At 50.0% G+C, this 57312-nt stretch carries 55 protein-coding genes and 3 pseudogenes (1 of these 58 only partly in view); 17 read left to right on the plus strand and 41 right to left on the minus strand.

What is annotated here, in order from left to right; all coding sequences use genetic code 11:
* Window positions 1-144 precede the first annotated feature (144 nt).
* The 3 genes from GOM71_RS16665 (at window position 145) to GOM71_RS16675 (ending at window position 2054) form a co-directional block, all read left to right on the plus strand.
* Window positions 145-1314, plus strand: a complete 1170-nt coding sequence (locus GOM71_RS16665) for an MFS transporter (RefSeq protein WP_367649661.1) — start codon at window positions 145-147, stop codon at window positions 1312-1314.
* A gap of 122 nt (window positions 1315-1436) precedes the next feature.
* Entirely contained in the window at window positions 1437-1565 is a 129-nt protein-coding gene (locus GOM71_RS16670; RefSeq protein ID WP_156283077.1) for a YjcZ family sporulation protein, read from the plus strand.
* A 120-nt stretch (window positions 1566-1685) separates the two neighbouring features.
* On the plus strand, window positions 1686-2054 hold the full coding sequence (locus GOM71_RS16675) for a ribonuclease M5 (RefSeq protein WP_156283079.1): 369 nt from the start codon (window positions 1686-1688) through the stop codon (window positions 2052-2054).
* On the opposite strand, the gene GOM71_RS16680 is transcribed toward GOM71_RS16675, so the two are convergent.
* From GOM71_RS16680 to cyoE, 3 genes are read right to left on the minus strand one after another with little or no spacing between them, the layout of a single operon-like run.
* Window positions 2045-2983, minus strand: coding sequence for an AEC family transporter (locus GOM71_RS16680; protein ID WP_156283081.1), 939 nt, complete (start codon window positions 2981-2983; stop codon window positions 2045-2047). The two genes, GOM71_RS16675 and GOM71_RS16680, sit on opposite strands and share 10 nt — an antisense overlap.
* Before the next feature lie 2 nt (window positions 2984-2985).
* Entirely contained in the window at window positions 2986-3606 is a 621-nt protein-coding gene (locus GOM71_RS16685; RefSeq protein WP_156283083.1) for an SCO family protein, read from the minus strand.
* 30 nt (window positions 3607-3636) lie between these two features.
* Window positions 3637-4491, minus strand: a complete 855-nt coding sequence (cyoE, locus tag GOM71_RS16690; RefSeq protein WP_367649662.1) for a heme o synthase — start codon at window positions 4489-4491, stop codon at window positions 3637-3639.
* A 261-nt stretch (window positions 4492-4752) separates the two neighbouring features.
* Between cyoE and GOM71_RS16695 the strand changes: the two genes are divergently transcribed.
* Both GOM71_RS16695 and gerQ read left to right on the plus strand, forming a co-directional pair.
* The gene (locus GOM71_RS16695) at window positions 4753-5175 is read left to right on the plus strand and encodes a cell wall hydrolase (protein ID WP_156283085.1); all 423 of its coding nucleotides are present in this window, start codon (window positions 4753-4755) and stop codon (window positions 5173-5175) included.
* Window positions 5176-5528: 353 nt separating this feature from the next.
* On the plus strand, window positions 5529-6032 hold the full coding sequence (gene gerQ / locus GOM71_RS16700; protein ID WP_483311053.1) for a spore coat protein GerQ: 504 nt from the start codon (window positions 5529-5531) through the stop codon (window positions 6030-6032).
* Here the strand turns inward: gerQ and GOM71_RS16705 are convergent.
* A complete protein-coding gene (locus tag GOM71_RS16705) occupies window positions 6029-6349 on the minus strand; it encodes a hypothetical protein (RefSeq protein WP_156283087.1) in 321 nt (106 codons plus the stop codon). The genes gerQ and GOM71_RS16705 overlap by 4 nt on opposite strands.
* A gap of 189 nt (window positions 6350-6538) precedes the next feature.
* On the opposite strand from GOM71_RS16705, the gene GOM71_RS16710 reads away from it, so the two are divergent.
* Window positions 6539-7525 carry a metal-dependent hydrolase gene (locus tag GOM71_RS16710; protein WP_367649663.1) on the plus strand — a complete coding sequence of 329 codons (987 nt, stop codon included), beginning with the start codon at window positions 6539-6541 and terminating at the stop codon, window positions 7523-7525.
* A 130-nt stretch (window positions 7526-7655) separates the two neighbouring features.
* Here GOM71_RS16710 and GOM71_RS16715 read toward each other — a convergent pair whose 3' ends face one another.
* Window positions 7656-7880 carry an alpha/beta-type small acid-soluble spore protein gene (locus GOM71_RS16715; RefSeq protein ID WP_156283089.1) on the minus strand — a complete coding sequence of 75 codons (225 nt, stop codon included), beginning with the start codon at window positions 7878-7880 and terminating at the stop codon, window positions 7656-7658.
* Window positions 7881-8012: 132 nt separating this feature from the next.
* Between GOM71_RS16715 and GOM71_RS16720 the strand changes: the two genes are divergently transcribed.
* Window positions 8013-8198, plus strand: a complete 186-nt coding sequence (locus GOM71_RS16720; protein ID WP_156283091.1) for a DUF5325 family protein — start codon at window positions 8013-8015, stop codon at window positions 8196-8198.
* Between the two features lie 38 nt (window positions 8199-8236).
* Here GOM71_RS16720 and trpS read toward each other — a convergent pair whose 3' ends face one another.
* Both trpS and GOM71_RS23950 read right to left on the minus strand, forming a co-directional pair.
* Entirely contained in the window at window positions 8237-9223 is a 987-nt protein-coding gene (gene trpS, locus GOM71_RS16725) for a tryptophan--tRNA ligase (protein ID WP_156283093.1), read from the minus strand.
* A gap of 76 nt (window positions 9224-9299) precedes the next feature.
* The gene (locus GOM71_RS23950) at window positions 9300-9479 is read right to left on the minus strand and encodes a hypothetical protein (RefSeq protein ID WP_173275740.1); all 180 of its coding nucleotides are present in this window, start codon (window positions 9477-9479) and stop codon (window positions 9300-9302) included.
* A 173-nt stretch (window positions 9480-9652) separates the two neighbouring features.
* On the opposite strand from GOM71_RS23950, the gene GOM71_RS16730 reads away from it, so the two are divergent.
* Window positions 9653-10573 (plus strand): permease, encoded by a 921-nt coding sequence (locus GOM71_RS16730; protein WP_156283095.1) that lies wholly within the window; start codon window positions 9653-9655, stop codon window positions 10571-10573.
* Complete coding sequence (locus GOM71_RS16735) at window positions 10570-10944, plus strand: DUF1980 domain-containing protein (protein ID WP_156283097.1); 375 nt, start codon at window positions 10570-10572, stop codon at window positions 10942-10944. Before GOM71_RS16730 ends, GOM71_RS16735 begins: the two co-directional genes overlap by 4 nt.
* A 22-nt stretch (window positions 10945-10966) precedes the next feature.
* On the opposite strand, the gene GOM71_RS16740 is transcribed toward GOM71_RS16735, so the two are convergent.
* Entirely contained in the window at window positions 10967-11392 is a 426-nt protein-coding gene (locus tag GOM71_RS16740) for an O-methyltransferase (RefSeq protein WP_156283099.1), read from the minus strand.
* A 247-nt stretch (window positions 11393-11639) separates the two neighbouring features.
* Here GOM71_RS16740 and GOM71_RS16745 point away from each other — a divergent pair, with 247 nt between their 5' ends.
* Window positions 11640-12902 carry a methyl-accepting chemotaxis protein gene (locus GOM71_RS16745; protein WP_156283101.1) on the plus strand — a complete coding sequence of 421 codons (1263 nt, stop codon included), beginning with the start codon at window positions 11640-11642 and terminating at the stop codon, window positions 12900-12902.
* Between the two features lie 255 nt (window positions 12903-13157).
* Window positions 13158-13859, plus strand: coding sequence for a polysaccharide deacetylase family protein (locus tag GOM71_RS16750; RefSeq protein WP_253944890.1), 702 nt, complete (start codon window positions 13158-13160; stop codon window positions 13857-13859).
* 39 nt (window positions 13860-13898) lie between these two features.
* Here GOM71_RS16750 and GOM71_RS16755 read toward each other — a convergent pair whose 3' ends face one another.
* The 5 genes from GOM71_RS16755 to yicI all read right to left on the minus strand — a co-directional run bounded on the left by GOM71_RS16755 (window position 13899) and on the right by yicI (window position 20490).
* Window positions 13899-14534, minus strand: a complete 636-nt coding sequence (locus GOM71_RS16755; protein WP_156283105.1) for a 3D domain-containing protein — start codon at window positions 14532-14534, stop codon at window positions 13899-13901.
* Window positions 14535-14672: 138 nt separating this feature from the next.
* Window positions 14673-15533 carry a CAP domain-containing protein gene (locus tag GOM71_RS16760; RefSeq protein WP_156283107.1) on the minus strand — a complete coding sequence of 287 codons (861 nt, stop codon included), beginning with the start codon at window positions 15531-15533 and terminating at the stop codon, window positions 14673-14675.
* A 461-nt stretch (window positions 15534-15994) separates the two neighbouring features.
* Window positions 15995-17014 carry a Gfo/Idh/MocA family protein gene (locus GOM71_RS16765; RefSeq protein WP_156283109.1) on the minus strand — a complete coding sequence of 340 codons (1020 nt, stop codon included), beginning with the start codon at window positions 17012-17014 and terminating at the stop codon, window positions 15995-15997.
* Between the two features lie 183 nt (window positions 17015-17197).
* Window positions 17198-17962: a sugar phosphate isomerase/epimerase family protein gene (locus GOM71_RS16770; RefSeq protein WP_156283111.1), complete on the minus strand. Its 765-nt coding sequence runs from the start codon at window positions 17960-17962 to the stop codon at window positions 17198-17200.
* A 206-nt stretch (window positions 17963-18168) separates the two neighbouring features.
* The gene (gene yicI / locus GOM71_RS16775; RefSeq protein WP_156283113.1) at window positions 18169-20490 is read right to left on the minus strand and encodes an alpha-xylosidase; all 2322 of its coding nucleotides are present in this window, start codon (window positions 20488-20490) and stop codon (window positions 18169-18171) included.
* Between the two features lie 148 nt (window positions 20491-20638).
* Between yicI and GOM71_RS16780 the strand changes: the two genes are divergently transcribed.
* Entirely contained in the window at window positions 20639-21544 is a 906-nt protein-coding gene (locus GOM71_RS16780) for an AraC family transcriptional regulator (protein ID WP_156283115.1), read from the plus strand.
* 256 nt (window positions 21545-21800) lie between these two features.
* Complete coding sequence (locus GOM71_RS16785) at window positions 21801-22028, plus strand: 3-dehydroquinate dehydratase (protein ID WP_156283117.1); 228 nt, start codon at window positions 21801-21803, stop codon at window positions 22026-22028.
* A 359-nt stretch (window positions 22029-22387) separates the two neighbouring features.
* On the opposite strand, the gene GOM71_RS16790 is transcribed toward GOM71_RS16785, so the two are convergent.
* From GOM71_RS16790 to GOM71_RS16845, 12 genes are all read right to left on the minus strand, one after another.
* Window positions 22388-23062, minus strand: a complete 675-nt coding sequence (locus GOM71_RS16790; protein WP_156283119.1) for a hypothetical protein — start codon at window positions 23060-23062, stop codon at window positions 22388-22390.
* A 149-nt stretch (window positions 23063-23211) separates the two neighbouring features.
* On the minus strand, window positions 23212-24522 hold the full coding sequence (locus tag GOM71_RS16795) for an MFS transporter (RefSeq protein ID WP_253944891.1): 1311 nt from the start codon (window positions 24520-24522) through the stop codon (window positions 23212-23214).
* A gap of 43 nt (window positions 24523-24565) precedes the next feature.
* Window positions 24566-24898 carry a hypothetical protein gene (locus tag GOM71_RS16800; RefSeq protein ID WP_156283121.1) on the minus strand — a complete coding sequence of 111 codons (333 nt, stop codon included), beginning with the start codon at window positions 24896-24898 and terminating at the stop codon, window positions 24566-24568.
* 129 nt (window positions 24899-25027) lie between these two features.
* Window positions 25028-25615, minus strand: a complete 588-nt coding sequence (locus tag GOM71_RS16805) for a TetR/AcrR family transcriptional regulator (RefSeq protein ID WP_156283123.1) — start codon at window positions 25613-25615, stop codon at window positions 25028-25030.
* 1 nt (window position 25616) lies between these two features.
* Window positions 25617-26357, minus strand: a complete 741-nt coding sequence (locus GOM71_RS16810) for an MBL fold metallo-hydrolase (RefSeq protein WP_156283125.1) — start codon at window positions 26355-26357, stop codon at window positions 25617-25619.
* 82 nt (window positions 26358-26439) lie between these two features.
* Entirely contained in the window at window positions 26440-26652 is a 213-nt protein-coding gene (locus GOM71_RS16815) for a helix-turn-helix domain-containing protein (protein ID WP_156283127.1), read from the minus strand.
* Window positions 26642-27304 carry a fumarylacetoacetate hydrolase family protein gene (locus GOM71_RS16820; RefSeq protein ID WP_253944892.1) on the minus strand — a complete coding sequence of 221 codons (663 nt, stop codon included), beginning with the start codon at window positions 27302-27304 and terminating at the stop codon, window positions 26642-26644. The genes GOM71_RS16815 and GOM71_RS16820 overlap by 11 nt, the downstream gene beginning before the upstream one ends.
* Before the next feature lie 26 nt (window positions 27305-27330).
* Window positions 27331-27984, minus strand: a complete 654-nt coding sequence (locus GOM71_RS16825) for an SGNH/GDSL hydrolase family protein (RefSeq protein ID WP_156283129.1) — start codon at window positions 27982-27984, stop codon at window positions 27331-27333.
* Between the two features lie 27 nt (window positions 27985-28011).
* Window positions 28012-28848, minus strand: coding sequence for a helix-turn-helix transcriptional regulator (locus GOM71_RS16830; RefSeq protein WP_367649664.1), 837 nt, complete (start codon window positions 28846-28848; stop codon window positions 28012-28014).
* Window positions 28841-29701: a sugar phosphate isomerase/epimerase family protein gene (locus GOM71_RS16835; protein WP_156283131.1), complete on the minus strand. Its 861-nt coding sequence runs from the start codon at window positions 29699-29701 to the stop codon at window positions 28841-28843. The genes GOM71_RS16830 and GOM71_RS16835 overlap by 8 nt, the downstream gene beginning before the upstream one ends.
* A gap of 48 nt (window positions 29702-29749) precedes the next feature.
* Window positions 29750-30823: a Gfo/Idh/MocA family protein gene (locus GOM71_RS16840; RefSeq protein ID WP_156283246.1), complete on the minus strand. Its 1074-nt coding sequence runs from the start codon at window positions 30821-30823 to the stop codon at window positions 29750-29752.
* A 21-nt stretch (window positions 30824-30844) separates the two neighbouring features.
* Window positions 30845-32008, minus strand: a complete 1164-nt coding sequence (locus GOM71_RS16845) for a Gfo/Idh/MocA family protein (RefSeq protein WP_156283133.1) — start codon at window positions 32006-32008, stop codon at window positions 30845-30847.
* Between the two features lie 469 nt (window positions 32009-32477).
* Here GOM71_RS16845 and GOM71_RS16850 point away from each other — a divergent pair, with 469 nt between their 5' ends.
* Window positions 32478-33806 (plus strand): FAD-dependent oxidoreductase, encoded by a 1329-nt coding sequence (locus GOM71_RS16850; RefSeq protein WP_156283248.1) that lies wholly within the window; start codon window positions 32478-32480, stop codon window positions 33804-33806.
* On the opposite strand, the gene GOM71_RS16855 is transcribed toward GOM71_RS16850, so the two are convergent.
* The 6 genes and pseudogenes from GOM71_RS16855 to GOM71_RS16885 form a co-directional block, all read right to left on the minus strand.
* On the minus strand, window positions 33778-34062 hold the full coding sequence (locus GOM71_RS16855) for a hypothetical protein (protein ID WP_156283135.1): 285 nt from the start codon (window positions 34060-34062) through the stop codon (window positions 33778-33780). The genes GOM71_RS16850 and GOM71_RS16855 overlap by 29 nt on opposite strands.
* Window positions 34047-34787 (minus strand): annotated as a pseudogene (locus GOM71_RS24480) (GerAB/ArcD/ProY family transporter). Before GOM71_RS24480 ends, GOM71_RS16855 begins: the two are co-directional and overlap by 16 nt.
* 1022 nt (window positions 34788-35809) lie before the next feature.
* Window positions 35810-37408, minus strand: a complete 1599-nt coding sequence (locus tag GOM71_RS16870) for an extracellular solute-binding protein (RefSeq protein WP_156283141.1) — start codon at window positions 37406-37408, stop codon at window positions 35810-35812.
* A gap of 139 nt (window positions 37409-37547) precedes the next feature.
* Entirely contained in the window at window positions 37548-38441 is an 894-nt protein-coding gene (locus GOM71_RS16875) for a carbohydrate ABC transporter permease (protein ID WP_156283143.1), read from the minus strand.
* 47 nt (window positions 38442-38488) lie between these two features.
* Window positions 38489-39412 (minus strand): ABC transporter permease, encoded by a 924-nt coding sequence (locus tag GOM71_RS16880; RefSeq protein WP_156283145.1) that lies wholly within the window; start codon window positions 39410-39412, stop codon window positions 38489-38491.
* 284 nt (window positions 39413-39696) lie between these two features.
* Complete coding sequence (locus tag GOM71_RS16885) at window positions 39697-41718, minus strand: beta-galactosidase (RefSeq protein WP_156283147.1); 2022 nt, start codon at window positions 41716-41718, stop codon at window positions 39697-39699.
* Window positions 41719-42000: 282 nt separating this feature from the next.
* Between GOM71_RS16885 and GOM71_RS16890 the strand changes: the two genes are divergently transcribed.
* Both GOM71_RS16890 and GOM71_RS16895 read left to right on the plus strand, forming a co-directional pair.
* Window positions 42001-44244 carry an AraC family transcriptional regulator gene (locus GOM71_RS16890; protein ID WP_156283149.1) on the plus strand — a complete coding sequence of 748 codons (2244 nt, stop codon included), beginning with the start codon at window positions 42001-42003 and terminating at the stop codon, window positions 44242-44244.
* Between the two features lie 331 nt (window positions 44245-44575).
* Entirely contained in the window at window positions 44576-47887 is a 3312-nt protein-coding gene (locus GOM71_RS16895; protein WP_156283151.1) for a family 43 glycosylhydrolase, read from the plus strand.
* 63 nt (window positions 47888-47950) lie between these two features.
* On the opposite strand, the gene hflC is transcribed toward GOM71_RS16895, so the two are convergent.
* From hflC to GOM71_RS16910, 3 genes are all read right to left on the minus strand, one after another.
* Window positions 47951-48817 (minus strand): protease modulator HflC, encoded by an 867-nt coding sequence (gene hflC, locus GOM71_RS16900; protein ID WP_156283153.1) that lies wholly within the window; start codon window positions 48815-48817, stop codon window positions 47951-47953.
* Window positions 48814-49854 (minus strand): FtsH protease activity modulator HflK, encoded by a 1041-nt coding sequence (hflK, locus tag GOM71_RS16905; RefSeq protein WP_253944893.1) that lies wholly within the window; start codon window positions 49852-49854, stop codon window positions 48814-48816. Before hflK ends, hflC begins: the two co-directional genes overlap by 4 nt.
* A 94-nt stretch (window positions 49855-49948) precedes the next feature.
* The gene (locus GOM71_RS16910; RefSeq protein WP_156283155.1) at window positions 49949-50218 is read right to left on the minus strand and encodes a hypothetical protein; all 270 of its coding nucleotides are present in this window, start codon (window positions 50216-50218) and stop codon (window positions 49949-49951) included.
* 873 nt (window positions 50219-51091) lie between these two features.
* Here GOM71_RS16910 and GOM71_RS16915 point away from each other — a divergent pair.
* Entirely contained in the window at window positions 51092-51673 is a 582-nt protein-coding gene (locus GOM71_RS16915; RefSeq protein WP_367649668.1) for a LysR family transcriptional regulator substrate-binding protein, read from the plus strand.
* A 54-nt stretch (window positions 51674-51727) separates the two neighbouring features.
* Here GOM71_RS16915 and GOM71_RS16920 read toward each other — a convergent pair whose 3' ends face one another.
* From GOM71_RS16920 to GOM71_RS16945, 7 genes and pseudogenes are all read right to left on the minus strand, one after another.
* Window positions 51728-52354 (minus strand): FMN-dependent NADH-azoreductase, encoded by a 627-nt coding sequence (locus GOM71_RS16920; protein ID WP_156283159.1) that lies wholly within the window; start codon window positions 52352-52354, stop codon window positions 51728-51730.
* A 188-nt stretch (window positions 52355-52542) separates the two neighbouring features.
* Window positions 52543-52734, minus strand: a pseudogene (locus tag GOM71_RS25155) (response regulator transcription factor); the annotation flags it as partial.
* Window positions 52735-52799: 65 nt separating this feature from the next.
* Window positions 52800-53223: pseudogene (locus GOM71_RS25160) on the minus strand (response regulator); the annotation flags it as partial.
* Window positions 53223-54893: a GAF domain-containing sensor histidine kinase gene (locus GOM71_RS16930; RefSeq protein WP_156283163.1), complete on the minus strand. Its 1671-nt coding sequence runs from the start codon at window positions 54891-54893 to the stop codon at window positions 53223-53225. The pseudogene GOM71_RS25160 and the gene GOM71_RS16930, both read right to left, overlap by 1 nt.
* A 103-nt stretch (window positions 54894-54996) precedes the next feature.
* Window positions 54997-55959, minus strand: coding sequence for an ABC transporter ATP-binding protein (locus GOM71_RS16935; RefSeq protein ID WP_156283165.1), 963 nt, complete (start codon window positions 55957-55959; stop codon window positions 54997-54999).
* The gene (locus GOM71_RS16940; RefSeq protein ID WP_156283167.1) at window positions 55943-56992 is read right to left on the minus strand and encodes an ABC transporter ATP-binding protein; all 1050 of its coding nucleotides are present in this window, start codon (window positions 56990-56992) and stop codon (window positions 55943-55945) included. The genes GOM71_RS16935 and GOM71_RS16940 overlap by 17 nt, the downstream gene beginning before the upstream one ends.
* 31 nt (window positions 56993-57023) lie before the next feature.
* Window positions 57024-57312 carry the 3' portion of an ABC transporter permease gene (locus tag GOM71_RS16945; RefSeq protein WP_156283169.1) on the minus strand. It continues 521 nt past the right edge of the window, so only the last 289 of its 810 coding nucleotides appear in the window; its start codon lies beyond the right edge, outside the window — the gene reads right to left on this strand; the stop codon is at window positions 57024-57026.

Here is a 57312-nt window from a genome sequence, read left to right on the forward strand (position 1 = left end):
CGCAAAACTAAGCGTATGCTTTCGAAGCAAGTTTTGCTTCGCAAAACTAAGCGTATGCTTTCGAAGCAAGTTTTGCTTCGCAAAACTAAGCGTATGCTTTCGAAGCAAGTTTTGCTTCGCAAAACTATTAGGGGGATTCGTTCTGTGAAAACAGCTGTATGGCTTTATTTGTTTCTTTTCGTCGCCTTTTTCGATCTGCACGCCCAATACCCGATCTTAACCCCGTTCGCGATCTCGCTGGGAGCCGCCCCCTCCTTCATCGGCCTGATGATGGGCATGTATTCCATTACGCATCTGCCTGGCAATCTATTGGCCGGCTATAGCGTAGATCGGCTTGGCAGCCGGTTGTTTATCGTCTTCAGCTTGCTCGGAGCCGGTGTTATTCTTCTATTTCAATCACAAGTAACCGATCCGTGGCAATTGCTGCTGCTTCGCTCCATCAGCGGCTTTGTGCTGGCTTTCCTCTCGCCCGCATGCTTGGCGCTGCTTGCAAAGCTGACGAGCAATCGGACGGAGCAAGGCAAGCTGATGGCCGGCAACGGGCTCGTCCATACGCTCGCGACCGTCGTTTCGCCAGCCGCAGGCGCTTATTTGGTAGCGCAAATCGGATTTGCAACCGCATTTAATGTGCTGGGCTGGATATTGATCGCCACTTCGATTTGCGCTCTCATTTTCATCCGCGACAACCGCTTTGCTGATTTGCCAGAAGCAGATCGGCTCCAGAAAGAGAGCCTCCCTCAAATGAAAGTTCGGGACGAAGGCTCCCCGATACCATGGCTTGTCTTCGTCCTGCCGATTGCAACCAGCTGCGCGCAAGGCATCCTTTCCTTCGAGCTGCCGCTAATGTCCAGCACCAAGGAAGGCATCATGACGACAGGACTGTTGTTCTCTGTCGTCAGCATAGGCGCGCTTATAACGCTCAGCATGCTGTTTCTGAACAAAATATCTGCTTTCTACCGGACGCTGTGGGGAGCGCTGGCGCTCGCGCTTATTTATTTTACGATTGCCGCCGGCACTCCGCTTCCTTTCGCAATCATGCTGCTATTCGTCGGAATGGCGAAAGGAATCATTATTCCGGCCATCCCAACGCTCCTTATCGAGCTTAGCGGCGGTTCCCGTTACGGCCGAACTTTCTCTGTGCTTTCGATCGCCTATTCCATCGGCGCCTTTATCGGCCCGATGCTCGCGGGCCAGCTTCGCGGCCAGCTATCCCCTTACTATATTGCTTTTCTAGCTTTAATGATCGCCGTCACCGTCCTGCCGTTTCACAGCAGACGTCCCTATACGACAAACACCCATTTTTCGCGCAACTAGGTATTCGCACAAGGCCGATGTCTCCCCGGCACATACAATGAGGTATGTCAAGCGGCCAGAGCCAATTGACCTGGAAACCGGCAATTGACTTGCCAAGTACATTCATGAGGGGTGACTTTATAATGTCAACATTCGTAGGCGGAACTACCTCCGGCAACCATCACCACCATCACGGCCATCATGGCACGAATGCAGCTGTCATTCTCGTTCTGTTCATTCTGCTCGTAATCGTTGTATGCGCAATTTGCTAGTATTTCTTAATAAAAAAGCAGCCTTTCGCTCCATGCGAAAAGGCTGCTTTTTTTCATGCCGGCAAATTGATAAACTATATCCAAGCCAGCCAAAGATCCTGATGTAAGGAAGTGATTGCCTTGGATTTCGCTATCATCGTAGAGGGTAAAAATGACAAAAGCCGGATACGCCGCGTGCTGCACGAATCGGTACCGATCTATTGCACCTACGGCACGCCGGGCAGCGACCAAATCGAACGGCTGCGCAAGCAGGTAGGCGGGAAGCAAGTATACCTGTTCACCGACAACGATTCTTCCGGCAAGCGAATACGCGGCATTCTGCGCGACATTTTCCCGGACGCCGAGCACATTTACACGCGAAAAGGCTATCCGGGCGTCGAGCATACCCCTGAAGATTACTTAATCGAGCAATTTGAGAAAGCCGGGCTGGAGGAGCATATTTTGTACCCCGATCCCGCCTCCGAATGGACAAAAGAGGATCAAATATGAAGCAAATAGATAACGACAGAAACCGTAATAATGCTCAGCACGGTTGAAATAAATACCGTTTGCGAAGCAAATTCCGCTTCGTTGTCGAATTCGACCGCAAGCAGCACGCTGCTAAGCGAAGTCGGCACAGCGGAAGACACAATTAACGCGGCGGCCAGCATCCGGTCGAACTCGAGGAAAAAACCGAGGCCCCACAGGATCAAGCCTGCAAGCGCCGGCCCGATGGCTAGCCTCAAGAAATTGGACAGCAGCACATTGGACAGCAGCGAACGGTCTAGCTTCCACTTCATGCTGCCTAGCTGCACGCCAAGCGTAAGGAGCGCCGTGCCGATAAAAGCATCGGCCAAATAAACGATCGGCGTCTCCACAGGTTTCGGAAGCACGACGTTAAACCAGTTAAATAAAAATGCAATCGGAATGACATATATGATTGGCTGGGAAATGATCGTTTTCATAACGCCGCGCAAATTCGTTTTATGCGCATTCACGCTATAAATGCCGTATGTATTCGGAATCAGCGATTGCGACACCATAACGATAATCTGAACGCCAAGCGTATAAGGATTGCCGGAAAAAGCGAGCTGATTAAGCGGTATGCCGTAATTCGCGCTGTTATAGAACAGTACGCTGTTCCGCATCGCGCCGCGCATGCCGCCATTCAAGCCGCGGAGCCTGATTACGAGTTCGACTCCCGCTCCTTGCAGCAAGAGGAAGATCGCGATGAACAGAATGACCTTGCCGATTAATGGAGCGGAAATGTCCGTTGTATACAATAAGTTAAAAATGACGGCCGGCGAAAACACATAGAAGTTCAGCTTGGAGAGCGTCTTTATGTCCAAAGAAAAAAGCCGCTGGATTGTGAAGCCTATAGCTATCATCAATGTCAGCGGCAATACGTTAACCCATAAAATATGCAGTAATATGCCCATCGCTATTCCTTCGCAAGCCGCTTCATGTATGCTGCAAGCTGCTCCGCCGTCAATTCCTCGTCGCTGCCGTCAATCCATTTGCGAATCTGGCCCTTCTTGTCAACGAGCGTAATGACGTTCATATGCGTGTAAGCATTGTTGGCTTCATCCTTCAAGACGCCTACCCCAAAGTCTCTGGACAGCTTTAGAGTAGCCTCTTCCTCTTCCCCCCGCAAAAACAGCCAGCCGTTGCCCGGTTCGGCGAAATTCCGCTTCGCAAAGGCGCGGATCGCATCCGGCGTATCCCGTTCCGGATCGAACGTAATGGAGATCAACTCAACCTTATCGCCAAGCAAGCCTTCCTTATCGAGCAAATCCTGCGTCTCCGACAGCAGGAACGTCGTCGGCGGGCATACGTCCGGACAATTCGCAAAGTAGAAGTATACAAGTCTTGCTTTGCCATTCGTCGATTCAAGCGTTACCTCGTTGCCGTCAATATCGGTTAACGCAAAAGCCGGAGCTGCCATCTGAACCGGCAGCGACTCTTCCGGCTTGGATAAGCTAGTTACCAATAAATAAATGCCCATTGCCAAACAAACAGCCAGAACAGCGATTTTAAAGCTATGTTTTTTCAGAAAAGTCATAATTTCCTCTTCCCTTTCGACGCATTGCACTTATTTGATCGTGTTTGCAATCATCACGATAAAGACGACCATCAAATAGTTAACCGAAATTAAAAAATTCGCTTTTGCCCATTTTTCATCGTCCTTCGCTTTCAAGCCCATAACCGTATGAACCGCCCAAATGACGCTGGCTAAAGCGGAGATGATCAAAAATACAACGCCTGTATATCCGTAAGCATAGAGCAGAATGCATGTCGGAATGAGCAGTACAACATAAGGAATCATTTGCAGCTTGGTCCGTTTAATTCCTTTCACTACAGGAAGCAGCGGATAGCCCGCAGCTCGATACTCCTCAACGCGGCGAATCGCAAGCGACCAGAAGTGCGCCGGCTGCCACAGAAACAGAAAAGCGAACAGCAGCCAAGCTCCGGCATCAACCTCGGTTGTTACTGCGCAATAGCCAAGCACCGGAGGCATTGCCCCGGAAATACCGCCGATCGACGTGCTCCACGTCGACGTTCTTTTCAGCCATATCGTGTAAATAAAGATATAGACGAACCAGCCGAGAAAGCCAAGCCAGCCTGTAAGCGGGTTAACGCAAACAAATAATATGGCAAGGCCGATAATGCCAAGCACGATGCCGTATCCAAGAACGAAACCGGGCTTCAATCTGCCTGTTGGAAGAGCGCGATCCTTCGTACGCTCCATCTTCAAATCGAGCTCGCGGTCCCAATAGTTATTAATGACGCAGGCCGATGCAATCGTAATGGTAGAGCCGATAACGACGTAAAGCAGCAGCAGCCAATCGATATCCCACTTAGAAGCGACACAGAAACCGCCGATAGCAGCAAACACATTCAGTCTGAGCAACCGCGGTTTTGTCAATGCGATTAAGTCTTTAAACACGAAGCGAGCCTCCTAAATTATGCCGCAAGACGCTTGTAAAGCGTCCAAACATTTCATTGATGAATCGCTCTTTATCATACCGAAAAAAGCTAGCGATGACAACGTTCGCCCTCATTGTTCATCATTTCGCCATTCAAATTGTGACAATTATTTTGGAACCTTTTGCCGGGCGCTCAATACACTGTCTATGTAGTTAATGGCCTATGCCCACCGGCTGACGGCAGCAGTCGAAAAGTGAAAGGAAGTGAACAGTCTTACATTATGGGAGTAATAAAAACGAACGCCGGACAGACCAAAATACTTGCCAGACTGATGAGGGCTGAAGCAGAGGGCGAAGGCGATCTTGGCATGCTGATGGTCGGCAACGTCGGCGTAAATCGCGTTTTGGCCAACTGCTTGGATTTCAAAAATATACGTTCTATCGAACAAATGGTATATCAGCGTCCAGGAGGCTTTGAGGCGACAATTAAAGGCTACTTTTATCAAGGCGCAAGAGACAGAGAAATCCGGCTGGCGGAGCGAGTCATCAATGGTGAACGCCAGCATCCCGCATCGAATGCGCTTTGGTTTTTCCGTCCGGCCGGAGGCTGTCCGGGTACATGGTGGGATCAACAGAACAGCGGACGATTTAAAGCGCATTGCTTCTTTATTCCTAAGCAAAGCGACTGTCCGAGCGTCTATTAACAGCAGTAATTGCAAGTTAAATATAGAACATTCAAGATCGAAAGCGAGGAAAATTGAGCATGTCTAAAGGTTATAAAGGCGGAGTTGGCCCAGCGAACACTGGTGGTTACGGTTACGGCGGAGTTGGTCCGGCCAATACGGGCGGTTACGGTTATGGCGGTTACGGCGGTTATGGATACGGTTATGGCGGCGGTTATGGATATCCACAAGCTCAAACGCTTCCGGCAGCATTAGGTCCAAATGCGGCTCCAGTATTGCAAGCTGCCGCAGAAGCTAAAAAAGAAAACATAATGCCAATGGCAGCTGCGCCAAATGCTAACATGATGCCGATGGCAACGGCTCCGAACGCAAATATGATGCCTATGCCGATGGCGATGGCACCAAACGCTAATATGATGCCGATGGCGACAGCTCCAAACGCGCACATCATGCCGTTGGGCGCAAATGCTCCTATGGCTCCTATGGCTCCTATGACGCTTGGCATGCAATCCGTAATGCCTCCTGCGGTAAGCAGCGGTTCCTTCGTTACGCCATCGGGCGGCAACATTGTAGCCGTTCCGGTCGCCGAGGAATCGTACGTAGAAAACATTTTACGCCTTAACCGCGGCAAAATGGCAAGCTTCTACATGACATACGAAAACAACCGGGAATGGAACGCTAAAATTTTCCGCGGCATCATTGAAGCTGCAGGACGCGACCACATTATTATTAGCGATCCTTCCACCGGCATGCGCTATTTGTTGCTGACGCTGAATTTAGATTACGTGACATTCGACGGACCTATCAATTACGAATATCCGTTCCAAGGCGGCACTATTACAAGCGCAACACCGATGACAGCGACAAGCCGCGATTAATCGGAACCTTCATCTGCTGCGCTCTTCTGCAGCGCAGCAGGCTTAAAGGTCCACACATGCAACTTATCCGCTCCGCCAACCACCCACTCGGCGACGCGATACCACGGAGAACGCTCGCTGCAGCGTTCTTTTTTTATTTGCTCCGCTTCGTCCTCGCTGTCGGCGTACCATATTTCTACAAACAAATTGGGTTGATCTGTTCCTTCATATAAGTAAATATTCAATTCCCCGTCTCGAATAAGCCGTCCCGTATACGATAAATAAGACGCCCGATTTTCCGCGGCAATGCGATATTCGGCAAAACAAACATTTTTCATTTGCGGATATCCCCTTTCTGAAGCGCGGAACGAAGTTTCGCCGCCAAAAGACGGCAATGCAGTTTCCGCTTGACCCAAATTATACTTCCTTCATATTCAATGATAAAGTTGCAGTTCTCCGTTGATACTATATCCAATCTGCGGCTTTGCCAGCTTTCGCTTCCCAAAAATATCTAGGAGGATACAACAGTGGATACAGGCACGCATCTTGTTATGGGAATTGGCCTCGCGGGTCTTGCGACCGTCGATCCCGTCGTCGCTTCCAATCCCGCTATACACATGGCTGTATTGATCGGTACCGTAGTCGGGTCGCAAGCGCCGGATTTTGATACTTTTCTTCGATTAAAGGGCAATGCCAGCTATATTCGCAATCATCGGGGAATTTCACATTCCTTGCCGGCGATTGCCATTTGGACAGCGCTCATCACGGGCATTTTGCAATTGATTTATCGCGGCAGTCTCCCCTGGCTGCACATCGGAAGCTGGGTGCTGCTTGCCGTTTGCGTACATGTCTTTACCGATTTATTCAATGCATACGGAACGCAAGCGATGCGGCCCTTCACAGATAAATGGATCTCGTGGAACATCATCCATATTTTCGATCCGTTTATTTTTGCGACCCATCTGATCGCAATTGGACTTTGGGCAATCGGAGCGTGGAATCCCGCCGGCATCTTTATCGTGCTGTATGCTTGCACCGCTGTTTATTTCATTTGGCGGACGATCGCTCAGCGAGCTACGCTTCGATCGGTTCAGCGGCTCGATCAGCAGCATCTTCCGAGCGATATCAACATCGTCATCCCAACGATTTCTCTTGACGGATGGAATGTTGTAAAGCGTGCCGCGGACGGCAGTTTTTTTGTCGGCGATTTGCGGAAAGGAAAGCTGCGCTGGCACGATCAAGTCATTTGTTCGGATCATCCGGCCGTTGCCAAGTCTCGAAATGATCCGGCAATCCGTTCCTTTCTGTATTTCACTAAATTTGCTTGCGCAGATGTGAAAGAGCATAATTGGGGATATGAAGTTCGATGGTCCGATGTGCGCTACCGCCATCGCAAGCAGTATCCGTTCGTCGGTGTTCTGTTAATGGACCGTGATTTCAAAACCGTCGGATCCTACGTTGGCTGGTTAAGCGACGACCGGTTGATGAAAAGGCTCCGCATGAATACCTATTAAAAGCGTATTGACTGAAGGAAGCCCCTGACGGACAATAGAGGGGGCTTTCTTTTTTGCTTGCAGCCGGATTGCTGAACAAGCAAAAAGCTCAAGGTTTCCCTTGAGCTTTTGCATTGTGTATAAGAAGCATTTAGCGGAAATTGCTGGAGCCGGACAATTGTTGTTCGGCGATTTGAACGAGCTTTTTCGTAATGTATCCGCCTAAAGAGCCTGCATCGCGCGTCGAAACATTGCCATAGTAACCGTCCGCTGGAATTTGAACGCCCAGCTCTTGAGCTGCTTCCAATTTCATTTGGTTAAGAGCTTGTTGAGCTTGAGGAACCACCAATGTATTGCTGCTTTTGTTGCTAGCCATGCGGAATTTCTCCTTTCGAAATGGGAACTTTGTGTGTTTTGCAAGCTTGCAAGCTTATTATGTGCACCCATTCAGAAACTATGCTCTAGTCTAAAAATAATTTATGAGCCCGCTATGAAGGAGAGTTTACCAATGTCCAAACCTTTATCTTTGGCGTTCGCCGTCCTTTCTGTCCTATTTATGCTTGGCACCGCTGTCGCGATCTCTTATAACGGATGGCTTGCCCTTCTGCTTGGCATATTGACGCTATTCGTTATCGGAAGCGGCTTTATTGTAAAAGCAAGGCTCCGCCGCGCGGAGCAAAACAATAAAGGCTGACGCATCTATCGCGTCAGCCTTTATTGTTTATTTAGCTTTCATTGCGGCGGCAAGAAGCCCATTCGTTCTTTCACTTCCGCCAGCGTACGATCGGCAACAGCAGCGGCACGCTCCGCACCTTGCTTCAAGATCGCATGGATTTCGCCCGATTTGCGAATCTCATTATAGTTGGCTTGCAGCGGCTCGATAACCGAAACGACATGCTCGGCCAAATCTTTTTTGAACGGACCGTAGCCTTGTCCCTCGTAGCGCGCTTCAACCTCTTGCACGGACATATTCGCGCAGTGCGAATAAATGCTGATCAAGTTGCTAATTTCCGGCTTGCTCGCCGGATCGAATTTAACCTCACGGCCGGAATCGGTCGTTGCGCGGCTAATTTTTTTGCGGATGACGTCAGGCGGATCCAGCAAAGCGATATAGCTGCCTGGATTCGGATTGCTTTTGCTCATCTTCTTGCTTGCATCGTCAAGCGACATGATGCGCGCTCCGACTTTCGGTATATAGGGCTCCGGAATTTTGAAATACTCTCCATATCTTGAATTAAACCGTCCCGCCAGATCGCGCGTCAGCTCCAAATGCTGCTTCTGATCGTCGCCCACCGGAACGAGATCGGAATTATATACAAGAATATCTGCTGCCATCAGCGGCGGATAGACGAAAAGTCCTGCGCCTACCGATTCTTTTCCCGCCGATTTCTCTTTAAACTGCGTCATACGTTCCAATTCGCCCATATTGGATAAAGTCGTCATAATCCATCCGAGCTCCGCATGCGCGCGAACATGCGACTGCATATAAACGTTCGCCTTCAATGGATCGATGCCAGCCGCAATAAACAACGCCGCTACCGCTTCCGATTGCTCCCGCAGCTTGGCTGGCTCTTGCGCGACCGAAATAGCATGCAGGTCCACGACCATGAAGTAACATTCTTCCGTATGCTGAAGCTTAACGTAATTTTGCATCGCTCCGATATAGTTGCCGAGCGTAAGCTGGCCGCTAGGCTGAATGCCGGAAAGTACTCTTCCCATAGTGATCTGCTCCTTTGTATGCGCCATAGACGCAGAAAATCCCCCGCCGCAAGGGACGAGGGACCGTGGTGCCACCCTAATTCGCTATTATCGCGCCGCCATCCTTAATCGGTGAACGGCTGGCTGTGATAAAGCCTTCATTGTTTCCGTAACGGGGAAAAGCCGGAGGAGCATTGACGGCACCGATTATGCCGCTTTCCGCACTCTGCTCCGGGATCCATTCAGTCTCAGGCTTGCGCCGGTTCTCACCACCCACCGGCTCTCTGGACGCATAAACGCCTGCGCTTACTTGTTCCCATCATCGCATTTACAACGATTATACCTGCATTGCCAGGAATGTCAAGGCGGCGAGAAAGTTGTCCTATACCTTTGTTTGCTGCATAGACTAATGATAAATGTAAGTGTGCAGTGGAGAGGTTGTCGAAACCGATGGATGATTTAATTTCCCATTTATATACATTTAAAATTTTGTTTTTAAGCCTTATTTTGGAAACTTTTCCTTACATCTTGCTTGGCGTGTTATTCTCCTCGCTGCTGCAAGTTTTCGTCACCGATGAAGCCATTCGGCGAATAACGCCGCGAAATCCCATTGCAGGCGTTATATTCGGCAGTTTGCTGGGCCTGCTGTTTCCGCTTTGCGAATGCGGCATGATTCCCGTAGTTCGCCGGCTGATCCGTAAAGGGATGCCTTCCTATATCGGAATCGTATACTTGATTGCTGGACCGGTCGTCAACCCGATCGTATTTGCATCGACGCTATCCGCCTTCCGCTCCGCTCCAAGCATTGCCTATTCCCGCATTGGACTCGCATTTGTCATTTCCGTCGTTATCGGCCTGCTGTTCTCCCGATTCATGCACGGCAATCCGTTGAATAACGAAAATAAAGCCGTCTTCATTCATGAAAACGGAACGCAAGACCATTTGCTTGCCGCTCGGCCGAGCTGGAGCGCTCGAATCTCTTCCACCCTCGGACATGCCTCGGACGAATTTTTCGATATGGGCAAATATTTTATTTTTGGAGCGCTTGTTACTGCCATTATTCAAACCTTTATTGACCGCAATGCGCTGGCAGGCGTAGCCGATCACCCAACTTTCTCCTATTTCTTCATGATGGGATTCGCTTTTTTGCTGTCGATCTGTTCGACGTCCGACGCTTTTATCGCCGCTTCCTTCAACGGCTTGTTCGGTCCTGGGCCGCTCATGGCTTTCCTTCTGCTCGGTCCGATGATTGATTTGAAAAATACGATTGCGATGCTGTCCGCTTTCCGCATGAAGATCGTGCTTGCGCTTATCGCGGCAACCGTATTGCTTGTCTGGACAGCCGCATCGCTTTGGGAGGCGATCATATGAAGGAGCACTGGATTAGAGCCGCGCTCTTAAACGCATTCGCATTGCTTATCGTCTATTTGCATCATACAAATCAATTGCTTTACTACATCGAGCCGGGAATGTCGCTCTATGTAAAGCTTTCGTCAATCGGTTTGCTCGCGGCCGGCACGCATCAGATTTACGCCGCCTTGCAGCGGCGTTCCGGCAATTCCACCCCATCGTGCGACTGCGGACACGACCACGAGCATCCGAGCCACCGCTCGAAACCATTATCAAGGATCAAGAAATGGCTCGTCTATAGCTTGTTCTTGCTTCCTCTCATTCTTCCTTTCGTCATGCCGGGCAACGCTCCCGACAATGCTTCCGCCCGTCTGCACGCGCATCAGCATTAGTTTCCGTGATGTTCCTCCTGCCTTACGCTTCCGCGTCTTGATTTGGAAACTCGCGCACCATCAGCGTCTTAGGCTGCTGATAACGATAGCTCCAGTTCGCCGTGTTGTAGTTAGATTCGTAACAGATGCTAGCCGACCAAGTCCCCGCACTTGGCCGAACGGCAAAATCATAAACAATTTCCCCGTGCGTCCAATTGCGCCTGAATTGCAAAGCTTCAATCGCCATTTTGCGAAAGGCTTGCACCTGAGTAGGCGTCATTCCCCGCTCCAGTTTCTCCAAGCTACCGTTTCTGCTTTCAATCGGATTTTGCCGCAAGCCAAATTTTCCAATAGCATTGTTACGGATATGAATCATGACTGTTCCTGCAGTTGCATTCGTTAGCTCCTCTTCTAGCTGGCGAAATACGAAATCGACTTGTCTGGCGAGTGGCATAGCATCCAAATTCATACTTATTTTCCTCCTTTCTAAAATAAAAACCTTTTATTTACATCTAGGTCTCAAGTATGATTATAATTTGACTTGAATAAATTTACAATATAGTAAATAAAGATTATTTGCATAATTCGCTATTATTCGAGAATAAAAATTTGACAGACGCCGTCATTTTTTATTGAAAATCGACTTTTCCGTTTATAGACCAATCGACATGAGGGTGCTATAATATGGATATTCTATTAAAAGGAGCGCTTACATAATGATCCAATGGTACTATTCGTTATCTGTACGAAACAAACTATTGATCTCAATTTATTCCATTTTAGCGCTGTTTACTGTGGCCATACTTCTCGTTCTTGCTTTTACCGGCGGTTCTGTAGTCGCAGGTCTTATTGTCTCGCTTGTCCTTGCAGCCGCGGCATATCCGGTAGCAGCGTTTATTGAACGTTCATTAAGCGGTTCATACGATGAAATGGCAGACACGGCATTCCGGATCTCTAAAGGCGACTTTACACAAAAAATCGACACTTCCAACGCAGCGCTTGGCGAACTTGGTCATGCTTTCAACAGCATGATCGATAAACTTCGCGACATTCTGACTGAAACATCGAACATTACGCGCCATGTTTCAGAGACGAGCCGAAGCATATTCGATAAGAACACTCATATTAAAGAAGCAATGGAGCAAGTAGCCGCATCCTCCAACGAACTGGCTACCGGCGCCAACGAAATATCGGAAGATGTGTCCGATATGAGCGATTCCATTGTAGAAATCGAAAAAATGGTTGCCGGCTATGCCAACTCGACGAAACAAATGAATCAACGTTCCGAAATGACTTTGCAATTGGTTGAGAAAGGCCGCGAAGCGCTGGACTCACAAGCGGAAGGCATGCGCCGCAACGTTGAGGCAACGGAGAAAGTGTCTGAAACGATCCAAGAGCTTGCACGCAAGGCGCAAGGCATCTCGGCTATTACAACAACAATCTCCGATATTGCCGAGCAAACCAACCTGCTTTCCCTGAACGCTTCCATTGAGGCGGCGCGCGCAGGCGAGCATGGACGCGGCTTCGCCGTCGTCGCTCAAGAAGTTCGCAAGCTTGCGGAAGAATCCACGTCTTCGACGAAGCAAGTATTCAATCTCGTCAAAAGCATCGATCAAGGCATCAAGCATACGATCGAGAACATGAAAATCAACGAAGAAGTCGTTCAATTGCAAACAACGCGCATTCAAGAATCCGAGCAAGTATTCAATGACATTGTGCAAAGCGTACAATTCATTACGAATCAAATTTCCGCTTTCGCCAGCGAAAGCGATGCAATGCTCGAAAGCGCGCGTAAAATTTCCGACGCGATTCAGAACATTTCTTCGATTACACAACAATCAGCTGCCGGCACCGAACAAGTATCAGCATCGATGAACGAGCAAATCGCCTCCGTGCAAGCGGTTGTTGACGAGACCGAGCGCATGTTGAATATGGCAACCCAGTTGCAGCGCACGATCCAAGTTTTCAAAATGAAATAATTGTTCGAAAGCTCCGAAGGCTCCGTTCCAAATTGGAATGGAGCCTTTCTTTTTTGGGATCGAAATGCATGAACGATAAGGCGCAAAGGGAACAATAGCGGCACGACTGAATTTGCTTATCGAGAAAGGATGGAACTGGGCATGGCAAAGGATCACTTTACAAAACCCTTTTTCTATCGAAAATTAAGCTGGGCAGCCGCATTGTTAACCATCGCCCTTCTCCTTCCTCAGCCCTCAGTCAGTCATGCAGATGAAATGGCATATTCGAAGCTTAAACCGAAAGTTCGTAAAGAGGAAATGTCCTGGGTGAAGATGGAAAAAAAGTTTCCCGGCGCTTTTATATTAAACGGTCCACGCGGCCAGAAAAAAATTGCGCTTACCTTCGATGATGCTCCCGATCCTCGGTTTACGCCTGAAATTTTGGACGTCCTCGCCAAGTACGATGTATGCGCTACGTTTTTTGTCGTTGGCGCGAGAGCGGCCAAACATCCCGAAATGGTTCGCCGTATAAGCAGAGAATGTCATACCGTAGGCAATCATTCGTATAACCATGCGGTCATGTCTAAGCTTTCGGCTGCCGCTTTTCGGTCTCAAATTGAGCGAACAGATACGATTATTTATCGCATAGTCGGTTATCACTCTCGTTTTATCCGTCCGCCATACGGAGAAATGCTTCCTGCTCAAGTCGGATGGACGAAACGCAACGGTTATATCGTCGTTAACTGGGACGTTGATTCCATTGACTGGAGAAACAATCCTTCAAGCGGCGCCATCTTGCAAAATATCCGAAAAACGCTGCAGCCTGGATCCATTGTATTGCAGCACGCTGGAGGCGGAGTCGGTCAAGACCTTAGCGGCACCATTGAGGCGCTTCCTCGACTTATAGCAACGATGCGGCAAAAAGGCTTCGAGTTCGTTACGCTACAAGAATTGCTCGGCCAATCCGCTTATAAATAAAAAACGGCGATGCGATTTTTCGCATCCCGCTTTCTATTTCTATTTCAAAATATACACCTTTACGTTCTGAATGCCGAAATTGCTTGCTTGCGCAGACGTTCCCGGTACGAAAATGTCAATCCGGTTGCCTTTAATTGCGCCGCCGGTATCGGTCGCTTTCGCAACCATGCCTCCAATCGGCAAACCATTATGATCGTAGCCTGTAATATACACTTGCGTGCCAAGCGGTATGACGTTCGGATCGACCGCAATAGTTCCGACTTTCAGCGGATTTCCGAAATAATCGACAGCGCCCCACTTTCCGTTTTCCGATGCTGCGGCGCTATATGCGGTTGCTTTAACCTGCAATTGTTCACTGAATGTATGGATTTTGCCGTTTGCTGCCGTAACCGTTTGCGCTTTAAGCGTGGTGGCGCTGGCGGTGTTTGTTTTTTTGGCTGCGCTCGAGTGCACAGTTGATGGAATCGTAATCTTCATGCCAGCCCAAATATTAAGCGGATTGATTTTTGCGTTTGCTTTCATTAGCTGCGTAAGGTTTACATTGTATTTTTTAGATAGTTTCCAGAACGTATCTCCTTCGACTGCTGTATGCGTCTTGGTCGCTGCGCTTACCGGTCCTGCTGCGAGAAGCAATGTCAGTCCGATTGCCGCTGTTGCTATCGATAATTTTTTCATAGCTGTAACTCCTTCGTAAGCCGTTGGTTTTATTCTAAGTACTCGTTTTTAACGAATAGGGATATGTCTGCCGGATTTGTTTAGAAAAAAAGACGCCATGCTTGTCGCATGACGCCTCGCCCTTCATTAGCGTTGCAATTAGCCCGTAAATTCTTGTACCCATTTGCCGTTAACATAGCCGACACCGATTTTTTTGAAGTTAGCGCTCAAGATGTTCGCGCGGTGACCCGAGCTGTTCATCCATGCATTCATTACTTCTTGCGGCGTTTTTTGGCCGGAAGCAATATTTTCACCTGCATAGGAATAAGTTACGCCGAATTGCTTCATCATATCAAATGGCGAACCGTAAGTTGGCGACGTATGGCTGAAGTAGTTGTTATCGTCCATATCTTTCGCTTTAGCCGTTGCTACTTTCGTCAAAAGCGCGTCAGTTGCCAATGCTGCCAGACCTGCTTTAGCACGTTCTTGGTTAACCAATGTGACAACTTGCTTCTGGAACTCGCTTTGCGATACTGTGCCGCTGTTCGTGTTGGAATTGTTGCCCGTGCCAGTGCTTGGCTTCGTTGTTGTGCCTGTGCCAGTGCTTGGCTTCGTTGTTGTGCCCGTGCCAGTGCTTGGCTTCGTTGTTGTGCCCGTGCCTGTGCTTGGCTTCGTTGTTGTGCCCGTGCCTGTGCTTGGCTTCGTCGTTGTGCCCGTGCCTGTGCTTGGCTTCGTTGTTGTGCCCGTGCCTGTGCTTGGCTTCGTCGTTGTGCCCGTGCCTGTGCTTGGCTTCGTTACAATAACCGGCAATTGAATCGTAATGCCGCCAAACGTAATTTTATCAAGGTCGATGCCGTACTGCTTCGCGATTTGCGCGATTTGATCTTTATTAATGGCAATAACGTTGGAGTTTGTCTTCACAGCTTCTGCTGCACCTGCAGTTGGAGCCGTTACTCCTGCGCTGATCAAAGCTGCTGCTGCCAAGCTAGCGACACCCACTCGTAATGTTTGCATCTTCATGTAAATCATCCTCCTAAAATGTTGTATATTGTGTTGCTGAATCTGCAATATTTGATAATTGCTAATGACTCTGTGTTGTTTGCTGTGCTCCCTGACGCAAGTTATCGTAACATGGCCGCAAAGCTAGATTCACGACTCAAAAACTGGTAAAACCCGCGATTTCATTGTGTTTTCTGCGTTTTCTCCGCTTTATGAGAAAGCGTTCATTTTGCCGAAAAACGTGCATTTCAGTGCCAGGCTTAAAGGATTGGCTCCTATTTTGATAGATCAATCGTATATCATCGCTGCAAGATTAGAATCCGTTAAGAAACCGTTTTCAAATATACGCCGCTATATGGATCAACTGCTTTCCGCATAGCAAAAAGCCGCAAAACAGCTGATAGAGTCAGCGTTTTGCGGCTTTTCTTGCCGAACCGTAATTATGTATTCCTATGTTTTCGTTCGGCTGTATGGACCGATAATTATTGCACTTTAACGAATTTACCTGTTGCTTGCGATTCAAACGCGCTCAAAATAACGGCGAGCGACTTGCGTCCTTCTTCGCCTGTTACTTCTGGAGTTGTATTGTTTACAATCGCATCGATAAACGCTTCGACAACGCCGCTTGCAAGCTGCTTCTCATTCGTCGAGATTGCGCCTACTTTATGTCTTTCCACTGTGCCGTTGCGCAGTTCCACGATAACTTGATCGTCCGGATCTGTGCCGATTTTCATTACGCCTTTTTCGCACCAGAGCACTGTACTGTTGTCTTCGCCTTTATAGTAAGTCCAGCTTGCTACCAATGTGCCGATTGCTCCGTTGCTCATGCGAACGAGTACAGAGGAGTTATCGTCCACGTCGCCCGGTTTGTCCAGCGTTGCAATAAATGCAGCGACTTCGGATACTTCGTCGTCAAGCAGCCAGCGGATCAAGTCGGATTTGTGCACGCCGAGATCGCCCATTGCGCCCATAATCGCTTCGTCTTTACGGAAGAACCAGCTGCCGGCACCGTCGATGCTCCAGTTGTCCGGACCTGGATGGCCAAACGATGTTCTGAACGTCAGCACTTTGCCAAGCACGCCAGATTTCAAAATTTGTTTCGCTTTAACATGCGAAGGAACGAAACGTTGGTTGTGTCCAACCATCAGCTTCACGCCGTTTTTAGCAGCTGCTTCAATCATCGCCGCCGCTTCTTCGTCTGTCGAAGCCATTGGCTTCTCAACAAGCACATGCGCGCCAGCGTTAGCCGCAGCGATCGAGATCGAAGCGTGCGTTGCGTTTGGCGTACATACGCTAACTGCGTCTGGTTTAATTTCAGCCAGCATCGTTTCATAATCGGCAAACGCTTTGCCGCCATGCTGCTCCGCATATTGCTGTGCACGTTCAATAACCGGATCAACGAATGCAACCAATTCAACGTTTTTGTTATCTACGTACTCTGGAATGTGACGCCATTTCGAAATCGAACCGCAACCGATTACCGCTACTCTTACTTTACTCATTAGAATCATCCCTTCGAATTCTTAATATGAATCTTAATACGCAACTGCAAGAAAGCTTGGCTTCCGGCTTGACATCAGGAGCTTTGAGTGAAACTCAAAGTCACACCTTATCCAAAGGCAGACGCTTTCGCTCCTCCAGCTCAAACTTTCCTTCCGTCGCTTTTAAGGCTTCAGATATAATAATTACTTGTTCAAATAGTTGTTTTTCAGCCAGTTGAGGCTTTCTTCAACCGCTTCAAGCGGCGGATTCGCGCAGTTGTCTTGCTCGACTATTATCCATTCCACGCCTATTTTCTCCGAGAGCTCGATAAGCTCGACTCGTGGCAGTAAGCCTCTTCCAAGCTCAACTGTGTCCATTCCGTTCTCGCCTTTAAGGAAATCTTTAAGATGAAGGATAGGAAGACGGCCTGCATATTTAGTTACATATTCAAGAGGATCTTGTCCTGCATATTGAACCCAGCCGATATCCATTTCAACCTTTAGCAGATCTGGGCCGATACGATCGAACAGCTCGTCGAAAACAAAGTTGCCGTCAAACGAAACGTGAAATTCAAAATCATGATTATGGTATAAAAGCTGAATGCCCGCATCGCGGAAACGCTTACCATACTGCTCGAATTTATCAAAATGCTGTTGCCATGCTTCTGCGCTGCGTTGATCTTCTTCAAGCCAAGGAATGCTCGCATATTTTGCTCCGATCGTATGCAAATAAGCGATTTCCTCGTCAATTTTTTCTTCGAGCAATTGGAGGCCAATATGGCTGCCGATCACTTTCAGATTAAGTTCTTGAAGCAAGTCACGCATTTTCTCCGCTTCGATTCCGCCGTATCCTGCGAATTCAACGCCCTCGAAGCCAAGCGCTGCTACTTTACGAAGCGTTCCTTCCATGTCTACACTTGTTTCATTCCGCAACGTAAATAGCTGCAGTCCGATTGGCAGTTTGCCCATGCTTTCATGCACTCCCTACTCTGTCATGTGTTAATATTTGTTTTTGCTTTTCGAACTTCATTATAAAACCCAGTACCTACAAAAAACAGCTCATTAATTACTCTTTTTATATGCGATTTTGTTATATCGCTGCATTTCGGCAAAAAGAAAGGCGCAACCCTCCGCGGCTATCTAGCTGCCATGGGCTGCGCCTTTCCTTATTACTATTAGCGAATTGTAAGCGTAATATTCGCTTCTTTTACGCCAGCAGGTACGGATACAACGCCGTCTTGAACCGTTACGGATGCACCGGATGCCGCTTCAATAACAGAACCTTTCAACGCAAGCGTAAACGGCTTGCCGCTGCCTTTCACGCTAACCGCAATAGACTGGCCTTGGCGAGCAGCTGTAACTTCAAGATCCGTTGCGCCTTTCACGTCGCGTACCGTTGCGGAAGCGGAGCGTCCGTCTTCCAGCTCGTATACAGTCAGCTTAGCGCCTTCAGCGAAGTCATAATCCGGCTTCACATCGTTTGCGCCGATTGCAACGATGGAGTTCGGGCGGATGAACAATGGCAGGCTGAAGAAATCATACGTTTCTTTGAACCATTTGCCGCCTTCTATCGAAGCGCCGGTCAACAGATGCGTCCAGCGCCCTTCCGGCAAGTAGTAAGTTACTTGACCGTTCTCGCTAAATACTGGGGCAACGAGAATCGAATCGCCCAGCATATATTGGCGGTCAAGGAATTCCGCAGTCGGATCTTCTGGGAACTCCAGCACCATTGCACGCATGGATGGCAAGCCAAGCTCTGTCGCTTGTACGGCCGTATCGAACAAGTAAGGCATCAGGCTGCATTTAAGCTTCGTGAAGAAACGGGTAACATCAACCGCTTCTTGATCGTATGCCCAAGGCACCCGGTACGATTTGCTTCCGTGCAGACGGCTGTGGCTGGAGAGCAAGCCGAACGCGAGCCAGCGTTTGAAGACGTGATCCGGCGCCGTATTTTCGAAGCCGCCGATGTCATGGCTCCAGAAGCCGAAGCCGGACATGCCGAGCGACAAGCCGCCGCGCAAGCTTTCAGCCATCGATTCATAGTCGGCATAGCAGTCGCCGCCCCAGTGTACAGGGAACTTCTGTCCGCCAACCGTAGCGGAACGCGCGAACAGCGCCGCTTCGTTTTTGCCAAGCTTCTCTTCAAGCAAATCAAATACCACTTTATTGTAGAGATACGTATAGTAGTTATGCATTTTGTGCGGGTCGGATCCGTCATGGTACACAACGTCCGTTGGAATACGTTCGCCGAAGTCCGTTTTGAAGCTGTCGACGCCCATGTCAACCAGCTCGCGAAGATAGCCGGCAAACCATTCGCATGCCGCAGGATTCGTAAAGTCGACGATCGCCATTCCCGGCTGCCACAAATCCCATTGCCATACGTCGCCGTTTGGCTTTTTCACCAGATAGCCGTTTTTCTTGCCTTCTTCGAACAGGCGCGAGCGCTGTGCGATGTATGGGTTGATCCATACGCATATTTTCAGCCCTTTTTCTTTCAGGCGGCTGAGCATGCCCACCGGGTCCGGGAATACCCGCTCATCCCATTTGAAGTCCGTCCAATGGAAATCGCGCATCCAGAAACAGTCGAAGTGGAATACATGCAGCGGCAAGTCGCGCTCTGCCATGCCGTCAACGAACGAATTAACAGTCGCTTCGTCATAGTTTGTTGTAAAGGAAGTTGTCAGCCACAGGCCGAACGTCCATGCTGGAGGAAGCGAAGGCTTGCCAGTCAGCGCTGTATATTTGCCCAGTACGTCCTTAATTGTAGGTCCGTCGATAACGAAGTATTCAAGCGATTCCCCTGTTACGTGGAATTGCACTTTTTTCACTTTTTCCGAAGCGACCTCAAACGATACGAGCTCCGGATGGTTAACGAATACGCCATAGCCTTTGTTCGTTACATAGAAAGGAATATTTTTGTACGATTGCTCGGAGCTTGTGCCGCCGTCTTTGTTCCAAATATCAACGACTTGGCCGTTTTTAACGAAAGGCGTAAAACGCTCGCCAAGGCCGTAAACCCATTCGCCTACGCCAAGATCAAGCTCTTCGCGCACGAAGGATTGCTGTTTGCCTTCTGTAATGTAAGCCATCGAACGCTGCGCGCTGCCTGTAATGCGCTCTTCGCCGCGATAGAAATCGACAGCCCATTCCGGGCCTTTGCGAATGCGAACACTCAAGCTGCCGCTCGTCAAAATCGCTGCTTCTTCAGTTTCTTCAATCGTTACATGATTGCCTGTCTCACGGGTAAGCTCGAATGCCGGACCGTGATCCGCAACGCCCATATGATGAATCAGCTTAACGCCGATAACGCCAGGAATCGGGGAATGGAATTGCACCGTCAGAAGCATCGTATCCAGCATATTGGCGCGCGACAAAATCGGACGCGGCGATGCATATGCCGTCAACGTGCCGTTACGCTCTTCGAAATCATGCGCTTGCACTGCGCTCAACACCTGGTACTGCTCGCGAATCATCCAGTTGCCGTCTGTAAATTTCATTGTTCCAACCAGCCTTTCTCTTCTCACATTGGTTTATCATGGACTAGCTCTATAATTTGCATTATACTGATAAAAACCGTGAATAACTAACATCATCATGCTTGTTTATAACATTATTCTGACCTAGTGTGATTGGAGGCGTTGTAGAATGGACATGACGATGCGGCATTCGCTTCGCGAGGACCGCCTGCATGGCAATGTTCAATTTCCGCTAGCCGCTTATTGGATGGACTACGCTCCCGGCGAAGTTAACGTTGACTGCCACTGGCATGACGAAGCCGAATTTCTATATGTGCTTGAGGGACAGCTGCTTTTTCAGAACGATACGGAATACGTTAAAGTACAAAAAGGCGAAGCTGTCTTTATCGACGGAGGCGACATCCATGCCGCTTATTCGCTTGACGGCGCGCCTTGCAGCTTCTGCGCAGTCGTGTTTGATCCGCGCTGGTTGGACAGCGCCGGCTACGATGCTGTGCAGAATCGTTTCATTCGTCCGTTTCAGGAAAAGAAAAAGACGTTTCCCCGCCATATCCGCCCGGATACGCCGTGGGAGAAGCGTCTTCTTTCCCATCTGTCCAACTTGCTCGGCAGCTTTGATGAGGAATCGAATTCCGCATTAAACAATGAGGCCGCCGTTAAAGGATATTTTTTTCTCATGCTCAATGAAATTGAACCGGAAGGGCGTTCTTGCAATCGCTCCCTGTCCGGCTCCGAGGATCAGCTTCGGGCTGAACGAGTCGAACGGCTGAAAAAAACGATTTTGTACATTCAGCAAAACTACGCCAATCCGATTCGCATTAACGAACTGGCTAATCAAATTCCGATGAGCGAAGGGCAATTTTTCCGTTTTTTCAAAAGGATGACCCGCCAAACGCCTGTGGAATATTTGAACGCTTACCGGGTCAGCCGAGCGACAGAGCTGCTCCAGCATACGGAACGCAAAATATCCGACGTTGCGCTTGAAGTCGGATTTGACCATATCAGTTATTTCATTAAAGTATTTCGCAAAACGATGAATTGTACACCGTCAGAATACCGTAAACAAAAAGCATAAGCTGGGCGAGACATAATATTGTAACCAAAAACTAATTATTTTTTAAGAAACAGTTAACCTTTTTCGTATACAATACAGATAGATAAACTGCAACCGAATTAATTACATTGAGAATCGGCTACCGATTTAAAAGTTTGTCTCGGGCTATGAAACTTTTTTACGAGTCGAATCGTATAGAAATAAAATCACGAAAAAAGCCCATTCACGCCGTTAGGCGAAACATAATCAGTCCAAGAGCAGATTGGAGGATATAGCAATGAAAACGATGATTCTTTTTAATAACAGGACGATACCCGTATACTTAACCGATACGAATAAAAAAGCGATAGACAAACTGTCCGACGTTTTAAACCGCAAGCTTGAAACCGGCAAGAACGCTTTGAAGAACTGCATTAAGTCACTTATTAGCGTTGAAATTGTCGGCAGTGAAGCGACGCTTCACTCCTTGTACGAGAAAGACACGCTGACGATATCGTTGTATTAAGGTAAAAAGGCTTATGCCCGATTGCAGATGCTTCTGCTGATCGGCGCATAAGCCTTTTTTCGTAGGTTGTTATGGTTGTGAATTGTGAACGCACGTGTTTCACTCCTAACGAATCTGGTTCGCGATTTAGCGAAGCTTGATTCGTTAAATCGCTCTATTTTTCGGGTTAGCGCACACTTTGCCTGTATCAGCGAAATAGTTTTCGCTAATTGCGAACTGCGGTTCCCGGCTAACGAGCATCGCTTCGCTAAATACTCGAAACCGCCCTTTAAGCGAGTATTTAACGAAGTTAGTTTCCTTATATAGCGAAGCCGGTTCGTTAAAGGCTCAGTCGTGCTTGAGCTGCAACAGCCAACAGTTTAGTTCGTTTGCGTCGTTGTTGCCGCAGCGCCGCCTTGCTGATCTCCCGGCTGCTGGCGTCCTCCGCCCATTCCGCCGCCGCCAAAACCGCCGAACCCGCCGAGACGAATCGCTTCCGCTTCTTGCGTGCCCTCTTTCAGCGTAATGGTTATAACGTCATCCGCTTTCAAATCAGCGAGCGTTAACGTCGTTTCTTTTCGCTCATTATTCTCGAAAGTAGTCGAGATGATCTGGGTAGCATCTGACACCGTAATTTCGGCAGTCTCTTCCGTGAACATGTTTTCCATGTTCATCATGCCGCCCTCGGGACGCTGCGGCCTCTCGCCTTGTACAGCGCCGTCTCCAGCTGGCTTCTCGCCGTCCTGCGGAGGCTGCGGCATTTCGCCATCGTCCATTGCCGGCGCTTGTCCATCCTGCTGACCACCGCCGCCACCATTAGGACGTTCGCCCGGATTAAACGATGAAGTATAAATCGTTATCGTCTGACCGTCAATGGACTTTATTTTGCCCAGCGTTCCGCCCATCATCATGCCGCCTGCCGGACGCTGCTGGTCCGACAGTTCGCCGACTTCCGCCGTTGAAGGGGTGGTTGTATCGGCATTCGCGCCGCAGCCGGTTAATGCAGCAACAATGACTGCCGCACTGAACATAAGCTTCCACTTATTCATGTTCATTATATTTCCGCCTTTCCATCCATGTTTTCACGATTTCGCACTGATTGTAGCAAAGCAATATGAATACCGTATGAACGACGGCATTCCGGGATCTTCCTGCACACAAAAAAGAGACTGCCTAAGATCCGAAGATCGGCAGTCTCTTTCTTCTATAAAACCTCGCTTTGCTTTGTTCTGGCCCTGCGGAAGTTGCCCGCTGCAAACACCAGCGTTCCGATCCAGCCGCAAGCAGCAGCCGCTCCCAGAAGCAAGGTAAGCCCCATGCTTTCATATAAACTAGCGCCAAGCAGCGGACCGATCGAGCCGCGAATGCCGAAAAGCATCAAATGGATGCCGAATACGACAGCCTCCCTGCCTGGAGCAAGGCGAAAAACGAAAGATAAAATGCCGATATCCCAGATCGCTTCCCCGACGCCCTGAATGCCGTTGCCGACAAGCACCGCCGGGTAGTTCCCGATAAAACCGTAAAGCATAGGCACGATCGCATAGGCGGCAATGCCGCACAGCAGCACATATTTTATTTCAAACCGGTCAATAATCCAACCTGCTGCAAGGTAAGTCAGCAACAGCGCGGCAAAATACGAAACACGGGCATAGCCGATTTGAGCGTTGCTAAGATCCAGCACTTCTACCTGAATGATTTGGTATAACGGGTTTGACAGCATATTGCCAAACCCTGCAAACATCGTTGCGCCGAACATAACGGCAAGCGGCCGGTTGTTTCTGACCAATTCCCATTGCTCGGCGAAGGAGAAACGCTTAACTGGACCGGCAGGCTTTGCCATCGCTTTCTTTGGCATCCGCACGGTATTAAAAAGAAATATTGACGCAACTCCGGCGGCCGAAGCGGATATTAACGGCCACTCTGGACCTGAGGCGTCTGCCCAATTGCCGACAAGGTAAGCCAGTGGAATCATGAGCATGCCCATGGCGACTCGCACATAGCCCATTATTCTCCCTCTGACGTCAGGAGGGTACAGACTCGACACGAGCGATGCATAGGCTGGCGCTTGCACGCCCATCAGCAATTGGATAACGAGCGCTGTAACGACGTATACGGCTGGGTCGGCAAAAAAAGCAGGCAGCAACAGCAGCATTCTGCCGATTAAATTCGGAATCATCACGAACGGTTTCGGATTTCCGCTTTTTTCGATCCAATTCGCCCATACCGGGGAAAACAACAGTCCGATCGCCGGAGCGGCGGACAGCAACCCGGTCTGCAGCGAGGTGGCCCCTTGCTGGATGGCAAACGGGACATAAAATTGATTGAATACAACGTTGAACAGGCTGAATAAGATCGACGCTCCAAAATCGATTTTGGAATTAAGCCACACGCGCGGCGTCATATTTAAACCGAATTTATTTACATTTCCTTTGGCTTCCATCGTAATCTCTGTTCCTTCCGGATGCCCGATTGCGGCTCCCTGATGATAGTGTACACGCTTAACTGTTGCTTTCATTAGAACAGAGAACGACGAATACCGCAACACTAAATTCAGCGCGCTACATTATGATCATAATAAGAGCAAAGCAAACGACGGATACGGCCGTGTAGCTCCAGGCAGACACTCGATTGCAATCTTTGCGCGACCAAATCCGATACAAGTACCAGATCGTAAACAGAGCCGATACGACGGTAATCGCAAGAATCAGCGCATCTATAAACGGGTCGTTCAAACTTTGACCGCCATTCTTGTGATTATGTATGCTGCTGGTCAGCGTGGCTCCGCCTGTGACAAGCACTGGAAGCAGCATATGAATGCCGTGCACGATTATCGGAAAAATCAAACCGCCTAACGACAGCAGCGAGCTGCGCGGCAATTTTTTATTGGACAAAACAAAACGCCCCCATTCGCATACAAGTTCGAATCCCTGCATTTAATACTTACTGCAGAGTGCCGACTGAATATGCCGAATGGGCGGCAACTTAACGATCGAAGGCATTTGGATTGGATTGCCTTGTACTTATGCGTAATTTTTCATTCCGCGCCAATAAGCGATCAACGCCTTATTGATGCTGTCGTCCAGCTTCACCGGCATGCCGAAGCCGCCGGCGAGCTCCAACGAGGCAAAGCCATGCATAATGCTGCGCAATCCGCGCACAAGATGAATCGCCTCTTCCTCCTCTAGCGCCTCTCCCCTAATCAGCTGAATCATAAGCGCCACCAGTTCGTCGCTTACTTCTCTCAGTTCTGCTGCCGTTTCAGCATCCTCGCTCGCTCCGTCATGCACAGAAGAAAGCGTTGCTTCATATAGACCGGGATGCTGCCTTGCAAAGCCGATGTACGCTTGCCCGACGGCTAATACGGCATCCTCCCCGGAGCGGCCGACAGCGGCCCGCATCAGTCTGTCGTTGAGACGATTCAAACCGAATACGGCCAACTTGCAGCGCAAACCGTTTAATCCGTTAATGTGGTTATATAGCGACGGAGAACGGACCCCGAGCGTCTGCGACAGCGAAGCGAGCGTCACCTCCTGCATTCCCTTTTTATCAGCGATAGCGGCGGCGGCCTCCAGTATCGTTTGTAGATCCAGTCCTGCGCGTGGCGACATATCATTTCTCCTTTGACGTATTCATCTGTTTCTCCGCTTCGGCAATTGCTTGCCTCATGGCAGCTGCCGGCTCCTGAAGCAAATCTCCATGGCCTACAGCAAGCACGGACGGATTCAAGGCAAGCAGCTTTCGAGCGCTGTTAACGGAAGCTTCCTTATTCCACGTAGCCCAAGCCGGGAACGGGAACCATGGCCGCAGATGACCGCTCACCGCAACCCCGCCCCTTGTCTGGAAGGCGTCTCCGGCAATAAGCGCGCCGCTTCTTTCATCCAAAAAAGCCATCGATCCCGGCGTATGACCCGGGGCGGCTACAGCCAGCAGCGATCCGATTCTGTCGCCATCCTGCAGCAAAGTATCCGGCACCGTTCTAATCGCTCCAGGCTTCGGAATGCCGCCCCTCAGCGGCGTATTCGGTTCACCCGAATCAAGCGACCGTTCGCCGGCGAGCAAGCGGGCATCTCTTGCCGAAATGCAAACAGCGGCTGCGGGAAACCGTATTTTCAATGCGTCCAGCGCTCCGATATGATCCCCATGCGCATGCGTCAGCACAATTCGTGCAACCGGCTTTCCTTTACCGATGCTTTCCGCCGCTTTGCTAATCGCATCTGCGCTGTTCGGCAGCGCTGCATCTATAAGCGTCAGCCCGTCTTCTTCCTCTACCAGATAACAGTTCACCGGAAATAATGAAGGCATAAACGTAAGCTGATAAACGAAACTGGAGCCAGAACGAGTCAATCTCATATCAACTAACCACCTTTGCATTTAAACTAATATTATTAGTTAAATAATAAACTAATACCATTAGTTTATGCAACCATTTTTTTTAAATGGGCTTGAGCTCGTACAACTGTTCTACGCGGCATCCAATTACAGCGGCAATTGAAATGGCCGCCTTCAACGGCATAATTCTCTTGTTCTCCATATAGTCGGCAATCCGCTCCGGCTTATATTGCAAAGCTGCAGCCAGTTGCAAGGCGGTCATGCCCTTTTCGGCCAACCTTTCATCAAGCAGACAAATGCCAAGCTCAACCTTCATATCGCTCACCTGCGCCGACAAGGGCAATCCGATGGCGGAATTCGCCGAGCTCCGGACTTCTCAACTCAATGACATCGCCAATTGCGCATACTTTAGGATTGCTTGGCGTTCCCGTCAGTATGACGTCGTACGGATTCAGCGCCGTTATATGCGAAATATGCGAAATGAGCCAATTGACCGGATAGAGCATCGAAGCTGTACTGTCCTTCTGGACCGGTTCCCCGTTAACCCGCATTTCGAGAGTAATATTTTGATGGTCGCGTACTTTGTCTGCCGATATAACAGGACCGATCGGCGTCATTTGATCGAACATTTTGAAACGGCCGTTATCCCAGTGGCTGCTTGCCGTCATATCGTTTGCAAGCGCATAACCGGCAATATAGTCGGCCGCTTCCGCTTCCGACACTCGTTCCGCACGTTTTCCGATAATGACGGCCATCTCAACCTCGCAAATAAATTCCGTAATGTCGGGAGAAATAAAGTTCGTACCCGCCGTTACGAGACTGCCCGGCGTTTTCATGAATAAGGATAAGCCGTCCTCCTCCTTCAACCCCTTCTCCTCGCGAAAAAGTTTAAAGTTCGGCCCTGTTCCAATCACTTTGCCTACGTTCTCGATCCACTGCCTTGAGCTAAGTTGTAATGCCATCGACATAAGTGAAGCTTGCCCTCCCAATTATATTATTTGTTCCAATCGAACCCGATTGCGTTCAAAAAGGCTCGCGAAAGCACCATATGTCCCGCCGCTGTCGGATGAACGCGATCCCATGCCAGCGTTGCCGAATAAAGCTCGGTCAGCACTCCATTAAAGGCTGCTTGCGTATCGACGAATAGGCTGCCTGTATCCGCCGCGACTCGGCGAACGATTTCGCCGTAAGCGTCCATTGTTTTGCGCATCGCGTCATTTTCATTGCTTTCGATAAAGAATGGCGTCATGAGCACGATGCCTTTAACTCCCGCTTTCGTCTCCGCAACCAATTGGCGAAGCGTCGCCTCGTATTCGTCGGCGTAGACATGCCATTCTGTAATAAACGGCGTATCGTATTGTCTCCATACATCGTTCGTTCCAATCATCACCGACAGCCAGTCCGGCTTGCGGTCGATCACGTCCTCCTGCCATCTTTCCTTCAAGTCCCGAACGTTATTGCCGCTTGTGCCGACATTAACGACGCGAATGCCGAGCTCTGGATAGACCGCTTGCAGCAGCGCGTCAACGCCCGCGACATAGCCCTTCCCCAGCGCGCCGAATAGCCCTTCGCCTGCAGGCTTTGCACGATCGCAATCGGTAATGGAATCTCCGATGAACAACAGTTTTTGACCTTTTTCCAACAACATGACAACATCTCTCCCTGGAAAATATAATTATACGGACGTTTGCCCGTTCTGGCGCTTGAACTGCTCGGGCGTCATACCTGCGTACTGTTTGAAAAGCCTGCTGAAATGAGCCAAATGTTTAAAGCCGAGCCGAAAGCCGGCTTCGGTCACTGACAGCTCCGGCTCCAGCATAAACATCATTTTGGCCTCGTTAATTCTGCGCCTGTACATATAATTAAAGATCGTAACGCCCGTTACCTCCTTGAACAGCTTCGAAAGGTACGATTTGCTCATGTGCAGCTCCGCTTCCAGCTGCTCCATATGCAAATCCTCTTTATAGCAGCTCTCAAGCCATGTAATGATCCGTTGAACCGCCGCTTCTTTATCGGAGGAAAACTCCCGCCGCTCCTTCAACGGCTGAGCGCATAAACCGTAAATCAAATAGAGCAAATCGACGAATGCAAGCTGCAGCCTGTTTTCGCCGATTGAATCGCGACGAAGCTGATGCTTATGCATCAGCTCCAAAATTCGTTCCGCCTCGGCTTTATCCTCGCCGCAAAGACGCAAACGGTAGTTTTTCAATTGCTGGAACGGCTCGAGCAGATCGACCGCACGGGGCAGCTCCGCGTACGGCTTCACTAATCCAGGATCGAAATGCACAATCGAGCGGATATAAGAAACCGAGGGATCGGCCTTCGGGCAGTGCAGCGTCATTCCGTACATGATGATGAGGTCGCCCGGAGCCATATGGTAAATGCTGTCCCCAATCAGGTAGTTGCATTTGCCTTCGTGAAAATAATAAACCTCATACCTCGTATGCGAATGGAAAATCGGTTCGATGGGCGTATCTGACCGGAAACTGTAATCCAGCATCGCCTCAGCCACGATTCAGCAATTCCTTCATATAGCCGGCAAAATGCCGCAGCATTTCCGCAGAATGCTCAAACTGGCCGCTAAAATCCTCGATGCCAAGGTAGCCGTCGTAGCCGACTGCTTGAAGGTCCTCGATCACTTGCTTCCAAGGCACTGCGCCTTCCTTCAGCCCCAGCCAATCTGTCTTCCAAACTTTGCTGCCGTCTGCGGCAATGCCCTCTTGACGCCATCCTGCGTTTTTCACATGGACATGCGCAAGGTACGGCCCCAGCAGCTCAAGTCCCATTCGATAGTTTTCGTAGCCTTCATGCACCATATTGCCGGGATCGTAAAGCACGCCGATATGGCTCGGATCAAGTCCCTCTACGAGCCGGTATGCGGCGGAAGCGCTGGCCGCAATCGTGTTGTGATGCGTCTCGATCAGCCCCTTCACGCCGTATTGGGCGCAAAGCGGCTGAGCGTCGCGCAAATAGGCGCGGGCCAGCTCGAACAGCTCGCCGAACGGCCGCGAGCGATCATAGCCCGGAACGCCGAGCCGAATCGTCGACGCCCCGATGCGCCGAGCCGCTTTCAACACCTCTTCGGCGGCGGCCAAATCGCCCGCAGTCAAATATGGCGTAACGCTAAGCGATTTAACGCCGTTCGCTTCCGCCGCTTGGCGCAGGCGATCAATCATCGCGTCGCCTTCCGATGGAAGCAGCGTACTCCGATTATTGCCCCAGAATGAAGGCTTCATCTGAGCGGCACCCTCCGGCGCATCTTTGTACCGCCATTCAATGGCATCGATTCCCGCTTCGCTTGCGGCTGCCGCCAATTCCTCAGGCGTCAGCTCAGGCGTAGACACAGTAAAAACCGACAATTTCATTTTTTTCATTCTCCCCTCAAGAACGATGCGTACCGCCAGGTTCCTTCACTATTCCACTCGAATCGCTTGCTTCTGCGCCAGCAAGCAAAGCTCCGCCGCTTTGAACGTATGCGCCTGGGTCATCGCAAGCTCCGTTCCGTTCAAGCAATCCAATATAAGCGCTCCGAAATACGGGAATCCGACCTTTCCCTTAACGTCGATCTGCCGCTCGCCGTCGCCGTTGACGAGAAACAGGTTGTCTCCCGCCGCGCTTCTCGCGATATCCACATATTTACGCAGCTCGATATATCCGTTTGTGCCTACGATCATCGTCCTGCCGTCGCCCCATGTCGACAAGCCGTCCGGCGTAAACCAATCCACGCGCAGGAAGTTCGTCGCCCCGTTGTCGCCGACAAGCGTCGCATCGCCGTAATCTTCCAGCTCAGGATAAGCCTTGTTATTGTAATTCGCTACTTTGCTATGCTGGACGACCGCGTCCGCGCAGCCCGCATAGTAGAGAAACTGCTCGATTTGATGGCTGCCGATATCGCAAATAATGCCGCCGTATTTCTCCTTCTGGAAAAACCAGTCCGGCCGCATATGCGCGTTCAGCCGATGCGGGCCAAGTCCCATAACGTGAATGACTCGACCAATCGCCCCGTCCTTTACCAGCTGCCCGGCAAATTCGGCGCTCTCCACATGCAGACGCTCGCTGTAATAGACGGCATATTTGCGTCCGGTTTCAGCCGCAGCCGTTCGCGCTTCCGCTAATTGCTCCAAAGTCGTAAACGGCGTTTTATCGGTAAAATAGTGTTTGCCGTGCTTCATCACCTTTACGCCAAGCGGTCCGCGCTCGTTCGGCACCGCCGCCGCCGCGATAAGCTGAATTTCGGCATCCTGCAATATTTGCTGCTCCGACTCTGCTGGACGAACTTCAGGATACGTCTCGCAGAACGCTTTCACTTTCGCAGGATCGCGGTCATATACCCATTTCAGCATCGCTCCCGCTTCTCGCAGCCCATTGCACATGCCGTAAATATGGCCGTGATCGAGCGACATCGCTGCGAATTGAAACTGCCCTTTCTCGACGACTGGGCGCGGTTTCCCTTGCGGAGCGTAATTCATGCCGTTTGCTTTTGACATCATCAATCGTCCTTTCCCGCCTCAGTGCGTCCCTTTTACGCTAAAATTTTCATAATGGCCGAGGTCCTTCTGCTGCTTCGATTTGGCAATTTGCTCTTGAAGCTTCTCATAGAACAAATCCTCGTTGATCGGCAGATCGACCCAATTGTCTGTCCATGTAGAGAGGAGCATTGCGTTAGAGATCGCCAATCCTTTAATGCCTTCCTCGCCCGGCGCCAAGAGCGGCGTTCCGTTAACGACCGCATTGACCCAATCCTGCGTAATTTCCTTATGCTGCCCGCCTCCGGCTTGAATCGGAACATCAAATTTCCAGCATTCCGGTTGGCCAAAGCCGCCCTTGTAACGGCTATTGAAATCCGACTCCAGCTCGCGAAGCCGCCAAAATGTCATTTGATCGTTCTCGATAACAATTTTACCGCGGTCCCCGGACACTTCGAACCGGTTCGTACCCGGCGCTTCAAAGGTCGAGGTGACAAATACGCCGGTAGCTCCGTTTTCATACTCAACGTAGGCAGTCACGTCGTTCTCCACCTCGATATTGCGATGCTTGCCGAACTGGCAAAACGCGCGGATGCGCTTCGGCATAAGTCCTGTCGTCCACTGCCACAGATCGAGCTGATGCGGGTCCTGATTAATGAGCACGCCGCCGCCTTCGCCTGCCCATGTCGCGCGCCAGCCCCCGGAATCATAATAGCTTTGCGAACGATACCAATTCGTAATGATCCAGTTCGTCCGACGCACCTCGCCAAGCTCGCCGGAAGCAATCAAATCCTTTAGCTTTGCATAAAGCGGATTCGTGCGCTGATTGTACATAATGCCGAACACTTTTCCGCTGTGCGCCGCGGCTTCGTTCATCTCCCGAACTTGGCGCGTATAGACGCCCGCCGGCTTCTCGATCAACACATGCAGTCCGCACTCCAAAGCGGCGGTCGCTTGCGCGGGATGATCGTAATGCGGCGTACAAATAAGTACGCCGTCTACTGTGCCAGAGCGAAACATCTCCTCCGGCGAACCAAACCGATGGATATGATCGCCCCACTGCTGCGCCGCCTCTGCGAGCCGTTCCGGCCGGACATCCGATACAGCCGTCAGTTCCGCTCCTTTTATGCCTCCTTCAATCAAATAACTTGCGTGTCCAGACCCCATATTTCCTAAACCGACTATGCCGATTCTCATCTTCGCCAAAACCGAAACACCCTCTCTTCGTTCGAGTGATTAAGCTTTCTTTCTCAGTCCATTGTAACATCGATGCTTTGAAAGCGCTTGATTGATAAGAGCCAATATCGCCCGTCATTTAACTGTCATTGTTCTAAATTGAATATTTCCTATGTTCTTTCCGCCATCCTCGACTGGCCTATTCTCCTCCGTAAAAAGCACAATTTGTGATCATCTTGTGAAATCATTCACAAACACCTTGTCAAAATGTTCCCTCTCGCATATGATAAATTCATCAAGAGGTTGTGAATTAAATCACAAGTGGTTGGCGTAAATCTTGTTTGTGAAATGAATCACAAATCAAGGCCGCAACAACTCAAGCGCATGATCCCCTGCTCTGGCCAGCGTCAGTGCACGGAAGTGATCTCACTTTTGTGAATTAATTCACAAAACATCTCAAACCGGTTCACCATCCAAGGAGGAATTAACGATGACAACAATGAAAATCGCCGTAATCGGCTGCACGCATGCCGGCACCGCTGCCGTAACCCAAATGGCTAAATTATATCCCGAAGCGAAAATTACAGTCTACGAGCGCAATGACAATGTATCGTTCTTATCGTGCGGCATCGCTCTTCATGTAGGCGGCGTCGTGCAAGACGTCAATAAGCTGTTCTACGCTTCGCCGCAGCAGCTTGCGCACATGGGAGTCATTATGAATCTGCGCCATGATGTGCTGGAAGTCGATACAGAAAACCGGACGCTAAGAGCGAAGGATTTGACGACAGGCCGCACTTTCGTCGATACCTTCGACAAACTCATCGTGACGACCGGCTCGTGGCCGATTATACCGAACCTTGCAGGCATGGATCTCGAAAATATTCTTCTGTGCAAAAACTACGCCCACGCGCAAACCATTATCGAGAAAGCAAAGCATGCCGACCGCATCACCGTTATCGGCGCCGGCTATATCGGCATCGAGCTTGTCGAAGCGTTCGAGCAGCTCGGAAAGCAAGTTACGCTAATTGACAATATGGAGCGCATCCTGTTCAAATATCTCGACCGCGCATTTACCGATGTGACAGAAGCAGAGCTTATGGCGCGGGATATCCGTCTGGAGCTTGGGCAAACCGTAACCGGCTTCCAGGGGGATGAAGGCCGCGTGACGAAGGTCGTTACGACAGCCGGCGAGTATGAGACCGATCTGGTCGTTCTGTGCATTGGCTTCCGTCCAAACACCGAGCTGCTCAAAGGACAGGTCGACATGCTGCCAAACGGCGCTATCATCGTCGATGAATATATGCGCACGAGCAACCCGGACGTATTCGCAGCCGGCGACAGCTGCGCCGTCTTCTACAACCCGACACACACGCACGCCTATATTCCGCTCGCGACGAACGCCGTCCGCATGGGTACGCTGGTCGCACGCAATTTGCTGCAGCCGACCGTTCGTTATTTGGGCACGCAGGGAACTTCGGGCATTAAAATATTCGACGAGAATATCGCATCGACCGGCCTGACGGAGCAAGCGGCGCTTGATGCCGGGCTAAACGTTAAACAGGTAACGCTTGAAGAGAATTATCGTCCGGAATTTATGCCGACCTATGAAAAAGTGCTGCTCAAGGTCGTATATGAAGCCGAGACCCGCCGCATCGTCGGCGCGCAAGTGATGTCGAAGGCCGATTTGACGCAAGCTATCAATACGATGTCGGTCTGCATCCAGAACGGAATGACGATGGAAGAGCTGAGCTTCGTCGACTTCTTCTTCCAGCCGCACTATAACAAGCCATGGAATTTGCTCAACCAGGCAGGGCTTCAAGCGATGTAATTAACGAGCTATCCGGGAGCTTTCGCCGGCGCATCGCGTTGCGCATAAGAGCTGCCGCCGAAATGACGAGAATCGTCAATATATAGACGATTCCTACCCTTAACGGATGAACGACAGTGACGAGCTCTTCCCATTCCCTCATCGTTGCCGGCAACGTCAGCGCCATCAGCTGGCCGAGCAAGCAAAGCGGATTAACGAGAATACGCTGATCCTTCAGCCGGAATAGATCCGTTACTATCGTCAAAATCGCAAACATCGTAATTGTGCCTTCATTAGCGAGCCTGCGATCATCGACATGCCGATGATCGCTTCCATTCGCTCGAAAATATCGCCAATCTCGATGATTTGAGCCAGCACGAAAAACGGATATTTTTTAATTGACGAAAGCGGGCCCAGCGTCATTATTGTCGCGACAGTTAACATGGCCAAAATGATCCCTCTTAACAGCATGGTGCCGAGAAGCATCCGGCTCAGTTTCTTCGGTGATCCTTTGCGCACATAGGGCAAAAACGGCAATAAACAGAACGACTTCCCCGTAAGGAAAGCCTGAGGTCAAATAGCTGCCAAGAATTAAAGGCTTCAACCCTTCGGGAAACATCGGCTGAAGAAATTCCGGATGATAATTCGGATAAGCAGCAAGATGACGATAGCCCAGAAAAATAAAATGATCACGATCAGGATGTTAAACATCCGAGCGATTGTTTCGATGCCGGATCTAAGCAGAAGCTCAGTTACTATAAAGATCAAACCGGTAAAAATATAAATTGGCGTCTCCGGCAGCATTATACTGGTCATAAAGCCTGCGACATCGATCAAGATGCCGGATGCCATATGAAAGGCCATCGTCAGCATGAAGCCAGCAACCGCATAGGTAAGCCAATTGCCGACCGTCCACCGGCAAATTTCAATGAACGACTGGCCGGGGTACAGCCGGATTAAGTCCAGCATCAACAGCAGCAGCGCAAGACCGCCATGCCGCATTCATCGCCTGTACCTTAGAGAAGCATAGTTACCTTGCTCGTGTGCTCCAACCACCCTTCTAACGTACATTTGTACCTTAGAGCTCCTCAGTTGCAGCTTCCTAACCCATCCAAGGTACATTTGTACCTTAGAGAAGCATAGTTACCTTGCCCGTGTGCTCCAACCACCCTTCTAACTTAGAGCTTCTCAGTCGCAGCTTCCTAACCCATCCAAGGTACATTTGTACCTTAGAGAAGCATAGTTACCTTGCCCGTGTGCTCCATCCGCCCTTCTAACGTACATTTGTACCTTAGAGCTCCTCCGGCGCAACTTCCTAACCCATCCAAGGTACATTTGTACCTTGGAACAAAGACCTGGCAGTTGGCTGCTGAACGGAGCAAGCGAATGATTCTGGAGAAGCGCCAGCGTTCGCCTTTGTATACGGATTCCATCCCATTTCAAATTGATTCGAGGAATCCGTATACAACAGCGATCGTAAGAACATTCGCTTGCGTAGTTTGTGACCTGGCAGTTGGCTGCTAAACGGAGCAAGCGATTGATTCTGGAGAAGCGCCAGCGTTCGCCTTTGTATACGGATTCCATCCCATTTCAAATTGATTCGAGGAATCCGTATACAACAGCGATCGTAAGAACATTCGCTTGCGTAGTTTGTGACCTGGCAGTTGGCTGCTAAACGGAGCAAGCGATTGATTCTGGAGAAGCGCCAGCGTTCGCCTTTGTATACGGATTCCATCCCATTTCAAATTGATTCGAGGAATCCGTATACAACAGCGATCGTAAGAACATTCGCTTGCGTAGTTTGTGACCTGGCAGTTGGCTGCTAAACGGAGCAAGCGATTGATTCTGGAGAAGCGCCAGCGTTCGCCTTTGTATACGGATTCCATCCCATTTCAAATTGATTCGAGGAATCCGTATACAACAGCGATCGTAAGAACATTCGCTTGAGCAGTTTGACCGCCACAACAACATACATTAAAAAAAGGAGTCCCGCGCCATCAATGACGCGGGACTCCTTTTGAACCTTACTTAATGCCTTGCGCCGTTACATACGCTTGCCATTGCTTCGTATACTCGGCTTGGATTTTTTCAAGGCCAGCTTGTTTCGCCTTCTCGAGGAACGTTTGCAAACCTTCATCAACGTTTTTCACGAGACCTGCTTGCAGCGGGAACAGATATTGTTTCTCCACTTGCTCAAGCGCCGCTCTCTCCGCTTGGTATGCGGTGTAATCCTCAGCGAAGCCTGTAAATTTGTCAGGCACTTGGATTTTATCAAGCTCGTCGAAAATCGCTTTTACGCCGTCATAGTTTTTGTCGAACAGCATGTACTCCGGATTACGCCACGCCCAGCCGTTCATGCCTTCGCGAGGGAAACCGTTCGTGTTGGAATCGCCGATCATTGTGTAGTAGCCGTCTTTCACTTCATAGTTTTTGCCTTCGATGCCGTATTGCGTCAACAGGTTGTAGCGTTTGTCCGTAACCATTTTCTCGTAAAACGCCAGAGCGCGTTCCGGGTTTTTGCTGCTTACCGGAATCGCATATCCGTTGTGGATCGGATGTACAGGAGTAGCAATGCCGTTTACTTTCGGATACGGCGTGTACCCCAGCTTCCAGTCCGGATGCGTGGATTGCAGCTTAATAACCATGTCGTTGTAACGATTCGGGTTGTCGCCAAGAATGGCAGCCGCTTTGCCGCTCGTAATTTGATCTTGCAGCGTATCTTTAACGTTCAGCACGTTTTTAGCCATGTAGCCGTTGTCCTGCCAACGCTTCAGCGTGTTCAAATCTTCTTTTTGCTCGTCCGAACCCCAGTACGAATAGATTTCGTTAGGCGTATCGTATTTGATGCCGATGCCGTAAGGAAGCGCGCCTACTGGAGCGTGCGCTACGCCTCTGAAACGGTCCATCAGGTTCGTTTTCACATCGGAGTTCATCGACAGAGGCGTCAACGTCGACTCGTTTTTCTTGATGCCGTCCAAGTATTGCTCGAACGTTGCAATGTCTACCGGAACAGGCAGGTTGTATTTCTCGCGAAGGTCTTCGCGCCATACGAAACCGTCCGTTACGTATTCTTTATAAGTAGCTGGCACTGTGAAAATTTTTCCGTCGATTTTTACAGCTTCCCACATATCCTTCGGAACGAATTCGTTCAGCTTCGGAGCGGCAACCGGAAGCAGCTCGTCGAGCGGCTGAAACGCGCCTTTTTTCGCATAGGATTGGTACTGTGTCCAGTCAGCCGTGAAGATCAAGTCGACTTGCTGGCCCGAACCGAGCAGCAGCTTATATTTTTGATCCCAGTCGGTCCAAGACGTGTAATTGAATTTAACAGTCGCATTCAAATCTTCAAGCGCCATTTTGTTGATTTCTTCTTGAATGATTGCGAGATCTTTAGGCGCGTCGCCCAGCATGTAAAATTGAAGCTCCACTTTTTTCGAAGTATCAAGCGCCGTTTTCTCGCCGCCTTCATCCGGTTTTGCGCTGCTTTCAGTTGTTGCCGCAGGCTCATTCGTCTTGCCCGCATTGCCGTTATTGCCGTTGTTGCCCGAACTGCAGGCCGCGAGAACCGAGATGAACATAATGACGGTAAGAAGTAGAGTGACCGTTTTTGCTGCTTTCTTTGTCATGTGAACCCTCCTAAAAAGTTTTGTTTAGCGTGGCTTTCCGACTGCGCTTCGTAACAAAACTACCATCGGAAATATACGCCTTTTGTTTGATTCTATCTATGTTAGCTAAACGCGGAATCGATAAATCCCTTGTTCAGTTCTAACCTTTCACCGCTCCGATCGTCAACCCTTTGACAAAATAACGCTGAACGAACGGGTACAGGAACAGTATCGGTCCTGTTACGATAATCGACATCGCCATCTTCGTGGACTCGGTCGGCAGATCGCTGCCAAGCGATACGCCGGTGCCTGCGCCCATCTGAGCGACGAAGCTCATCGCGTTAATGACGTTGTACAAGTAGTATTGCAGCTGGTATTTCGTCGTATCGTTAATGAACAGCGACGACGAGAACCAGTCGTTCCAGAAATGAAGCGCGAGGAACAGTCCGACGGTTGCGATGCCCGGCATCGACAGCTGAAGCACGATGCGCGAGTAGATCGTAAAGTCGTTGGCGCCGTCGATTTTGGCCGATTCGACGACCTCGTCCGGAACGGCGGAGCGGATAAAGTTTTTCATCAATATAATAAGGAACGGCGTCATGATGCCGGGAGCAATCAATACAGTCAGCGTATCGGTCAGCTTTAAATACTTCGTCATGAGAATGTACCATGGCACAAGTCCCCCGCCGAACAGCGTCGTGAAATAAATAATAAAGGAGAAAAAATTGCGGTATTTGAAATCTTTTCGCTGCAGCACGTAACCGGCCATCGTCATTAGGAACAGCCCGATAAACGTACCGACAACCGTCGTGTAGACCGTTACGCCGTAGGCGTTCAGCACCTGCTTCGGAAACCGGAATACGGTCTCATACCCTTCTAATGAAAAGACAGTCGGGATAAAATGATAGCCGTCCTTAATGATCGCTTCGTTTTGCGTAAAGGATGCGGAAATAATGAGCAGGAACGGGAACAGGCATGCAATTGTCGCAAAGAAAATGACGGTATACGCGATAAGCCGGAACCATTTCATATATTTATCTTCTTTGATTTTCATAGGTACCTCCTACGGTTACTTACTGTGGGTGGGCTGTGGCTCGTCGATTAGAACAATGCGTACTCGTCGTTGATCTTCTTGATGATGTAGTTGACCGTCATAATCAGAATGAATCCGAAGAGCGACTGATAAAGGCCGGCTGCCGTCGACATCCCGATATCGAACGTCACTTTCAACGAACGGTATACGTAAGTGTCGAGAATGTCGGTCGTATTGTACAGAACGCCATTGTTGCCGATCAATTGATAGAACAAATCGAATTGGCCTTTCATAATGCTGCCGAGCGCGAACAGGAGCAGCATGACGAACGTCGTTTTCAGCATCGGAACAGTAATGTACCATACCCGTTGGAAAATGTTCGCGCCATCGATTTTGGCCGCTTCGTAATACTCATCGCTGATGCCCGTAATCGAAGCCAGGTAGATAACCATGCTGTAGCCGATATTTTTCCACAAGTAAAAAATGATAATAAGAAATACCCAAATCCAAGGCGTATTGTAGACGTCAACCGGTTCCGATCCGAGCTGTTCGAGCATCGTATTAAGGAAACCGCTGTCATAATTGAACACGTTGTAGACAATAACGCTAAGAATAACGAAAGAAACAAAGTAAGGCAGAAACATGATCGATTGCGTAAGCTTTTTAAACCAAGCAACCTTCAGCTCGCTGAGCAGCACCGCCAAAGCGATCGCCAATACGTTTCCTAACAGAATAAACGCGATGTTGTAGCCGACCGTATTTAATGTCAGCTTCCACAAGACGCCGGACTTCCATAAGAAACGAAAATTTTCGAATCCGACGAATTCACTGTTGAACAAGCTTTTAGCGAAATCGAACCGGGTAAACGCGTAGTAAACGCCGACCATCGGTAAATACGAATTAATTAGGAAAAACAATAAGGCCGGCAGCAGCATTAGAAACAGCAGCCGATTCGTGACCAGTTCCTTGAGCAATCCATTTTTTCTTATCATGCAGATAATGTCTCCCCTCTCAGCTTTCAGCGCTTGCTAGTTGTGTGTTTGTATGTTGCTGTCTGATCTGTTTCTGTTCCCAATGTACACGCGGCCTCATTTCCCGAGAAAGAGCAACATTGCAAAAACAGTGAACAATACGGCGAAAAAGCGAGTGAACGAATTAAACTTCTATGCATTTTTAAGCTTTTTCGGCCAATTTGGACTTTAGAAGAGCGCAATCCGCACAGTAAAAAAACCTTGAAAGCTTCGCGTTAATCGCGAGCTGCCAAGGTTTTTTACAGTCATTTCCGCTGTTTTTGCAAAATCATAACGCCATAGGGCTCAAGTTCAACCGTCGATGTTACGATTTCGTTTGCCAATAGGTCGAGGTAAACGTCCTCGCCGAGCTCAACCTCCGCTTTAAAGCCGTTGTGATTAAGCACGAAGTGATAAATGGCTCCGTCTTTCGAGCGCTGCGCGAGCTCCACGCCCTCCGCCGCGCTGAACGGTGCTTTAATGTCACGCTTCTCGCATAGCGTACGAATCAAATCGTTCAGCAATCGCTGCTCCGGCGCAGTCGCCACGTAGTAGGCCTCTCCTTCGCCGTAACGATTCACCGTCAGAGCCGGCATTCCCGCGTAAAAATCGGAGCCGTATGCGCCAAGCGCCTGCGCGCCTTCCAGATGAATCAAGTCGCATAGCAGCCCGCATTCGTAGCTCCCTCGTACGTGGCCGAAGCCATCCCCAATCTCTACGCTGTTGCGCATATCCGGCGTCAGGCTGTCGATCTCTTCAACCCATACGCCAAGAAGCTCTCTTAGCTTGCCCGGATAGCCGCCAAGCGTGACGATATCGTTCTCGTTGACGATGCCGCTGAAGAACGTCGTCACGAATGTACCGCCGTTCTTCACGAACGCTTCGATCCGTTCCGCTACGCCTGGCTTCAACATGTACAGCACCGGCGCAATGACGATGCGGTATTTCGAGAAATCGCTGAGCGGGCTTATGACGTCTACGGGCACCTTATAATCGTAGAACGCTTTATAATACTGCTGCGCCTGCTCCAAATAGTTCAGATCGACGCTAGGCCCGCTAGTCATCTCCACTGCGTTCCAAGTGTCGATATCGAACAGCAGCGCCACGTCGGCGTCGATTACCGAATCCAGCAGCCGGTCGCCAAGCGCTCCCAGCTCCCTGCCCAATTGCGCGCATTCCCGGAAAACACGGGTATTCTCGTGTCCGACATGCTCGATGACGGCGCCGTGGTATTTCTCGCATGCGCCAAACGAGCGGCGCAGCTGGAAGAACATAACGGTGTCGGCTCCGTGCGCGACCGCCTGATAGCTCCACAGCCGCATAACGCCCGGCCGTTTCAGGCTGTTGTAAGGCTGCCAGTTTTGCTGGCTCGGCGTTTGCTCCATCAGCATGAACGGCTTGCCGTCCTTTAAGCCGCGCATATTATCGTGACGCATGGCGACATTGCCCATCGGCTCGTTCATTTGCGGATAGCTGTCCCACGAGACGACGTCCATCGCATCGCCCCATTTTTTCAAATCCAGCCCGTTGAACAGTCCCCAAATATTTGTCGTGATCGGAATACCCGGCGTAATCGCTTTCAGCTCGTCATACTCGCCTTGATAGCAGGCAAGGATTGAATCGGACATAAACCGTTTATAATCAAGCGCCATCGGCTGAAAATTGCGGTTGTCGCCGTTCAGATTGGATGGCGGCACAACTTCTTCCCACTCGTATACGGTGTGCCCCCAGAAGCTCATGTTCCATTCGGCGTTCAACTGCTTAATCGTGCCGTATTTGCCTTGCAGCCAGACGCGGAACGCCGCAGCGCAGTTGCCGCAATAGCAATGGGTTCCATATTCGTTGTTAATATGCCAGATCAGCAAAGCGGGATGCTCCTTGTAACGCTCGGCAAGCTTGCGTGCCAACTGGCGGGACAGTCGGCGGTACGATTTGCTGTTCGGGCAGAAGTTCGTGCGCGAGCCGTGGGTTCGTTTGCGCCCATCGACGTCAACGGGAAGCATATCCTCATATTGGCGAGACATCCAAGCCGGCTGAGCTGCAGTCGAGGTAGCCAGGCAAGCGTATATGCCGTTATCCGCAATCAAGTCCAGCAGCTTGTCCAGCCACTCCAGGCTGTACACATCTTCTGAGGGCTGCAGCTTTGCCCAACTGAACACCGGAAGCGTCACGACGTTAATGCCCGCTTCCTTGAATAGTCTCATGTCCTCCTGCCATATTTGCTCCGGCCACTGGTCAGGATTGTAGTCGCCGCCGTACCAGATCGAAGGCAATTTCGAATTTATCATTGCTTCACTGTCCCTTCTGCCAATATCATTAGAATCGGAGACAGTCTATCGGATACAGACCGCTTTTGTCACTCTTTTCAGCCCGTTTCGCCAATAAGTTCACATAGGTTTAATTTGTTCATTCCGTAATGTCAGCACCGTTCACCTGTCATCATTTGGTGCATTGTACGGCCGGAGAAGTGAAGTCTATAATAAAACCTGACGAAATTGCGATACCGAAGTGAACAATCCGGTCTTTATGGCCGAGGTAAGCAGATCATAGGTAGAAGGGGGAATCATCACATGTCTGCTTTCGACTTTAGAAGCAATGGCAAGTTATTCAGCAGGCTGCTTCTTAGCATCACTTTATGTATCGTATTGACTTTAACGGTTTCCTCCCTTATTTATTTCTTTACTTATGTCCGTATCGATCTGAAGCAGGCCTATCAATCGGACGTCAGCAACTTATCGCAAACGAGCAAGGAAGTTATCGGCATGACCGAAAGTGCGCAAGCGCTTTCCTTCCAAATCTATCGTACATATACGATCTCCAAGCTCATGTTCTATTCGGAGCCGAATATTTATGACGAGACCGCTGCGATGAACGAATTAACCAACTATTTGAGCTCTATGCCCTTTATTGAATCGATCTACGTCTACAATTCAAAAAGCAATCGCTTCTATACGACGGCTAGGGAAGGCGAAAGCGGCATTTTCAACCGGGATGAGCTGCCTGATAAAAAAATATTGGTGGTGCTGGACAACTTTCAGCAATACCGTCCGTTTACGCCGATTCCAAGATCGTATACGACACCGACGCTGGCCGGCGAGAAAACGTATAACGTATACACATATTTAGGCTACGATGCGATCGGACGAAGCCAAACGATCAACTCGGCCGTTATCGTCAACATCTCATCCGCTTGGATAAACAAAGAAATCGGCGCCATCACGAAAGACGATCAAGGCAAATCGTATATTATGGACGATCAGGAACGGCTGCTGTCCGGGGATACGCTCAGTCCCAAGGAGCTGAGCGCAGCCGATCGCGAATTGCTGGAGAAGCAGATTCGCGATCAGGAAACGGGCTACATCGTAGCTGAATTCGAAGGAAAAAAATCGCTTATTTCCTATACGAAGCCCGATTCTTTAGACTGGCAGTACGTTCGGGTCACGCCTTATAAAAATATTACAGCTACCGTCAGCTCGATTCGAAACATGACGATTCTAATTGCAATGGCGATTCTAGTCATAGGCTTGCTGACCTCGTGGCTGCTCTCCCGCATGCTGTATTTGCCGATTCATCAAATCGTAAATCAAATGAATATGCTCGAAAGCGAGAAACGAAACAGCTCCTATACAATTAGACAAAACCTGCTGCGCAAATTTATTCAAGGCGTACAGTCATTGAATACGCAAGCCCAGCTGGATAAGCTGGCCCTGAACGGCATCAAATTCGACTTTCATTCCAATTATCGTGTCGTGCTCATTAAGATCGACCGCTTTGAAAGTCTAAAGGAGTCGCGGGGCGACGATCTGCTCGCATACAAGTTCGCGATCATGAACATTAGCTGGGAAATCGGCCTGACCCATTATCAGGTTGAAAGCGTCGATATGGACGATGACTGCGTCGTTATTTTGTTGAACCCGATCGATCCGGAAGAGCAACACAACGACGAGCTTCTTCGCTCGGTGTTGAAAAACATTCAGCAATCGACGATGGATTATTTGAAAATCGGCGTTTCGATGACTTACAGCGTGGAAGCGAATGCTCCTTCGCAGCTGACCGCTCTGTATAAACAAGTAAAAGAAGCTGCGCTGCACCGCTTGTTCATTGGACACGGCGGATTAATTAGAGCCGAAGATATTCTGTCGTTGAAATCGAAGGAGTATGTCTTCCCGGCAGATAAAGAGAAGCGGATGGCGGATGCGCTTATGGCGTCCAAAACGGAGGATGCAAAGAAAGTATTCATCGACATCGTGCAGGAAACCGCCGATTATCCGTTTCAAGTCGCACAGCTGGCCGTCTCCCATTTGACGATGACGATCAACAACATTTTATCGACCATTCAGAAGAACAACAGCCTGGAATCGGACGCCGCTACAAAGTTTAAAATGCCGACCTTGGATAAGTTCGAGACCATCGACGAGCTGAATGAAATGTTCTTTACGATGTTTAATGATATTCAATCGAGACTTGCGGAAAAACGGACGATGAAGCAAGGCGACTTGATTCGCAAAATCAACGATCTGATCCATAAAGAGTACGCGAATCCGAATATGTGCCTGAACTGGATCGCAAGCGAGCTGGATATGTCTTCAATCTATATTAGCCGAGTTTACAAGCAGCAGACGCTGCATGCCATCGTCGATGTCATTAATACGGTCCGCTTGGACAAAGCCAAGGAGCATTTGGAGCAGACGGACAGCTCGATCGCCGACATTGCCGAGAAGACCGGCTACACAAGCAGCTCCTATTTCCACCGGATGTTCAAAAAAAGCTTCGGCGTAACGCCAGCCGACTATCGCAAAGTGAAGCAAGGTTAATAGCAGGGGCAGTCCTCGGTCTAACCGGCCGTTTGGGACTGCCCCTTCTTTATTTAGGTGAACAGAGCATAGTGAACAAATCATACTGTTATGCATTTTTTACCTATTAATCGCGCCCTCTTGCATGGATATCGCAAGTTCATACCTGTTGGCATTGTTCAGTTGAAGAAGCCGGGCATCTGCTTTATGATCTGAGTTGCACAATTGAAAGCGCATACATAATGGCTGAAAGGAGGAATGCCGGAACTGCATGCACTGTCGAAGTTGATTGAAACGAAGCCAGATCGTTTCGTAACTTGATCCGAATAATCGATAACTAAGGAGGATTATATTGTTCATACCGCTTTCGAAAAAATACGCATTCGCAGCGCTTAGCTGCTTACTGGCGCTGTCGGTCCCTTTGGCCGCCCCTTATGCCTACGCTGCGGAAACGGAAGCTAATTCCGTTAACCCTAATTTGCCGTTCACGAATGAGCAATTGAAAAACAACGACTACATTCTTTACTTCGTCAATGCCGGCGACTCTACGCCAGCAACAGTTGAGGGCATCGATAAATTTGGACTGCTGTCGTCATTAACGGAGCAAGTGTACGGCGCTGACCCTGTAACGGGTCATAACTGGGGGCTCAAGAATGCAACCGTTACCCGAACCAATGTAAGCGATTCAAGCAGCAAGACGGGTTCACTCCGCTATTACAGCGGAACCCAGGTCCGGAATAAAGCGATAACGTACAGCTTTCAGCTGCCTGAGGGCGATTACGATCTAACCTTCGGTTACAAAAACCCGTGGAGCGGCAGAAATGTCAATATGTTTGCCGAGGGGATCAATTTGTCCGGCGATTACGATATCGGCTCCTACAATGCGGAGAAGGAAGTGACCTACAATCAAGTCCATGTATCGGACGGCGAGCTGAACGTTGCGATTCAAGGCCCGGCAACAGCAGCATTGACGCAATATAACGATCCTTTAGTCAATTATGTGATTGTTCGTCAGCATGTAACGATCCCGTTGGCAGACTTGGAGGAGAAAATTACCGAAGCGCTTGGCTATTCGGCAGATACGGCTTATACGCCGTACAGCATAGCTGCATTACACGCGGCAATCACTGCTGCACAGCAAGTCGAGCAGGCGCTGTCCGCAAGCGGAACGGACATCTCGTCTTTAAGCATCCAACTGCAAATCCGCGGCAGCATCGCAAGCTTAAATGAGGCAATTGCCGAGCTCGTCTTATATGAGGCCTATACATCTTTTAATCCCGGCGATGTTTGGACCGATACGAACGGCGCACCGATACAGGCGCATGGCGGCGGCATTCTTTATGATGAACATGCGTCGAAGTACTACTGGTACGGCGAGGATAAAACAGACGGCTATTTGCCTGCCCGCGGCGTTCACGTATACTCCTCCGCCGACCTTTACAACTGGACGGACGAAGGCTTGGCGCTCCGAGCTATTCCTTCGATGGAAGCTTTCGATACCGACCCGCAGTTTGCTCAGCTGTACGCCGGACGGGACGATAAAGCGGATATTTTAAACGATATCGGCACGAACCGGATTATCGAGCGTCCGAAAGTCATCTATAACGATGCAACCGGAAAATATGTCATGTGGATGCATACGGACGGACCGACGGCAACCTCGACGGCTAACTACGCAAAAGCGGAAGCCGGCTATGCGCTGAGCGATTCGCCAACCGGACCGTTCGTTTACGGCGAAAGCTTCCGCATGGACCGCGCACCGGAGGACGCCGAATATAACGGACAGCCAGACCAGCCGGGCATGGCGCGGGATATGACGCTCTTTAAGGATGATGACGGCACCGCTTATCTTATCTATTCCAGCGAAGAAAACTTGACGATGTACATTTCGAAGCTGAACGACACGTATACGGATGTTGTCGGCTGGCACCGGGACGGAAACGCCGAGCGCGATACCGAGTACAAAGCGGTGTACGGCGAGGATTACGTCCGCGTGTTCCCGGGCGCGCAGCGCGAAGCGCCCCAAGTATTCAAATACCAAGGCAAATACTACATGATCTCTTCGGGCGCAACGGGCTGGGACCCGAACGCGGCCAAATATACGGTAGCCGACAACCTATTCGGCGAGTGGAAAAGCTTGCGTTTCTTCGCGCCTGGCAGCACCAACACGTTCAGCTCCCAAGGAACGGCTGTCATTCCGGTTGACCCGGAAGCAGGCAAATTCATTTATATGGGCGACAGATGGAAATCGTCCGATCTCGCGGACTCCCGCTACGTCTGGCTTCCGATCGAATTCGGAAACGATGATGAAATTATTTTGAACGACTATGAGGAATGGGATTTGTCTGCGCTCGATCGCATGGGCAAAATTACAGTGAACACCGAATTGCCTGAAGTGACGATTGTCGGACAACAGCCTGGCCTCCCCTCGACAGTGAGCGTGACGAAGTCGAGCGGCGAAACGATCGATTCCCCGGTCGAATGGAACGCAACTGCGGCTTCTTTCGCCAAACCAGGAGCGATTACCGTAACAGGAACGCTTACCGATTTGGCGGGCAAAGTCATTCATACGACAGTTTACGTTGTACCGGATACGTACTCGTACTTCGTGCATGCAGGCGGAGCAGCGACAAACGATTATGTAACGATGACCTCGTATATGGAAGATGTGCTGTTGAATGCCGTTACGATCGACCAAGCCTACGATCCGGCGAACGGACAAACATGGGGCTTTGTCGGCACGGGAACGAATTCCTCCGGTTCGGCAGGCGATGATATGTACGGCGCGCTTCGTTACCTGAAGGGCAACAGCGGTGACGATTTGACTTACCAGTTCGATCTGGACAACGGCTTGTACAACGTCTATACCGGACTTTACGATCCGTGGTACCAGTACACGAACGGCAGCCGGAAAGCAAACATCATCATCAATGGCGAAACGAAAACGAGCAATTATGTATTTACCAATAAGAAAGACACGCTTGGTTATACAAACGTTCAGGTTACCGACGGCAAGCTGACGATTACAGTTCGCCGTGTCGCGGGCGCGCCTGAGCCGCAAATTAGCTGGATTATCGTATCTAACGCAGAAAAAACAGCCGGTCAGGTAGCAAACAGCGTTATTTCAATTGATGCTCCGGATAAGGATTCAACTGCGTTGACGCTGCCGAAGTTGCAGGATGGTTTTGAAATCGCCATTACGAACAGCGATAGCGATGTCATTACATTAGATGGAACCGTTACGCCGCCTAAAACCGACACTACAGTAACGTTGGTATTAACCGTTACCCGCGCATCCGACGGTTCCACTGCACATACTCGCGAAATTCAAGTGGTCGTGCCTGCAAGAACGGCTACTGCTGCTGACGTTGCGGAGTCCATCACAAGCATTGACCCGCCAGCGCGCAAAGCGAAAATTTTGAAGCTGCCGGCCGTTCCTGACGGATTCGCAATTGCGATCAAAAGCTCCGACAACAAGGTCGTATTGACAGACGGAACGATTGATCCGCCTAAGCTGGCAACGGTTGTTCATCTCGTTCTCGAAATAACGCGCTTGTCGGACGGAACGGCTGCAACCGTAACGATTGAAGTAACGATTCCGTCGCGAAACAACGGCAATCATACTGGAATCGAAGAAGGCAAAAGCAACGAAAATAGCCGGTAAATGAAAAACGCGCGGCAGTCAGAGTTTCGGATCTCTGAACTGCCGCGTGTCTTTTCTGCACAATTATTTCCCCAGCAATATTTTCGCGTACGGCGAATCGATCGGCAGCATAATAACCGGCTCGTTTTGCAGCGTCGTCACGTAGCTTTCGAGCGTCCGGTACAAGCTGTAAAACTCCGGATCTTTGCCGTAGGACTCATTGTAGATCCGCGCCGCTTCCTTTTCGCCTTCCGCGACGATTTTTTTCGCGTCGGCTTCCGCCTGGGCGATTATTTCCGTTGCAGCCCGATCGGCTTTTGATGTCACTTTGCGGGACTCTTCATCGCCTTCGGACAAATATCGCGCGGCAATCGATTGCCGGTCCGAGATCATCCGATTGTATACGCTTTGCTTATTGCTCTCCGGCAGATCGGTCCGCTTGATGCGCACGTCGATAATTTCAATGCCGTAATTGTCGCGCTTGAGCGCTTCCGCTACGTCCTTCGTTATCTCATCGTTGATGTTGCCGCGTTCCGTATTTTCGCTAATAATCGCATCAAAATTGACTTCCGCCAGCTTGCGGCGCACGGAGTTGTACACAGCCTCGTCAATCCGCTGAATGCCGACGCCTACCGATTTCACCGTCCGGTTAAAGCTCGTTGGATCGGTTATGCGCCAAACCGTATAGTTGTCGACGATAATCGGCTTTTTATCCTTAGTCAGCATCGTTGTCGGATTGCTCTCGTAAGTCATTTGATGCTTCGGCAGCGTGAAGACATTTTCTATGAACGGTATTTTGAATTTCAATCCCGGCGATTGCTCAATTCGAACCGCCTCACCGAATTTCAGCACGACCTTGTATTCGCCTTCTTTTACAATGAACATCGAGCCGGACAACAGGATGACAAGAACCGCTATGCCGGCTAAAATAAACCATTGCCGTTTCTTCATTGGGCAGCCCCTCCTTCCGCCGATTGACCTTGCGTTGACGGCTTGCTTCCTCCGTTACGCAGCAGCTCAGTCAACGGCAGGTAGCTCACCGTATCGCTGCTCGAATCGGAAATAAATATTTGCGCGTTCGGCAATATTTTTTCCAGCGTTTCGAGAATGAGGCGGCTCTCCGTAACCGAAGGATTGTTCTTGTACTCGCTATAAATAGCGTTGAATTTCGCAACGTCGCCTTGCGCGTTCAGAATACGCGATTTTTTCTCCGCCTCGGCATTTTCCAGCAGCGCTTGCGCCTCGCCTCTCGCCTTCGGAATAATATCGTTCTCATACTTTGCTGCGTTGTTGATCTTCGTATTTTTTTCCTCTCGGGCGTTCGTTACCTCGCGGAACGATTCCTCCACCTGTCCGCCAGGCGGCTCGATGTCCTGAAACTTGATGCCCAAAATTTGAATGCCGGTATCGTATTTCGTCTGCAGCTCAACCAGCCGTTCCCGCACCTTTTCTTGAATAACCGTTTTACCGTCCGTAATTGCATAATCGAGCTTTTCCGAGCCGATTACGGAACGGATTGATGTCGCCGTCGAATTCCGCAAAAACTGCTCCGGATTATCGATATTGTATAAGTACTTTTCGATGCTGCTTATTTTCCACTGCACGACCGCATCTGCGGACACGAGATTTTCGTCACCTGTTATCATCATCGCTTCTTCTTCGATCGGGATGATCTGGTTGCCATTTTGGCGGTAACCGATCGTGGTGCTCTGAATGAGCTCTGCCGGAACGATAATGACATCTTGAATTGGATAAGGCCATTTGAAATGCAAGCCGGCCGTTTTCTCCTCCGTGTAGTTGCCGAATGTGAGAATAGCGGCGCGTTCTTGCTCTTGCACGGTGTAGAAAGAAGAGAAAACCATCATAATGACGATAATACCTGCTGCTGCGCCGACGATCCATTTTACAACGGTGCTTGTTTTGATCGGCCCTTTACCGCCGATCTTCTTCCCTGCGATAACTTCAAATTCTGACTCTGTGCTGGTCAAATCGCATATCTCCCCTCTTTTGGATAGTTATAGGAGTATACGCATGAGCACGCCTAAAGTCACACTTTATATTTTGAACAGTTTGCCGCGCGCCTTAAAACGATAACGAACGTCCTTGTCCCTCTTCCGCTTCCGGCTTATTCTGTTTTATGCGAAAATCCGGTTCTTCCTGTTTCCAAGGCGATACATGTTTCTCTGCCTCGCGCTGCGCCTTATTCCGATTCCAGAACGATAAAAGCCGCCGCTTCCCTTTCTGCTCCTGCTTCTCTTCTAAAATCCGCTTCATTCCATGCAATAGCAGACGCGAGCGCAGCTCGTCACTATGGCTTACTTTGCGCATTTCTTCGAAAAATTGCTTGTCCATGCTGTCATCTCCGTTAGTCCGTCTAGGCTGTATGTATTCGTTCCATTATGCTTTAGAGTAACATCGTACAACCAGGTCAATAGTCATGTCAAAATTTGTCGTATGAGTCGATGATGAAGGGCAGTATGGGCAGCTAAAACGTGTTGCTTGCGGATGTCTTTTATCGGGTTAGTTTGTTGCAGCATCATCTGTTGGAGATCATCGCATTCAGCACCTTGGTAAGTTAAGGCGTTGGGGCTTGGGGCGTTGGGGCTTGTGCTTGGTGCGCGGTGCGTTCGGGCATGGGGCGTGGATGCTTGGGGCGTTGGGGGCTTGGTGCGCGGTGCGTTCGGGCATGGAGCGTGGATGCATGGGGCGTGGATGCGTTGGTGCTTGGTGCGCGGTGCGTTCGGGCGTGGAGCGTGGATGCATGGGGCGTGGATGCGTTGGTGCATTGGTGCTTGGTGCGCGGTGCGTTCGGGCATGGAGCGTGGATGCATGGGGCGTGGATGCGTTGGTGCATTGGTGCTTGGTGCGTTCTGGCGTGGAGCGTGGATGCATGGGGCGTGGATGGGTTGGTGCTTGGTGCGAAGCTGCTTCGCTAATTAACGAACTAAAATTCTTTAATTCGGGGCAAAACTGGAATTGAACCGCAGATAGCGAACCTAAATACGCTATTTGCGAACCGAGGTTCACGAATAGCGCAAGCAGGTTCGCTATGCTTCTTTTTTCAGTCCACAACCGGATATTTAGCGAATTTGCATTCGCAATAATGCGAACCTGCTTCGCTATTTTGCCCGCGGTAGATTTGCTTCGCAACTAATTTGCCGCAATAGTCGCCACGGCGAGAAATGACGTTGGTGTTGGTTGCTTAGCTAGAAGCAGCTTATCGCAATTTACCGGCTGCCGGGCCTGTTGCTACAATATAAGCAGCTTTATCCGAACATCACTTATAAAATCCAGCAAAACGAATCGTCCCAGCTATGCAGGCTCATCCGGTCCAGAGAAATTGAGCTGGCTATCGTTCGCCTGCCGCTGGAGCTCAATGAATTTTCGGTCATTCATTTACACGGCGAGCCTTTTTATTTTGTAACGACCGACCCGAATGTTGAACAGGACGAGGACGGCACAATCACATATGCAATGATCGAGCTTTACCCGCTCCTGCTGCCCAGCACGAAAGGGCTTGGCGTTTACCACCAGATCGTCGAAGGCTTTGCCAAAGCGAGAATAACGCCGCGGCTTATTGGCGAATGCTCCGACATCGCGCTGCTAATGGAATTTGTCTCCACCGGCTTCGCCTCGTCCATCATTCCCGAGACTGTCCTTAAAATGCATCGCGCACCGATTTATGCGTATCGGATCGAGGTTTCGCCGCAAGCGTCTTCCTCCGGTTTGATCTGGCTCAAAGACCATTATCTGTCTCAAGTGGCGCGCCATTTTATCAAGCTCGTATCCGAACTGCCTCAACCTTAACAAACAAAAACGCAGCCCTCCCCTGAGGACTGCGTTTTTGTTCGTTCACACAAATTAGAAGCTGACAGCCGCTTTTTGCGCGCGCTCAACGCCATTGCCGATAATTTCTGCCGCTTTATCAGAGAATTGGTTATGGCCTTCAACAATAACATCTGTAAATTGCGTTACGCCGAAAAAGCTCATAATGTTTTTCACGTAGTTATGGGACATTTCTGCAGCAGCCGCCGGGCCTTCGGAATAGACGCCGCCGCGCGCGTTCAGCAAAGCGACTTTTTTGTCCGGAATGAGGCCTACAGGACCTTCAGACGTATATTTGAACGTTTTGCCTGCTTGGTAAATATAATCAATATACGTGTGCAGAACGGCTGGAATCGTCAAGTTCCAAAGCGGGAAGCCGAATACGACTTTGTCCGCAGCAAGGAATTGATCGATGTATTTGCCAGAAACCTCTACTGCCGCTTTCTCCGCATCAGTCAGGTCAAAGCCGCGAGCTGCTTTAAAGTTGCCGTTGATCATGTCGGCGTTCATGTAAGGAAGCTCTTGCTTGAACAAGTCCAGCTCGATCACTTCGTCTTCCGGATGGCTTTGTTTGTAGCTATCCAGAAACGCATGGTATAGCTTAACGCTTACCGCTTGCTCAATATCGCGGTCATTGGCTTTAATAAACAGTACAGTACTCATTTCTTATCCCTCCAGGTTGGATCTGTTTTTTTATAGGTCAATCTGCACTTACTAACTTTTTGTAACTACCTTCAGTTTATATTGAATCAAAGCTCTGCACATCGGCAATTAGACGTAAAAAAGAACGAAAAAAGCCCTCCGAGGACGGAGGACCAGTCTTACGACTATGGATGTAGGTCCATAGTTTATTATGATTGCGAATTCATGGCTTGTACCGCATAGAGTGCCGCTTGCGTGCGATCAGATAAATGCAGCTTGCTCAGAATGCTGCTTACATGCGTTTTGACCGTTTTTTCTGCGACGACAAGCAGATTGGCAATTTCCTTATTGCTTAATCCTTTCGCAATCAGCTGAAGCACCTCCTGCTCGCGAGGCGTCAACGTCTCCAACGCGCCAAGTTGCCCGCCGGCTGCCGCTTTGTTCGTCTGTTCCGAAAGCAGCTGCTGCTGCGGCCCCCGCTGGGCAATCAAAGCGGCCGAGATATCCGGATGAAGCTGTATGTTGCCCTTAAACGCGCTGCGAATCGCCTCCGCCAATTGATCCGGCTCCACATCCTTCAACATATAGCCGATAGCGCCGGTCTGCAAGGCAGGCAAAATATGTCCCCGATCGGAAAAGCTCGTCAATACGAGCACTTTTATGTTCGGGTGCCTTTCGGCGATTTTAGCGCTCGCTTCAATGCCGTCCATGACCGGCATATTCAAGTCCATCAGCACAATATCCGGCTGAAGCTCCCCTGCCTTTTCCACCGCTTCCAGCCCGTTGCTCGCCTCGCCGACCAATTCGAAGTCAGGCTGCATATTCAGAAAAAAAGAAATGCCCTTCAGCACGATTTGATGATCGTCCACGAGCAAAATTTTTATTTTCATCACAAATCCTCTTCCCCATTGCATACTTCCAGTTCCGCCGGCTTGATCGGAATTTCCGCTTTCACGATCGTTGGCTTCCCCTTGCCGCCCGTAATCGTCAATTGTCCGCCAAGCGATTCCGCCCGCTCGCGCATCGACATCATCCCCATCGTCAGACCCGATTTTCTTGTTTCCGGGGCAAGTCCTTTGCCTTTATCCATAATTTCAATGCATGCAAACGTTTCCGTTTTAACAAGTCTGATATGCGCGGCGTTTGTTCCAGCATGCTTTCTTATATTGTTTATCGCTTCTTGGCCGATGCGCCAAAGCGCCTCCTCCACTGCGCGGTGCAGCTCCTTCACCCCTTCGACCTGAACAAAAACGTCCAGATTCATCCCTTGGCCATATTGCTGAAGCGCTGGCATCAGCCCGTTCTCGAGGCCTGGCGGGTGCAGCTGCCATATTAAGCCGCGCATTTCCTTGAGCGCCTCTTGCGCTAGCTGTTGAATTTCTTGCAGCGACTGCCTCACGACAGGTTCGGAAGCCGACAGCACCGTTTCAGCGCCTTTCGCAAGAAACGAAAGAGAGAACACTTTTTGAATGACGGAATCATGCAAATCACGCGCCACTCGATTTCTTTCTTCCATTCGCGCCAGCTCCTGACGCTGCTCATATACGCGCAGGTTTTCCATGCTGAGTGTGTAATGATCGCCAAGCGAATACATGAAATCCTCATGGAATTCGTCAAATTGCTTGCTGTTCGGACTGCTCACAAACAATACGCCGATTGGACGGTTTCGGATCCGAAGCGGAATCGCCGCTGAAGAGGCGTAATGAGGAATGCCGACGGAAGCAAGCGAATCGCAAGTAAACGCGTCGCGGCGCGATTCAATCACCAGCTTGTTTTCGCGAAAAGCAGTGCTGACCGGTCCAGCTTCTTCAACGGTTAACGAGCGCAATTCCTTGTTCGCATTCTGATTCGCATTCGTCGCGCGCAGTGAAAGCATACGTTCCTGGTCATAAATAAAGAGCGCCACATAAGGCCAATTAAAAGCATCGCTTATTTCTTTAACCGCAAGAAGAGACAGCTGACGGCTGTCTTGAATCGCATTCAGCTTCTGAATAACGTCTCCGAGCTTCGCATATAGAAGCGCGCTTTGTTCCTGTGCCTGATAGAGCCGTATCCGCTTGATCGCCGTTCCGATTTGAAACGAAATCGCCTGCAGCAACGCCAGCTCCTCTTCGTCAAAATGCGTTTTTCCCGCTTGCGCAACGTTCAGCAGGCCGAAGCGGTCCTTGCCCGCGTTCAGCGGCACGGTCGCATGATGCGAAATGTCGCCTGTATCGCCAAGCTGATGAGACACGGCGTAATTTATTCTTTTGCACTCAATAATATTGACGGCATGTTGAAGCTTTCTCTGCCGGTAACGCTCCACGCACCAGCAATCCTCGCCGCACATGAGCGCGTAATTGCCGACTGTGAGCGCTTCGGGCAAATTAAGCGAGGCTGCGCATGTATTGCCAGGCACATTGTCGTCAAGCAAGAAAATCCACCCTGACGTAAACCCGGTCACTTGCAGCAGCTTCATAAGGGCTTCGTTCAGGATGACATCCATATCGTTAGACGTATTGAGCACTTCCGCAATTTCTTTTAGCGCAATAAGCTCGTTAACGCGGGTTTCCCGGGGCATCCTCATCGACTCCTTTAGGCAACATTATACACCGCGATTCCTTCATTAGAAAATAAGGCTTCGATTGTCGCCCGCATTGCCGGCGGCATCGAAGCCTTATTTGTTAATCGTATAAGTGGCAGCTCACCAGATGTCCCTTCCCGATGGCGCGCGCCTTTGGCTGCTCCCTTTCACAGCGTTCATGCGCATGCACGCATCGCGTCTGGAACGGGCATCCGCTTGGCCGCTCGGCAGCATTCGGGAGCTCGCCTTGAAGTACGATCCGCTCGCGCTTCACTTGCCCGTCTCCTGCGGGAATGGCCGATACAAGCGCTTGCGAATACGGATGCAGAGGCTGCTCATATAAGCTGTTCACGTCAGCCAGCTCGACGATGCCGCCTAAATACATGACCGCAACCCGATCGCTCATATAATGGACGACGTTTAAATCATGCGAAATAAACAAATAGGTTAAAGCGCGTTCGGCTTGCAAATCCTTCAACAGGTTCAAAATTTGCGATTGCACCGATACATCCAGCGCAGAAACCGGTTCGTCCAGCACGATAAAATCGGGATTCAGCATAAGCGCTCTGGCAATGCCGATCCGCTGCCTTTGCCCTCCGCTTAATTGATGCGCGTAGCTGCTTGCATGCGATTCGTCCAACCCGACTTTATGCAGCATTTGCAGCACTAGGCGCTTCCGTTCCTTCGCTCCTTCGCCTATCCTGTTAATCGCGAGCGGCTGCTCTAATATTTGACCGATTGTGTGGCTCGGGTTCAGCGAGGTATACGGATCTTGAAACACATATTGAATCTGCTGACGCGAGCTCCTGCTCCCGCGGCCTCCAAGCTCTGTACCGTTAAAATGCAGCTTTCCGCCGCTTGGCGCCAGCAATTGCGCCGCTATTTGCCCCACTGTCGACTTTCCGCTTCCGCTTTCGCCGACGAGACCGAGCGTCTCTCCCGGCTTGATCGCGAGCGATACGCCGTCGACTGCCCTTACTGCTCGCTGATGGTTAAACCAACCGCCGCCGTACTGCTTCCTAATATCGATTAATTCCATTATCGGTTCAACTGACGACGGCATTCGCTAGCGCTCCTTTCTTTCCTTCCTCGAGCAAGAAGCAGCGCGCCGTATGGCCAGGCGATGCGTCAAGCAAGACAGGCGACTCGGACTGGCATCGCTGCGTGGCAAAGCTGCAGCGCTGAGCGAAGCGGCAGCCATTGCTATGCCGCTCCGCCAACCCCGGCACTGTTCCCGGAATCGAAAACAGCTTCTCCGTTTTTTTCGCAGGCGTCGGTATAGACTGCAGCAACCCAATCGTGTAAGGATGCCGAGGATCATTGAAAATCTCGTCTTTCTCTCCAATCTCTACGATCTGACCGGCGTACATGACGGCGATTCGATCGCTCATTTCCGCGATAACGCCAAGATCATGGGAAATAAGCAAGATCGATGTGTCGTTCTCCTCACTAATTTGTCGCAGCAAATCCAAAATTTGCGCTTGTATCGTGACATCAAGCGCAGTCGTAGGTTCGTCTGCAATAAGCAAGCCGGGATTGCAGCTGATCGCAATCGCAATCATGATTCGCTGCCGCATTCCTCCCGACAGCTGATGGGGATATTCCTTCAGCAGCGCTTCGGGACGGGACAAACCCACTTTGCGGAACAAACCAATGGCCCGCTCATTTGCTTCCGCACGCGAAAGTCCTAAATGAAGCCTCAGCATTTCTGTCACTTGAGCGCCTATCGTAAGGCCGTTGTTCAAGGAGCTCATCGGATCTTGAAATACCATCGCAATTTCGCTGCCCCGAAAACGTCTGACTTTCTTTTCGCCGAGCTTATGAAGCGGATACTCCTCTTTGTAAACAATCTCTCCGCTTTTTACACGCATCGCGTCTGGAAGCAAGCCGAGTACGGAAAGCGACAACACGCTTTTTCCGCAGCCTGATTCGCCTACGATACCGACCGTTTCGCCCTGGGCAATCGACAGATCGATGCCTTCCAGCACCGGAATGCTTTCCTTGCGCGAACGCTGCAGTTCCAGATGCAAGCCGCGGATCTCCAACAGCTGCTTCGGCTTCGTTTTCGACTCGGACGAACGATGATATGCTTTCATCTTCTCGCCTCCGTAGGGTCATTTCCTTCTTTTATTGCCTAGCATCTTTATAGTCGCGCAGGCCGTCGCTGAGCAGGTTAAAGCCAAGCACGGTCAACGTAATAAATAATCCCGGCGCCAGCGTAAACCAAGGCGCTTTGCCAATAAAGCTTTGCGCTTCATTCAGCATCCTTCCCCAGCTCGGATCGGGAGGCTGAACGCCGAGGCCAAGATAGCTTAATGCAGCTTCGACTAATATAGCCGCCGAGAAGCTAAGCGCAAAAGTCGTCAATATCGTCGAGCTTATGTTCGGCAATATTTGTTTAAAAATAATATGCGCA

This window comes from Paenibacillus sp. NEAU-GSW1 (assembly GCF_009737085.1).
Lineage (GTDB): Bacteria > Bacillota > Bacilli > Paenibacillales > Paenibacillaceae > Pristimantibacillus.

What these genes read in the sequence shown, in the direction of transcription:
- GOM71_RS16670 (WP_156283077.1), top strand. Translation starts at nt 1,437, where the DNA reads ATGTCAACATTCGTAGGCGGAACTACCTCCGGCAACCATCACCACCAT.
- GOM71_RS16680 (WP_156283081.1), bottom strand. Translation starts at nt 2,983, where the DNA reads ATGGGCATATTACTGCATATTTTATGGGTTAACGTATTGCCGCTGACA.
- GOM71_RS16685 (WP_156283083.1), bottom strand. Translation starts at nt 3,606, where the DNA reads ATGACTTTTCTGAAAAAACATAGCTTTAAAATCGCTGTTCTGGCTGTT.
- GOM71_RS16695 (WP_156283085.1), top strand. Translation starts at nt 4,753, where the DNA reads ATGGGAGTAATAAAAACGAACGCCGGACAGACCAAAATACTTGCCAGA.
- gerQ (WP_483311053.1), top strand. Translation starts at nt 5,529, where the DNA reads ATGATGCCTATGCCGATGGCGATGGCACCAAACGCTAATATGATGCCG.
- GOM71_RS16705 (WP_156283087.1), bottom strand. Translation starts at nt 6,349, where the DNA reads ATGAAAAATGTTTGTTTTGCCGAATATCGCATTGCCGCGGAAAATCGG.
- GOM71_RS16715 (WP_156283089.1), bottom strand. Translation starts at nt 7,880, where the DNA reads ATGGCTAGCAACAAAAGCAGCAATACATTGGTGGTTCCTCAAGCTCAA.
- GOM71_RS16720 (WP_156283091.1), top strand. Translation starts at nt 8,013, where the DNA reads ATGTCCAAACCTTTATCTTTGGCGTTCGCCGTCCTTTCTGTCCTATTT.
- trpS (WP_156283093.1), bottom strand. Translation starts at nt 9,223, where the DNA reads ATGGGAAGAGTACTTTCCGGCATTCAGCCTAGCGGCCAGCTTACGCTC.
- GOM71_RS16730 (WP_156283095.1), top strand. Translation starts at nt 9,653, where the DNA reads ATGGATGATTTAATTTCCCATTTATATACATTTAAAATTTTGTTTTTA.
- GOM71_RS16735 (WP_156283097.1), top strand. Translation starts at nt 10,570, where the DNA reads ATGAAGGAGCACTGGATTAGAGCCGCGCTCTTAAACGCATTCGCATTG.
- GOM71_RS16740 (WP_156283099.1), bottom strand. Translation starts at nt 11,392, where the DNA reads ATGAATTTGGATGCTATGCCACTCGCCAGACAAGTCGATTTCGTATTT.
- GOM71_RS16745 (WP_156283101.1), top strand. Translation starts at nt 11,640, where the DNA reads ATGATCCAATGGTACTATTCGTTATCTGTACGAAACAAACTATTGATC.
- GOM71_RS16750 (WP_253944890.1), top strand. Translation starts at nt 13,158, where the DNA reads ATGGCATATTCGAAGCTTAAACCGAAAGTTCGTAAAGAGGAAATGTCC.
- GOM71_RS16755 (WP_156283105.1), bottom strand. Translation starts at nt 14,534, where the DNA reads ATGAAAAAATTATCGATAGCAACAGCGGCAATCGGACTGACATTGCTT.
- GOM71_RS16760 (WP_156283107.1), bottom strand. Translation starts at nt 15,533, where the DNA reads ATGAAGATGCAAACATTACGAGTGGGTGTCGCTAGCTTGGCAGCAGCA.
- GOM71_RS16765 (WP_156283109.1), bottom strand. Translation starts at nt 17,014, where the DNA reads ATGAGTAAAGTAAGAGTAGCGGTAATCGGTTGCGGTTCGATTTCGAAA.
- GOM71_RS16770 (WP_156283111.1), bottom strand. Translation starts at nt 17,962, where the DNA reads ATGGGCAAACTGCCAATCGGACTGCAGCTATTTACGTTGCGGAATGAA.
- yicI (WP_156283113.1), bottom strand. Translation starts at nt 20,490, where the DNA reads ATGAAATTTACAGACGGCAACTGGATGATTCGCGAGCAGTACCAGGTG.
- GOM71_RS16780 (WP_156283115.1), top strand. Translation starts at nt 20,639, where the DNA reads ATGGACATGACGATGCGGCATTCGCTTCGCGAGGACCGCCTGCATGGC.
- GOM71_RS16785 (WP_156283117.1), top strand. Translation starts at nt 21,801, where the DNA reads ATGAAAACGATGATTCTTTTTAATAACAGGACGATACCCGTATACTTA.
- GOM71_RS16790 (WP_156283119.1), bottom strand. Translation starts at nt 23,062, where the DNA reads ATGAACATGAATAAGTGGAAGCTTATGTTCAGTGCGGCAGTCATTGTT.
- GOM71_RS16795 (WP_253944891.1), bottom strand. Translation starts at nt 24,522, where the DNA reads ATGAAAGCAACAGTTAAGCGTGTACACTATCATCAGGGAGCCGCAATC.
- GOM71_RS16805 (WP_156283123.1), bottom strand. Translation starts at nt 25,615, where the DNA reads ATGTCGCCACGCGCAGGACTGGATCTACAAACGATACTGGAGGCCGCC.
- GOM71_RS16810 (WP_156283125.1), bottom strand. Translation starts at nt 26,357, where the DNA reads ATGAGATTGACTCGTTCTGGCTCCAGTTTCGTTTATCAGCTTACGTTT.
- GOM71_RS16815 (WP_156283127.1), bottom strand. Translation starts at nt 26,652, where the DNA reads ATGAAGGTTGAGCTTGGCATTTGTCTGCTTGATGAAAGGTTGGCCGAA.
- GOM71_RS16820 (WP_253944892.1), bottom strand. Translation starts at nt 27,304, where the DNA reads ATGTCGATGGCATTACAACTTAGCTCAAGGCAGTGGATCGAGAACGTA.
- GOM71_RS16825 (WP_156283129.1), bottom strand. Translation starts at nt 27,984, where the DNA reads ATGTTGTTGGAAAAAGGTCAAAAACTGTTGTTCATCGGAGATTCCATT.
- GOM71_RS16835 (WP_156283131.1), bottom strand. Translation starts at nt 29,701, where the DNA reads ATGAAATTGTCGGTTTTTACTGTGTCTACGCCTGAGCTGACGCCTGAG.
- GOM71_RS16840 (WP_156283246.1), bottom strand. Translation starts at nt 30,823, where the DNA reads ATGTCAAAAGCAAACGGCATGAATTACGCTCCGCAAGGGAAACCGCGC.
- GOM71_RS16850 (WP_156283248.1), top strand. Translation starts at nt 32,478, where the DNA reads ATGAAAATCGCCGTAATCGGCTGCACGCATGCCGGCACCGCTGCCGTA.
- GOM71_RS16855 (WP_156283135.1), bottom strand. Translation starts at nt 34,062, where the DNA reads ATGTTTGCGATTTTGACGATAGTAACGGATCTATTCCGGCTGAAGGAT.
- GOM71_RS16870 (WP_156283141.1), bottom strand. Translation starts at nt 37,408, where the DNA reads ATGACAAAGAAAGCAGCAAAAACGGTCACTCTACTTCTTACCGTCATT.
- GOM71_RS16875 (WP_156283143.1), bottom strand. Translation starts at nt 38,441, where the DNA reads ATGAAAATCAAAGAAGATAAATATATGAAATGGTTCCGGCTTATCGCG.
- GOM71_RS16880 (WP_156283145.1), bottom strand. Translation starts at nt 39,412, where the DNA reads ATGATAAGAAAAAATGGATTGCTCAAGGAACTGGTCACGAATCGGCTG.
- GOM71_RS16885 (WP_156283147.1), bottom strand. Translation starts at nt 41,718, where the DNA reads ATGATAAATTCGAAATTGCCTTCGATCTGGTACGGCGGCGACTACAAT.
- GOM71_RS16890 (WP_156283149.1), top strand. Translation starts at nt 42,001, where the DNA reads ATGTCTGCTTTCGACTTTAGAAGCAATGGCAAGTTATTCAGCAGGCTG.
- hflC (WP_156283153.1), bottom strand. Translation starts at nt 48,817, where the DNA reads ATGAAGAAACGGCAATGGTTTATTTTAGCCGGCATAGCGGTTCTTGTC.
- GOM71_RS16910 (WP_156283155.1), bottom strand. Translation starts at nt 50,218, where the DNA reads ATGGACAAGCAATTTTTCGAAGAAATGCGCAAAGTAAGCCATAGTGAC.
- GOM71_RS16920 (WP_156283159.1), bottom strand. Translation starts at nt 52,354, where the DNA reads ATGAGTACTGTACTGTTTATTAAAGCCAATGACCGCGATATTGAGCAA.
- GOM71_RS16930 (WP_156283163.1), bottom strand. Translation starts at nt 54,893, where the DNA reads ATGCCCCGGGAAACCCGCGTTAACGAGCTTATTGCGCTAAAAGAAATT.
- GOM71_RS16935 (WP_156283165.1), bottom strand. Translation starts at nt 55,959, where the DNA reads ATGCCGTCGTCAGTTGAACCGATAATGGAATTAATCGATATTAGGAAG.
- GOM71_RS16940 (WP_156283167.1), bottom strand. Translation starts at nt 56,992, where the DNA reads ATGAAAGCATATCATCGTTCGTCCGAGTCGAAAACGAAGCCGAAGCAG.